Consider the following 57,671-nt stretch of genomic DNA (forward strand, 5'->3'; position numbering starts at 1 on the left):
CGCACCACCGATCTTGAAGTCGGTGGGGTTTATGGAGCGCTTACAAAACAAAAAGGCCAGTCATAGACTGGCCTTCTGCGTTCGAGCGTTTATTTTAGTTAACCGCAACCTTGTCACGGTTCTTCTCAAAAATAGCCTTACCGATCCCTTTGACCTCTAAAAGCTCATCCGCCGAGGCAAAGTCACCGTTCGCCTCACGATAAGCAACAATTGCTTTTGCCTTAGCAGAACCTACACCAGAGAGTTCACGCTGAAGTGTCGCCTCATCTGCCGTATTAAGGTTGATCGTCATGATTTGGGCATCAGGCGATGCAATGGTAGCGACAACCGGCTGAGCAGTATCTGGGGTAGGCGTAGCATGAACCACACTGGACATACCGACTATCAAAGCCAGAAACATCGAAGGGAGAAAGGCAATACGCATAAGTGACACTCCAATACATCGTTAAGTGGAAACAGCTTTCCTGAGCTGTACTCCAAACATAGGCGATGAGTGGGGAGTGTCAAAAATGTGTCAGTTGCAGGGTATTTCGCTATAACGGCTCAATACGACGATGCTGGTGAATCCAATCAACAATATCCCCCTCTGGGGTATAGCCACTCACGGTCTCACGTAACAACTGGCGCACTCGCGCATAGTCATCCTGCTCTAAAGCTTCAAGTAACTGAGCAATTTTTTGCTTTAGCTCTTCCCAAGACAACATATCCTCGCTTGCACTCATGATCATCGGATGTTGTGTGGATACAACGTTGTCACCGATCAGCAACTCTTCGTAAAGCTTTTCACCTGGTCGCAGGCCAGTGAATTCAATTTCTATATCTCCATGCAGATTTTTTTCTGAGCGGACACTTAAACCTGAAAGGTGAATCATCTTCTCAGCCAACTCGACGATGCGCACAGGCTCACCCATATCGAGAACAAAAACATCCCCGCCCTGGCCCATGGAGCCGGCTTGAATCACCAGTTGGGCAGCTTCTGGAATGGTCATGAAGTAGCGTGTGATTTTGGGGTGAGTCACTGTGAGTGGACCACCGACTTTGATCTGCTTATGGAACAACGGAATCACCGACCCGGAAGAGCCCAATACGTTGCCAAAGCGAACCATGGTGAACCGCGTTTTGTTGACTCTCAAAACATTAGTCGTGTCGCCAAACAATACAGGAGCAACTTCACGACTGAGCGCTTGAAGCGTCATTTCAGCCAGCCGCTTGGTGCTGCCCATCACATTAGTCGGGCGCACGGCCTTGTCAGTTGAGATAAGTACAAAGTTTTCAACACCCGCCTGAAGAGCTGCCTGAGCAGTGTTGAGCGTGCCAATGACATTATTCAACACACCTTCAGCTATGTTGTGCTCAACCATCGGGACATGTTTATAAGCGGCGGCATGGTAAACCGTATCAACTTCCCACGTTTTCATTAGGTCGAGCAGTTGTTTCGGATTACGCACAGACCCCAAAATCGGCAGTACTTTAACCGACAGTGACTCGCGATGCACCTGCTGTTCAAGCTCGCAAAGGATGCTGTAAAGATTGAACTCACTGTGTTCGAACAATAGTAGCGTCGTAGGTCTCATTAATAGAATCTGACGACACAACTCCGATCCAATCGAACCCCCTGCCCCCGTGACCAATACACATTGACCCTTAATGCAGCGCTCTAACAAATCTGCTTGCGCGGGTACTGCATCACGGCCCAGTAAATCGGCAATATCCACTTCTTGGATATCGTCCACCTTGACTCGACCACTCGCCAAATCCATAAAACCGGGAACGCTTCGAACGTGGAGTGGAAAGCCTTCTAGCAACCCCAGAATCTCACGACGTCGGCCACGGGAGGATGAAGGAATGGCTAAAAGTAATTCTTGAGCGCCAGTCCGATCAATCATCCTCTGCATATGTTCAGGTTTGAAAACTTGCAAGCCAGATATAACCCGATCAGCAATGCTGTCATCATCATCAACAAACGCGACAGGGCGCATGAGGCGACCTATCCGTAAAGCAGCAACCAACTGATTACCTGCTGCGCCGGCCCCATAAATAGCGACTCGTGGCAACCCATCATCACGGCTAGTAAATGGCACGTGCTGTGCAGCAGAGAACCAGTCGCCCAAAAAATACTGACGCATGATCAATCGTAAACCACCGAGCAAGATCAAACTCAACCACCAATAGTTGAAAATGATTGAGCGCGGCACGACGTTGTCATGGTTGCTGTACCAGTACACAACAACTGCTAGGATTAATGAAGACAGACAAACGGCTTTGATGATGGCTATGAGTGCATCGTTGCCGAAATAACGCATCACTGCACGGTACATGCCGAAGCGAATGAAGAGCGGGATGGCAATGAGAGGAGCGGCTACAAACAGCCAAACATGTGCTTTGACTGGATTGATCATGTCATCGATACCCAAGCGAACGACAAACGCCAGCCACAAGGCAAGCCAAACGAGCACAACGTCTGTGAATACTTGAATAAACCGTTTTTGTCGCCGGGACAAATTTAATAAATATGATCGAATTATATCCATAACATCTTTGAACACCTGTGCCGCTCCAAAATCAATACGCAATCTTTTACTCTATGCAAGCATAGTATTTATAAGGCAACACCAGATTCCAATGATGCTTCCTGTACAACGCTTTTCAGTATCTGGCAGGTCAAGTCTACCTCGTGCTCAGTAAGTGTTGGATGAACTAAAAGCATGAGGCTGGTTTCTCCCAGCAGTTTAGCGTGCTCAAGACGCTGCCCCGGACGCCATCCAGTATCGTCAAAGGCTTTCTCGAGATAGACCTCTGAACACGACCCTGAAAAGGCAGGTACCCCTCTAGAAACCATTTCATTGAGAATACGATCACGGGACCAGTCAGGTTTGAGGCTTTCAGGACGCACAAAAACATAACACTTATAGGCAGCATGCACATCACTAGCAGGGAGAGCAGGAACACGAAGCGCAGGCAATTGCTGGGCAACACTCCAAATCCGCTTAGCATTTTTCAGGCGGGCTGACTGCCAGTCATGCATGCGCCGCAGTTGAATACGGCCAATAACAGCTTGCACCTCAAGCATCCGCCAGTTAGTACCAAAGCTTTCATGCAACCAGCGAAATCCGGGAGCATGCTCGCGCTCATAGACAGCTTCCCAACTCTTGCCATGATCTTTGTAGGCCCACATGTCAGCCCAAAGTTGGCGATCATTGGTCGTCACCATGCCCCCCTCTCCGCCTGTGGTCATGATTTTGTCCTGGCAAAAGGACCAAGCGCCAATATGTCCAATAGACCCCACACGGCGACCTTTGTACAAGGCTCCATGAGCCTGAGCACAATCCTCAATAACTTTGAGACCATACTCCTTAGCTAAATCCATGATCGGGTCCATATCACAGGGCCAACCCGCTAAATGAACGCAAATCAGTGCCTTGGTGCGAGGTGTCAAAACCTTGCAGATAGTTTCAGCGGTAAAGTTTTGCGAGTCCAAATCCACGTCAGCAAACACAGGCACGGCACCTGCATTGACAATACTTGAAACCGACGCTAGGAAAGTACGCGATGTTACGATTACTTCATCGCCAGCGCCAATGCCAAGGGCCTTTAACGCTAAATCCAACGCCACAGTGCCATTAGCTAAAGCGACCGCATATTCGGTGCCAGACCACTTGGCAAACTCTTTCTCAAAAGTGCGTGTTTCCTGACCGGTCCAATAGTTGACCTTGTTAGAAAGAATAACATCCCGTACAGCGTCGGCTTCTTCTTCTGTAAAAGACGGCCAAGGAGAAAACTGTACATTGCTCACTGATAACCACCCCTAACTTCAATATTAAAAGAATACTAGTTCAAATCAAAAAAATGATAAATCTCACATAAAAACAAGATTACTCATTGTCACACCTTAGTACTTTGGCAGGTACGCCGACCACAATTAAATCATCAGGTGTATCATCAACAACCACGGCACCAGCGCCCACCTTAACGTTCGCACCGATGTTGATTGACTGCCGAATGCTCGCACCAATACCAATCCAGCTTGACCGTCCGATATTAACTCCACCCGCCAATCTAGCACCCGGACTGATATGAACATAATCTGCCAGACAGCAATCATGATCAATACTGCAACCAGTATTGAGAATCGAGCCGATACCAATGTTAGCGTATGAATTAACTACAACGCCTGCAAATGCAACTCCACCCTTACCAATAGTGGCATATCGACTAATGGTCGCAGCTGGATGAACCAAGGAAATAAGGGGTGCCTGTGCGTCAAGTAGTTCAGTAATTTTCGAATGCCTGATTTCGTTACTACCAATAGCAACTATAACCCCGTCAAATTCTTGTAAGCGCCTCAGGAGTAGTTGGGTATCACCCGAAACGTTCCAATGTTCAATCTTTTGTATCTCGGGCCACCGGTCATCAAAAAATTCGATATCTTTCCAACCGCAAACCTCAGCGGTGTCAGCTACTACTTTCCCGTGCCCTCCAGTTCCCAAAATCGCCAATTTTTTTTCAGGAACGACGCCTGAAAACTTGGACATCGTTGCCTCACCAGCGGCATTGATACCTTCACGAACAAATACTTTTTTTATAGTGAGCGCAATAATCTTTACGTCCAACCAAAAAGACTTATTATCGACATACCAACTATCGTACCTAAATTTTTCTTCCCAACTGATTGCATTACGACCATTGACTTGCGCCCACCCCGTAATACCAGGTCTAACAGCATGACGACGACTCTGTTCAGCACTGTAAAGAGGCAGGTATTCCATCAATAGAGGCCTTGGTCCTACTAAACTCATATCACCTTTCAATACGCTCCAAAGTCCGGGCAGTTCATCTAAACTGCTAGAGCGTAAAAACGAGCCAAAAGGAGTCATTCGTTCAGAATCAGGTAGCGGATCACCATAAGCATCTACGCTATCTTTCATACTCCGAAATTTCAACATTTCGAAGGGTGCACCATTAAGCCCTGGTCGAGTTTGCCTAAATAATACTGGACTGCCCAATTTACGTCGTACGGAAAAGGCAAGATAAGCAATAATTGGCGACAACAGCAACAAGCCCAAAAACGAAGCCACAAAGTCAAAAGAACGCTTAATCAATGTTCAACTCCTGTAAATAGAATGCATTCATTCGCCCCCAATGAGCCGTTTGTTCGTAACGTTCCACGACACGAGATCGAGCAAATGCCCCCATTACCGAAAGTTCTGTTTTGGGTGTGTTTACCGCTTGATTCATTGCGACTTGTAAACTGGAAACATCCTGAGGTTTTGCGATCCACCCGTTCAAACCAGGCTCTATAATTTCGTTGCTACCGTTAATATCAGTTACTACGGCCGGTTTACGCATAGCACCCGCCTGCAAAACAACATTCGGGAAGCCTTCACGGTAACTCGGAAGAACCAGAGCGTCACAAGCTTCAAGCGCATCACGTATATCCGCTTTAAAGCCTACCGCATGAATTCGCTCATGTTCCTTGAAAAGAGCAAGTGTATAACTATCTACAGGAGCCTCAGCGTCTAACTCTCCGACTACTATTAATTGCACGAAATCAGGCAACTTCAGAAAAGCTTGGCCCAACTCCTTTAAGCCTTTATCTCTATTCAGGCGACCTATGTAGCAGAACACGAAGTCTTCATCAGCAATACCCAAAGACTTTTTCATTAATTCCGACTTAGAACTTACTGCCCCAATACCCGGTTGAAAAAAACTTAGGTCAACGCCCGCAATATTTCCATGCCCAATGACCGACATGTCCTTCCGCGTAACACCAAAAGACAGTAAATCCCGCTTAACACCCTCCCCCTCCGGAATAACCCGAGTTGCAAGCATGCAAATAATACGATCAATATTGACGAGTAAAAATCTTTTCGGGCCTGTTTGAGTAGGAAATATAAGCCCGGTAAAAGTGTGCACCCTTACTGGTACTCGGCATAAATAGGCCGCGATCATAGAAACCAAGCCAGCCTTGGGGGTGTAGGAGTGAACTACCTGGGGTTTTAATCTGTTTATCAACCGACACATATTAAAAACCGATAACAAATCTGAAATCGGGCTAATACCACGTTTCATCGAGACAACATGAAATGGAACTGTTTCTTTAGCTGAGATCGTTTTATTAGCGCCTTCATCCGAACTTGCTAAATGAACGGAAAATTTTCGATTAAGAAAGCGCGGCTGATGGACCAGTATCGTTTTTAGTGTTTCAGGGACTGTTGTTACTATTAATAGTTTCGCTTCTTTCATAACCAACCTTAAATACCCAACACAAAATGAGCATCACTCAAGAGGTATAAATTCTCGCCCAAATATTTACAATTTCACTTATAGAGTAATTACTTAATATTCTATTTCTTGCTGAGCCTGACATTATTTTCCTTTCATCAAGATCAAGCTCAAGCGCTGTATTCATCGCCTGCATTAGTGCTAATGAGTCCTTAGGAGGTACCAAATAACCACACCCACCAAGAACCTCTTTGACGCCCCCGCAGTCTGTAACAACAGCTATTTTCTCTGTGGCCATGGCTTCGGCGACCACCAATCCAAATCCTTCCCACGCTGAAGAAAGTACATATAAATCTGCGGCATTATAAATTTTAGATACGTCTGATCTAACGCCTAAAAACTTAACACGATCACGAATATCTAAGAGATTTGTCAAATTGTACAAACTTTCGCGCTCAGGACCTTCACCAACGATCCATAGCTTGACATTCGGTCTCTTTTTATAAAGCTCAGCAAAAGCTTTTAATAGGTTCTCATAGTCTTTGGCATCGACCAAACGCCCCACAGCGACAACAAGTTCATCCTGTGCGCCAATACACTCAGAAGTTCTTATAAGCTCACGATCCGTCGAATTAGGCTTAAATAAGTCGGTATCAATCCCATTAGGGATGGCTTGCATAGTTCCAATCGGACATGCTTTTTTTCGCTCAAACACTTTGACTGCTTCGAGGGTAACGTTGGTTGTCACATCCGCTAGAGAATGCGTAAACCGGTACGCCAGCATTCTCGCGCGACCACCTTCATTGGTACTATGCGCAGTATTAATCAACTTTTTAATGGGACAAATAATTCTTACAATACGCGAAAATAAATTTGCATGCACCATGTGCGCATGAACAACATCAGGATCAAAAGCCTTAATAATCTTTTTAAGATTAAGGATCCCTTTAAAAAAACCAACCAGCGTTTTATCCAGCTCCAAGCCAATGAGTTCAATATTTATATTTTTTGGACGTAACAAAACAGGGCCCGTCAAATAACAAATTTTAACAGTATGCCCCTGATCGCTAAATCGATCTGCTAGATCTAACACTTGCCGTTCAGCGCCACCGACACCGAGGCCCGTAATTATGTAAAACAGTTTCATCTTATGACACCCGTGCACTAGACATACCACAATTAAAAAGCTCAAGTATCAACTTTTTTACAGCCCTACATTTCCAGAAAACGCGCCATCCTTCAAACGAAACCGCACTTAGCAGGATAGAGGCACCGATCGTTGGAAGGCCTTAACCTTTTTCTACCTTGATATTTAAAGCAAAGAGCACTAAAAATAGTGAGAAAATAACTTCAGAAAGCACCAACCCATACACGATACCCTGCAACTCAAACCAATAGGAGAGTATTGCCGCTAACAGCAAAGAAAAAAAAGAGAAGAATATAAGCAACAAACTTAAGACTCGATCCTTCCCCAAAGGCATGAATACTGCTAACCCCATAGCCTGATTCATCATTCTGAACGGAATAATGAATACAAATATCTGAAGAATAATAATCGCCTCTTCAAAGCCTGGCCCCAACATCATATCCATCAAAAATTTCGCAAGAACGAAAATTATTCCCGCCCCAATTGCGCCAGCTGCAAATAAAGCAGCAACAATAATTCCTGAAAGTTTCAAACTAACTGTAGTCGACTTCAACAAACGCCTGCTTAAGTAGGGATACAATCCAATTAATACAGGTCCAACCAGCCCAACTGATGCTTTTATTATTTTTTCAGCCGGTGCAAACTTTGCAACGGCTGCTTGACCGCACATAACTCCAACTAAAGCGGGCCCTGCACTTAACATTATATTATTCGAACTTTTATACAGAAAACCATGAAAGCCCTCCTTTATTTGCTGGATACCGCCCTTCAGCTCAAAAGAAAAACCTCCTACAACTTTGTAAGCAAGGTAAAAACTGATCACCGTACTAAGCAATGCAAACGACGACATAATCATAAGTGCTATTGCGGCATCAGAAGGATGAGAAACGCACAAAAACAGCACTAATAAGCCAAGAAATCGCAGACAAACTTCAACAACAACAGGATAAGTTATTTTCTCTAGCCCTTGAAACAACCATAGGTTTCCAAAACCGAAGGCCAAGAAATAAAAATACCCCCATAAAATAGCCAACGGACTGGCATCAACCTTTACAAAAAACAATACAACCAACGAAAAACTTACTACGCCGACCGCTAGTATTACTCTCCCGGATACGACTTCATTATAAATCTTAGACAAAAGAGGTTTATTGTCTGCACACAACGCAACCTGTCTTGCACCGCTTAAGGAAAAGCCATACTCAACAACAAGAGAACACAAAATCGCCGTTGTTTGAACAATTAATATATGACCATAACTCTCAACCCCTAGAGCCCTTGCCAAAATCGGGACTTCTAGTATTGGAATCAAATAACTAATTAGCTGAGCTACAAATAACAAACTTACATTTTTTAATTGCAATATCATATCAAGCCTCTTTTTTTTCTTCAGCGCCGCACTCAGCCATGCGGCGCACAAGAGAAGACAAAACAGAGACCATTATTATCCATATGCCCCACTCTGAAAGTTCAGTGCTAAAAGGATGGAGCATCATCAAGAATGCGTAACCTGACGCACCTCCAAAAGCTGCAATAGCGTAAGCAATCGTCATCACCGATTTTTTATTAGCTAACCTAAAACCTCGAAGTCTCCACAAGAATATACAAATTGGAGAAAACATAAGTATAGACATCCCTAGAAAGCCAACTACACCAATGTCGCCTATTGCGGAGAGGTAAGCATTATGCACCACCATAGGCTCACCATGAACTAGAGTAGTAGCCGTTCCAAACCCACATCCTAAAGGGATGCATTGTTCTGCATGTGATATGCCATCAACTAGCATCTGAGCACGCGTGGGGTCTCCCGCGGCCAATCGATTTAAGACTAAGGGTTCGCCGGACTGACTGAATGCAATAACGCCGCTAATGTAAACTAGGAATAGGCCAACACAACACATCAAAAACATAAAAGAAAAAAACATTACCCTCTTTGGGTTAATTCGCGCATACAGCACAACAAACATAACAATAATCATAGAGAGCATTAAAAAACCAGTTCGACTTGAGTCCATGAACAATAAATACATAGCACCGATCAGAGCGAACAGTGATAAAACTTTATTTTCCCCACCAAAAAACACACCAGCGATAATAAATCCTATGAAAAAAACTGATGTTTTCCACAGCACGCCAGGATATGCGAAAACGCTACCTTGACGTCCATCACCAAAAATAATATACAAATCACGCAAAATATATTTCGACATTAAGAAAAATAACAACCCCACCCCAATACAAATGACACTTATTAGGTACATCCTCCTTGCAGTAAAGTTCTCAGCATTCATATAAATACAAAAAAACATAATCGCAACACAAAGTATCTTTACTCCCTGATAGAGGGTATAAGCACTTTCATTGGCGATACCGCTTAAGATAAACGATGCAAAAACTAGGAAAAAACCTACCAGATAAATAAATAATTCAACTTCTATTTTACGGAAGTACATACACCCCGTCAAAAAGCACCCGACAGCAACCACCGTCCCCCAAGCAAGCCAATAGCCTATTGGACTGATTAAATATCTTAAATCCCCAACAACGATTAACAAACATGCGCATAGCACTACATAATATGGAGCAACGTAACTTTTCAAAACTCTCCCCTCAGAGCCCGCAGACCGAAATAAATTTCGCCACACTTAATATAAAAAAAGAAATAATTACTCTTTGATCTGCTTCACAAATACTGGCGCAGCTTTATCTTTATCACTTAAACAATACTCACTTAATATAGGCCACTGGATTCCCAGATACGTATCATTCCATAACACGCTGCGTTCTGAATCTTTATCGTAGTACTGAGTAACTTTATAGCTGACGTATGTATCGTCTTTCAACGCTAAAAAACCATGTGCAAAACCTTCAGGAACCCATAACATCCTCTTATTTACGTCACTCAACTCGAGTGCAAACCATTCACCATAGGTAGACGAATCGGACCGTAAATCTACTGCTACATCAAAGACTGCGCCATGAGGAACACTGACTAGTTTGCCTTGAGCAAAGGGCGCCAATTGATAATGCAGCCCTCTAACAACTCCTTTTTTGGAACTCGATACATTATCTTGAACAAAGGACTCGGGCACCTCTAACTTTAGCGCCTGCAACCCAGTTCGAAACCGCCGCAAATTAAAACTCTCTAAAAACCAGCCACGTTCATCTTGGAAAACTTCAGGTTCGATGATCACTAGCCCTAAAATCGGCGTCGTAAGAAACTTCATGTAACACGCCTTTCGGACAATAAACGCAAAAGGTAGCGTCCATAACTTGTCTTTTTAAACTTCTCTGCTTGCTGAGCTAACTGCGTTGAAGTAATCCAGCCAGAATTAAATGCAATCTCTTCAAGGCAAGCAATTTTCAAACCTTGTCGCTGTTCAATTGTTCGAACAAAACAACTGGCTTCAAGCAGAGATTCATGCGTACCCGTATCTAGCCACGCGAAACCACGCCCCAACACTTCAACCGTCAAACTATTTTGCTCAAGGTAAATGCAGTTGATATCAGTAATTTCTAGCTCGCCACGCGCTGAGGGCTTAATGTTCTTGGCCATATCTACGACCTTATTGTCATAAAAGTACAGGCCTGCTACAACATAGTTCGATTTTGGTTTTTGCGGCTTTTCCTCAATGCTTACCACATGCCCAGTGCTGTCGAATTCAACCACACCAAAATGTTCAGGATCAGAAACGTGATAACCGAATACAGTGGCGCCAGAGGTTTTTGACATGGCAGCTTTTAAGCTTTCTGAAAAATAATGCCCATAGAAAATATTGTCACCAAGGATCATGCAGACCGAATGACTGCCAATGAATGCCTCCCCAATGATAAAGGCTTGTGCCAAACCTCCTGGGGTCGGCTGCTGCGCATAACTCAGCTGAATGCCGTACTGGCTACCGTCACCCAATAGTTTTTGGAAGCTGGGTAAATCTTCAGGTGTTGAAATAATTAATATTTCGCGAATACCCGCCAACATGAGTACTGACAGCGGATAGAAAATCATGGGCTTATCATAAATAGGTAGCATCTGCTTGGACACGCCAAGCGTCAGAGGATGCAAACGTGTACCTGCACCGCCAGCGAGGATGATGCCTTTACGTTGGAAGGTGGTCATGTCGCTGCTGGCTTCCTTAATTTTCATGCTTGCTCTTCCTGTACCAACCGGCACTGAGTTGAGTTCTGCATTAAAAAAAACACGCTACCGCCCCAGGATTTATCGTTGATTCCCTGAGAACGGTTTTCATTATTGTTTGTTCAGACCGCAGCCTTAGGCTGATTTATCGAGTCGTAATACTCGCTAACGGCAAACTGATCTGTTGCTGACGGTTCATTAGGTTGATAAGCAGAATGACCCTTTCTTCGCCGTCCATGGACATGAATATGGACTCAATACCTGCGAAGCCTTGATCAAGGATGGTGACTTTGTCACCCGCGTTAAACGTAGAGATGATGTGCGTGTCAGCACGCGATTGCAGTTGAATGATCAACTCGTGACTGACGGCCAATGGTCGTCCTCCAAAAGCAACAACCCGAGCGACTCCGCGGGTTGAACGCAAGGGAGCCCAATTGGCGCCTTCCGGCATATATATAAATAGGTAGCCTGGAAATAATGACTCTTGAACGCAGCTCATTTGGCCACGTTGCACCTTTTCACGCCGGCAAACCGGGCGTGAACATTCATAGCCTTGTCGCTCGAGGTTTTCCTCTGCACGTTCGTCTTGTCTGGGCTTGCATTGCACCAGGAACCAGTCGCCAGATTTCGGCACGATAGGGTCGCGGGGGGCTGTGGTGTTTGTTATGTGCATGGGTAATTCATTAATGGGTTCGTCCGTGTCTTACCATTGTGCGGCGCTTGTGCAAATGGCAAGCAACTGGTTCTTTTCATGACAGCTACTGGAATCCCAGAGGCGCCTTCAAATTTGTCGGAATTTGCAGATCGACAACTTTATTTCGAGCCTGATATAGGCCCAACAGTTCCTTCGCCAATGCATACCTTGCCGGCTCATCGCCATGAACCAAGCGTATCTCTTCGGGCCACTGCTCCATACCAGAAACAAAATTTAGCAAGTCCTGCTGATCGGCATGAGCAGAATACCCTCCCAAAGTACTAATGCCAGCACGGATAATACAGCGCTTACCCTCCAATTCAATAAAACCACCTGACGGAGCATATTTTTGTATTAGCGCACCGGGCGTGCCCCTAGCCTGATAGCCCGTAAAAAGTACATTGTGCCTTGGGTCAGCCAACATGGCTTTCAGATAGTTCACTATGCGACCGCTGGTGCACATGCCACTGGCCGCTATTACGATCGCAGGCCGCCCCGTGTTAGCCAGATACTCGACGGTCTGCATGTACTTGACGTGGCTGTCGATCATTATCAGTTGCTTGAAATGCAAGGGCTTGCGCCCCACGGCAAGTCGTTTTTGTGCTTCTACACCCCAAAAGCTATCCAATTCACGATAGACCTCGGTTAGGCGGCTTGCCAACGGAGAGTCAAGAATGATTGGCAATTGAGGCCAAGTGACAGGTAGAAACTGATCTGGCACAGGAATAGGCGACCCAGGGTCGAAGATTGATTTTCGATGCAGAATATCTTCGATTTCGTAAAGCAACTCTTGAGTGCGTCCAATGCTGAACGCTGGAATTAATAATGTCCCGTGATCAGCTAGCGCTCGATCAATAGCGCTTTCCAATCGTTTGTGACGAGTTGAGCGATTTTCATGAACGCGGTTGCCGTAAGTGCTCTCCAGAATCAGTACATCGGCGCGTCTTGGGGAACACGCGCCAAGCAGAAGTGGTGTATGTGGTGCCCCCAAGCCACCTGAAAACACAATTCGACGCTCCAAACCGGTATTTGGGTACACTAGGTCGCATTCTACATAGGCGGAACCGAGTATATGCCCTGCTCTTTGCAGGCGAATCTTAGCTTGCAGGGTCTCTGCTTGCTGAATGCTGAACCAATGGTCGAATGGCAGCGCGATGATTTGCTGGTGGAGGCGTCGCAGGTACCGCTCTATTTTTTTGGCTCGCGGCTAAACTCAAGCCTGAATGCGTCTTCAAGGACTAACGGCAGCAATTTGGCCGAAGGTTCGCTACACAAGATAGGTCCAGTAAATCCCGCAGCTAGCAAGTAAGGAATGCGCCCTACATGGTCAGCATGAACATGAGTAATGAGCAGGGCTTTTATACCCTCGATTGAAAAATTTATTTGTGGAAGCCGTACTCGCTCATCACTGCCTTGAAATAAACCACAGTCGATTAGAAGACTGCTGTGAGCGCTCATCTCAAGTTGATGACAAGAGCCTGTGACGCCGGCGATCGCGCCATGATGCCTAATAGTGGGATACGGCATCTTCTTGCCCTCGCCAAAGCCTCGCACCGAGGCAACGTCCTCACAAAATATTACTGGGGTCTTACAAGCTGCGGCATCCACCAACTAGCCCTTTAAGCAACCCATAAAATTAAACGGAAGTTACCAAGCAGAAGCAGGCAAAAGCAGAGAGAGACGTTGATGCCACATCGCCTAAAAGAAAGCGAAGACATCGGCTTCAGAGAATTAGCCGGCGCCTGGTGTGCGGGAGAGACTGTTCATGTACATAGCCTGCCCCGGAGATTAATAGCTCGTACGTATTCAGAGATATACAAGCATGTTTGTGATTATTTAGAATTTCGCACAAACCGAAGATACCACTGAAGAAGCACGGCATTAACTGACAATCGGGAACTGCGCGCATCTTACTGGCATCATAAAACAATAAGCAGAAGACAAGGCCTGAACGGGCGTAGGAAGCTTCTTGGCTCACTGCTGTGCGCCAGCCCCCCCCCAACCAATGAGCCAAATCCAAAGCTTGTTCAGGCTACCTTTATGCAAATTCAGCAGAAAGGTCTGTCGATTTTTTATGAATTCAACAGATTGCGCTTTAACTTAGCCGTCTTGCGCTTATAAGCAACAAAGCCCATTGCAGGCCCAATCGCCATGCCAAGCAACAACGCACCTATAAAGAACAGCGATGCAGGCAGCTCAGGTGAGCTCAATCCGAGAAAAACCAATGAAGTGGGCTGCTGGTTTTCGAGGATAAAAATCACCGTCCCGAAAATCACGACCAATGCAAACGCCACCAGAACTGCACGCTTAAAGCTACTCATGAGTAACTCCTGCCTCCCTAAGGATTAAATATCGTCTTCCTCGTCTTCGTTCACTCGATCCCTAAGCTCCTTGCCCGGCTTGAAATGAGGAACAAATTTACCGTCGAGACTTACTGATTGACCGGTCTTTGGGTTGCGACCAACCCGAGGTGCCCGGTAGTGCAACGAAAAACTACCAAAGCCACGGATCTCGATTCGATCTCCGGTCGCCAGACACTGTGACATTTGTTCAAGCATGGTCTTGATAGCTAACTCCACATCCTTGGATGAGAGTAGCCCTTGATGGGTGACAATTCGTTCGATCAACTCCGACTTCGTCATATTTTTCCCTTCTTTTTCAAGCAGCTAGATCAGCGCTTCAAAGGTTTTAGCATGATCGAATGAATTTGAACAGCCCAGATCTTGACTTATCTTTGCAGACCACTGGGCAATTGCTCATGTACGCCCGGCGCACTTAAAAACCATCACTCCAAGGTTTAGCCCACCACCAGGCTGCCATATATGCGTACAGAGAGGCGCTGACAGGCAACTGAGGTAGAGCCCGTGTATAGGAGCCGAATACTACAAAAGTCGCCAGCATCGCCCCATACTGGCTCTGCATGCTATCCGTCTAGATCGGGCCAAACTCAAATCACAGGGCACAAAAAAGGGCGACCTAAGTCGCCCTTTTTTATGGTCAATCAGAACTTAGTTCTGTTTTTCCATTTGTGCACGCAGCAGGTCGCCCAAAGTGGTCGGACCAGCAGCAATGTCAGAGGTGGCTGGCTTGTCGCGCAGGCTCTGGATTGCTTCTTTCTCTTCAGCATCATCTTTCGACTTGATGGAGAGTTGGATTACGCGGCTTTTGCGGTCAACGCTGATGATCTTGGCTTCTACTTCTTCGCCTTCTTTCAGAACGTTACGTGCGTCTTCAACGCGGTCACGGCTGATTTCGGAGGCTTTCAGAGTTGCTTCGATATCGTTGGCCAGAGTGATGATGGCGCCTTTAGCGTCAACTTCTTTCACGATGCCCTTAACGATTGCGCCTTTGTCGTTCTCTTGTACGTACTCGGAGAACGGATCGCTTTCCAACTGCTTGATACCCAGGGAGATGCGCTCACGCTCTGGATCAACAGACAGGATAACGGTGTCAAGCTCGTCGCCCTTCTTGAAACGACGTACGGCTTCTTCGCCCACTTCGTTCCAGGAGATGTCGGACAGGTGAACCAGGCCGTCGATGCCGCCGTCCAGACCAATGAAGATACCGAAATCGGTGATCGACTTGATGGTGCCGGAGATTTTATCGCCCTTGTTGAACTGGCCAGAGAAATCTTCCCATGGGTTAGATTTGCACTGCTTGATGCCCAGGGAGATACGACGACGCTCTTCGTCGATGTCCAGAACCATAACTTCCACTTCGTCGCCGACTTGTACGACTTTCGAAGGGTGGATGTTTTTGTTGGTCCAGTCCATTTCGGAAACGTGTACCAAACCTTCAACGCCTTCTTCCAGCTCAGCGAAGCAGCCGTAGTCGGTCAGGTTGGTTACACGAGCGGTAACGCGAGTGCTTTCTGGGTAACGGGCTTTGATAGCAACCCATGGATCTTCGCCCAGTTGCTTCAGGCCCAGGGAAACACGATTGCGTTCGCGATCGTACTTCAGCACCTTTACATCGATCTCGTCGCCAACGTTGACGATTTCGGAAGGATGCTTGATACGCTTCCAAGCCATGTCGGTAATGTGCAGCAGGCCATCCACGCCACCCAGGTCGACGAATGCGCCGTAGTCGGTGAGGTTTTTGACGATACCTTTGACTTGCTGACCTTCTTGCAAGGATTCCAGCAGAGCTTCACGCTCAGCCGAGTTCTCTGCTTCAAGCACGCTACGACGCGAAACAACAACGTTGTTACGCTTCTGGTCAAGCTTGATGACCTTGAATTCCAGCTCTTTGCCTTCCAGGTGCGTAGTGTCGCGCACTGGACGAACGTCAACCAGAGAACCTGGCAGGAACGCACGGATGCCGTTAACGTCGACAGTGAAGCCGCCTTTAACCTTACCGTTGATAACGCCCTTGACCACTTCTTCAGCTGCGAAGGCTGCTTCCAGAACGATCCAGCACTCAGCGCGCTTGGCTTTTTCACGGGACAGTTTGGTTTCGCCAAAGCCGTCTTCGACCGCGTCCAGCGCAACGTGAACTTCATCACCGATGTTGATGTTCAGTTCGCCAGCGTCGTTGTGGAACTGTTCCAGCGGGATGAGGCCTTCAGACTTCAAACCAGCGTGAACGGTAACCCAACCAGCTTGGTAATCGATATCAACGATGATAGCGGTGATGATAGAGCCAGCCTGAAGATTCAGGGTTTTTAGGCTTTCTTCAAAGAGTTCTGCAAAGCTTTCGCTCATTTTAATTCCTGTTGATCAAGGGCGAAGGAATACGCCCATCTGCCACATTCCAGACAATGTGGGTTACGTTCATATAAAAGAAGGCGCGCAGGACTATTTCTGGTCTCCTGCACGCGCTCTTGGTCATCCAGCAATATCGCGAAGTGCGATTTCACTCATGATGCGTTCTAACACCTGCTCGATGGACAACTCGGTAGAGTCTAGCTGTATTGCATCAGCCGCCGGCTTAAGCGGGGCTATTGCACGCTGCGTGTCGCGCTCATCACGGGCACGTATCTCATCCAACAGACGCGGGAGACTAACATCATCCCCCTTGGCCTTCAACTGCAAGTAACGGCGACGGGCCCGTTCCTCGGCGCTAGCCGTGAGAAATACCTTGAGCGGCGCATCAGGAAAAACCACCGTCCCCATGTCACGACCGTCGGCGACAAGCCCCGGAAACTCCTGAAAAGCCCGCTGACGCTGCAGCAAAGCCTCACGAACCGCGGGTAAGGCCGCTACTTTCGATGCGCCTGCGGCAACATCTTCATTGCGGATAGCCTGCGTAACGTCATCACCCTCGAGTACGATTCGAGCCGACTTACCATCCGTCGCCCCGACGAACTGCACGTCAAGATGTGCCGCCAATTGGCTCAGCAATCCTTCGTTATCCAGCGCAACACCATGATTGACAGCTGCAAACGCCAACAAACGGTACAAGGCGCCGGAATCCAGCAATTTCCAACCCAAATGCTCGGCCAAGCGACCTGCAACAGTCCCCTTGCCCGACCCACTAGGCCCATCGATGGTGATCACCGGCGCCAAAAGAATCACGACTGAGCCTCTTGCGCTACACGAATACCTACTTGCTTGCACAACGCAAGGAAGTTCGGGAACGAAGTCGCTACGTTGGCACAATCGTGAATTCGGATAGGCGCCGTCGCACGCAACGAAGCAACGCTGAATGCCATTGCGATACGGTGATCGCCATGACCATGAACCTCACCACCACCGATTGAGCCGCCATCAATAATGATGCCGTCGGGAGTAGGCTCGCACTTCACGCCTAGCGTCAGCAAACCATCTGCCATGACCTGAATTCGGTCCGACTCTTTAACGCGCAACTCTTCGGCACCACGCAGGATCGTACGACCCTCTGCAACAGCAGCGGCGACGAACAGTACCGGGAATTCGTCAATGGCCAATGGCACCAACTCTTCCGGAATTTCGATACCTTTAAGCTTGGCAGCACGCACTCGCAGATCAGCAACGGGCTCGCCACCCACTTCGCGCTGATTCTCAAGGGTGATGTCCGCCCCCATTAAACGCAAAATATCGATCACGCCCGTGCGTGTTGGGTTAATGCCCACATGCTCTAGGACCAGGTCCGAACCGTCAGCAATAGAAGCCGCCACCAGGAAGAACGCCGACGAGGAAATATCGCCCGGCACTTCAATATGGGTCGCCGTGAGCTTGTGCCCCGACTCTACCGACGCCGTAGCGCCCTGAACACTGACCGGATAGCCAAAGCCACGCAGCATACGCTCGGTATGATCGCGAGTCGGTGCGGGCTCGGTCACGGAGGTCTTGCCTTCAGCATACAAACCTGCCAACAGCAGGCAGGACTTCACTTGAGCACTGGCCATCGGCAAGGTGTAGTCCATGCCTTTAAGTGCGTGCCCACCACGAATGGTCATAGGCGGACGGCCTTCAGCAGCCGTTTCAATCACTGCGCCCATTTCACGCAACGGGTTAGCCACGCGATTCATCGGCCGCTTGGTCAGCGAAGCGTCGCCAGTCAGGGTCGTATCGAAACTCTGCGCGGCCAAAAGACCCGACAACAGACGCATCGACGTGCCTGAGTTACCCAGATATATGGGCCCTGGTGGCGCTTTCAAGCCATGCAGGCCAACACCATGAATAGTGACGCGACCTTGATGCGGGCCTTCGATGACGACGCCCATGTCACGGAACGCTTGCAGCGTTGCCAGAGCATCTTCGCCCTCAAGGAAGCCTTCTACCTCAGTCGTGCCTTCAGCCAGAGAGCCGAGCATGATCGAACGGTGAGAAATGGATTTGTCACCTGGCACGCGGATCTGGCCAGTCACAGTGCCACCAGGTTCAGCCAGGAAAATCAGATCATTTGAATTCATAGGGTCCACATATGCCCGGCGGGCCAGAATTTTACTGAAATGCTCGCGAGCAACCCGGGCGCGAGTAAAAACGCCCAACAATTGATGCCCATCCCCCGCATCGACCGCGTCGCGCAAGGCGTCGAGATCGCTACGAAATGTATCCAGTGTGCGCAACACTGCCTCGCGGTTCGCGAGAAAAATGTCATGCCACATTACCGGGTCGCTACCCGCGATTCTTGTGAAATCGCGAAAGCCTCCGGCAGCGTATCGAAAAATATCCAGATTCTCATTGCGCTTGGCAAGAGAGTCCACCAAACCAAAAGCCAACAAGTGCGGCAAATGACTGGTCGCAGCTAACACCTCATCATGACGCTCGACCTGCATGTGCTCGACGTCTGCCCCAAGGGCACGCCACAGCACATCAACCAGAGCCAGAGCAGCAGGATCGGTTTCAGCTAAAGGCGTCAAAATAACCTTATGCCGCTCGAACAGGCTGGCATTAGAAGCCTCAACACCGCTTTGTTCGGACCCGGCTATCGGATGCCCCGGTACGAAACGGGCCGGCATCGCACCGAAAGCCTCAGTAGCAGCACGCACCACGTTTCCTTTGGCACTGCCCACATCCGTCAGCACGGCTTGCCCTAGATCCATGCCCGCCAACAAGCCAAGCATTTTCTCCATGGCCAGAATCGGCACTGCCAACTGAATAACATCAGCACCCACACAGGCCGCTGCCAGATCAGCCTCACAGCGGTCAACCACACCCAGTTCAACGGCCAAGGCACGCGACTTCGGATTCAAATCAACGCCAACGACCTCAGCGCACAAACCGCTTTCACGTATACCTTTGGCGAAGGAACCGCCGATCAGACCCAATCCGACAACAACCAACCGGCCCACAATAGGCTTTACAGGTTTCAGCGATATAACATCAACCACGAGCAAGAACCTTGGCCAACGCCTCAAGCAAGCGGGTATTTTCCGCCGGCAGACCAATAGTGATACGCAAGTGATTTGGCATACCGTAGTTGGCAACCGGACGCACAATCACGCCCTCACGCAACAAGCCTTGGTAAACAGGGGCTGCCAGCTGACCCAGGTCCAGCGCAATAAAATTGCCCTTGGAGGGAATCCAGCCCAGACCCAATTCACGGAAACCATCTTGTAACTGCTGCATGCCCGCCTCGTTCAAGCGACGGCTTTCAGCCAGATAGTCAGCATCTTGCAAGGCTGCACAAGCAGCTGCCAACGCCAGGCTGTTGACATTGAATGGCTGGCGAACACGATTCAACACATCAGCCACAACTGCTGTCGACAAACCGTATCCAACCCGCAAGGCAGCCAAACCATAGGCCTTAGAGAACGTGCGCGACACGAGCAAATTCGGATAGGCCGACAAGAACTCCAAGCCATCAGGCAGATCACCACCTTCCGCGTATTCGATATACGCCTCGTCCAGAACCACCAACACTCGCTCAGGGACGTCCTGCAAAAACTCGTTCAGCGCCTGCGCACCAAACCAGGTACCCGTCGGGTTGTTCGGATTGGCAATGAACACCACGCGCGTGTTGTCATCAATCGCCGCTAGCATGGCCGGCAGGTCATGCCCCCAGTCGTTGGCAGGCACTACCCGCGCTTGCGCACCCACGGCTTGAGTCACAATCGGGTACACGGCAAACGCATGCTCACTGAACACAGCATTCAGGCCGGGCGCCAAGTAAGCACGAGCTACCAGCTCCAGAATGTCGTTTGAGCCATTACCCAAAGTCACTTGATCAAGTTGCACGCCACACTGTTCAGCCAACAAGGTTTTGAGTGCAAAACCATTACCGTCTGGATAGCGCGTCAACTCGGCCAATTCTTCTCGTATGGCGGTCAGCGCCTTGGGACTCGCGCCCAAAGGATTTTCGTTGCTGGCCAATTTAACGATCGTGGACGGATCAATATCCAGCTCACGCGCCAACTCGTCCACAGGCTTGCCCGGGACGTATGGCGAAAGTTGTTGCACGCCTGGCTGTGCCAGGGCGAGGAAATCAGCGCTCATGTGAACCGCCTCAAAGAACCGCTTTCGGGTAGGAGCCCAGCACCTTGAGTGCTACGGCTTCTTGACTGATCTGTTCCAGCACGCTTTTAACCAATGGGTCGCGGTGATGGCCAGCAAAGTCGATGAAGAACACATAGGTCCACTTACCGCTACGCGACGGGCGTGTCTCGATACGGGTGAGGTCGATTCCGTTCTCATAGAACGGCACCAACAACTCATGCAGCGCACCTGGACGGTTGCTCATCGACACGATGATCGAGGTTTTATCATCCCCGGTCGGCGGGACTTCTTGGCTGCCAATCATCAAGAAACGCGTGGAGTTGTCCGGGCGATCTTCGATTTTTTCAGCCAGGCGCGTCAGGCCATACAAACCTGCCGCCATGTCGCCGGCAATCGCTGCCGAGTTCCACTCACCCTTGACCCGCTTGGCGGCTTCGGCATTGCTTGAGACTGCAATACGCTCGACATTCGGGTAATGCGCGTCCAGCCACTTACGGCACTGCGCCAGCGACTGGGCATGCGAGTAAATACGACTGATGCTGTCGGTCTTGGTATTTTCGCCAACCAGAAGATGATGGTGAATGCGCAGCTCAACTTCGCCACAGATCACCATGTCGTGCTCAAGGAAGCTGTCCAGCGTGTGATTGACTGCGCCTTCCGTGGAGTTCTCCACCGGCACCACACCAAAGTTGACGGCGCCCGCCGCCACTTCCCGGAACACTTCGTCAATCGCAGCCATTGGCTTGCTGATGACCGCATGGCCGAAGTGCTTCATGGCCGCCGCTTGGGTGAAGGTGCCTTCGGGACCCAGATAAGCCACTTTGAGCGGCTGCTCCAACGCCAGGCAAGAAGACATGATTTCACGGAACAAACGCGCCATCTCTTCGTTACCCAGCGGCCCCTTGTTACGCTCCATCACACGCTTGAGCACCTGAGCCTCACGCTCAGGCCGATAAAACACCGGCACCTCGCCTTCAGCCAGCGAGGCCATTTTGACCCGAGCCACTTCCTGAGCACAGCGAGCGCGCTCGCTGATCAGCTCCAGAACTTTTTCGTCCAAGCTGTCGATACGCAGGCGCAGAGCCTTGAGTTCTTGTTCGGACATTAGCCGTGTTCCTTCTCGAACTCTGCCATGTAAGCCACCAACGCATTGACTGCATGGATGTCCACAGCGTTATAGATCGATGCGCGCATACCGCCCACCGAGCGATGCCCCTTAAGGTTGAGCAAGCCGCGCGCCTCAGCGCCTACCAGGAATGGCTTATCGAGACGGTCGTCTGCCAGACGGAACGGCACGTTCATCCACGAGCGATCGGTCTTGTTGATCGGGTTGCTGTATAAGCCGCTGGCGTCAATGAAGTCGTACAAAGTACGTTTCTTAACTTCATTGAGCTTGCCGATGGCTTCAACGCCGCCCTGCTCTTTTAGCCATTCAAACACCAGACCCGACAGATACCAGGCCAAGGTTGGGGGCGTGTTGTACATCGAGCCATTGTCGGCCGCGACCTTGTAATCAAGCATGGTCGGGCAGATCGAGCGCGCACGACCAAGGAGGTCTTCACGGACGATGTTAACCACGATACCGCTTGGACCGATATTTTTCTGTGCGCCCGCATAGATCATACCGAAGCGGGAAATATCGACCGGACGCGACAAGATGTCCGAGGACATGTCGGCAATTAGGGGCACATCACCGGTTTGCGGGATCCAGTCGAATTCCAGACCGCCAATGGTTTCGTTGGGCGCGTAATGCACGTAGGCCGCGTCTTTTGTCAGATTCCACTCGTTCTGACCGGGAATAGCGAAGTAATCGTACGGCTTGGCACTGACAGCAACGTTGACGTGGCCGTAGCGCGAAGCCTCTTCGATAGCTTTCTGTGACCAAATACCGGTATCGATGTAATCCGCCGTGCCAGTCTCAGGCAGCAGATTCAAGGGGATTTGGGCAAATTGCTGGCTAGCGCCGCCCTGCAAAAACAGGACCTTGTAGTTCGAGGGGATAGACAGCAGGTCACGCAGGTCCTGCTCAGCCTTGGTTGCAATGGACACGAACTCATCGCTACGATGGCTCATTTCCATAACCGAGAGCCCTTTGCCATGCCAGTCGAGCAACTCGGACTGGGCACGCAACAGGACGGCTTCAGGAAGCGCAGCTGGACCTGCGCAGAAGTTATAGGCTCGTTTGCTCACATCCACTCTCGCTCTGATTTGGTGGGTCTTGCAATAAATCGGAGGGCATTGCGCAGCACAGCGAGGCGACGCAACGCCAACATTCATCTTGGACATACAACAAGGGGGCGAATCTTCATCCGCCCCCTGTGTGTCCGCTTATTCCTGCGGCTGCTCTTCGTCAGCGCCCGCCTCTAGCGGCTGCTCGTGGTCGACGCCATCGTGGATGACCTCGCCCTCAAGCTCGACTGCGCTATCGACCTCACCTTCAAGCTCTTCGCCTTCGACTTCCGATGGCTCTTGAACCCGCTCAAGTCCTACCAGCGTTTCATCGCTGGCCAGCTTGATTAAGGTAACGCCCTGGGTGTTACGACCCAGGCTAGACACTTCGTCAACACGCGTACGAACCAAGGTGCCCTGGTCAGAAATCAGCATGATTTCCTCGCCGTCCTGCACCTGGACCGCACCGACCAGACGGCCGTTACGGTCGTTGCTGACCATGGCGATGACGCCCTGACCACCACGCTTGTACTCAGGGAACTCACTGATCGCTGTGCGTTTGCCATAACCACGTGCCGAAGCGGTGAGGATCTGGCTGCCTTCTTCAGGAATGAGCATCGAGATCAGTTTCTGACCTTCTGGCAGACGCATGCCGCGCACACCACGAGCGGTACGGCCCATCGCACGCACATCAGACTCTTTAAAGCGGGTGACCTTGCCGCCGTCGGAGAACAGCATCACTTCGCGTTCGCCATCGGTGATTGCAGCACTGATCAGCACGTCACCTTCATCCAGCTCCAGCGCGATCAAACCAACGCTACGTTGACGGCTGAAAGATTCCAGCGGGGTCTTCTTCACGGTGCCGTTAGCGGTTGCCATGAAGATGAAGTGACCCTCGGTGTATTCCTCAACCGGCAGCATGGTGGTGATATATTCACCATCGTCCAACGGCAACAGGTTCACCAGAGGACGACCACGCGCAGCGCGGGAGGCTTCTGGAATTTCGTAGGTCTTGAGCCAGTACACCTTGCCTTTGCTGGAGAACAGCAACAGCGTGGTATGGCTGTTGGCAACCAAGAGGTGAGCGATGTAGTCCTCATCCTTGATGCCTGTGGCCGACTTGCCTTTACCGCCACGACGCTGAGCCTGGTACGCAGCCAGCGGCTGAGTCTTGGCATAGCCACCGTGGGAAATAGTCACCACACGCTCTTCTTCTGGAATCATGTCGCCCAGTGTCAGGTCGAGACGATGATCCAGAATTTCGGTACGACGAACATCGCCGTACTCGGCACGAATGACTTCCAGCTCTTCACGGATCACTTCCATCAAGCGCACAGCGCTATTGAGGATGCGGATCAGCTCGCCGATCTGGTTCAAAATTTCTTGATATTCAGCCAGCAGCTTCTCGTGCTCAAGACCGGTCAAACGGTGCAGGCGTAATTCAAGAATGGCTTGCGCCTGCTCTGGCGACAGGAAGTACTTACCGTCACGCAGACCGTATTGCGGATCGAGATTTTCCGGACGGCACGAATCAGCACCAGCACGTTCAACCATCGCCACAACTGCCGTCGACTCCCAAGGGGTGCTGATCAGCGCTTCTTTGGCTTCAGACGGCGTTGGCGATGCCTTGATCAACGCGATCACAGGGTCGATGTTGGACAGCGCAACCGCCTGACCTTCAAGGATATGACCACGCTCACGCGCTTTGCGCAGTTCGAAAACGGTGCGACGCGTGACAACTTCGCGACGGTGACGCACGAACGCTTCAAGCAGATCCTTGAGGTTCAGGATGCGCGGACGGCCGTCGATCAGGGCAACGATGTTGATCCCGAACACCGCTTGCAGTTGGGTCTGTGCGTACAGGTTATTGAGAATAACCTCTGGCACTTCGCCACGACGCAGTTCGATCACCACACGCATACCGTCTTTGTCAGACTCGTCACGCAACTCGGTGATGCCTTCGAGCTTTTTCTCTTTGACCAGTTCGGCGATCTTTTCGATCAAACGCGCCTTGTTCAACTGGTAAGGCAACTCGGTGATCACGATCTGTTGACGACCACCGACCTTGTCGATGTCTTCAATGATCGAGCGGGCACGCATGTAAATACGGCCACGACCGGTGCGATAGGCTTCGATGATGCCAGCACGACCGTTGATAATCGCGGCTGTCGGGAAGTCCGGACCTGGGATGAACTGCATCAGCTCATCGATGCTCAACTCAGGGTTGTCGATCAACGCCAGACAGCCGTCGATAACTTCGCCAAGGTTGTGCGGCGGGATATTGGTGGCCATGCCCACAGCGATACCGCTGGAGCCGTTGACCAACAAGTTGGGGATGCGCGTCGGCATGACCGCCGGGATCATTTCCGTGCCGTCGTAGTTCGGCACCCAATCCACGGTTTCCTTGTGCAAGTCGGCCAGTAACTCGTGGGCCAACTTGGTCATGCGCACTTCGGTATATCGCATGGCCGCGGCGTTATCGCCGTCAACCGAACCGAAGTTACCCTGACCGTCTACCAGCAGGTAGCGCAGGGAGAATGGCTGAGCCATTCGAACGATGGTGTCGTAAACAGCAATATCACCATGCGGGTGATACTTACCGATCACGTCACCGACCACACGGGCAGATTTCTTGTACGGCTTGTTCCAGTCGTTATTCAGTTCGCTCATCGCAAACAGCACACGCCGGTGCACGGGCTTCAAGCCATCGCGTGCATCAGGCAGTGCCCGCCCGACAATTACGCTCATTGCGTAGTCGAGGTAGGACTGTTTCAGCTCGTCTTCGATATTGACCGGGAGGATTTCTTTGGCCAGTTCGCCCATGAGAAGCCTGATTCCTTTTTCGGGTGAAACTTCGCCACATCCATTCGGGACGAACGAAGCTCGCCGTCGCTGGCCACGTGCCACGCAACGACTTACGACAAATCAACGAGTTATGCTACGGATTTGCGCAGTAAGGGCAACCCTTGCAGGGCACCCCGGAAACCGCCGAATGTTATCACAATTGGCGTGCTTCGCAGCTACAAGCTTCAAGCGACAAGCTGCAAGTTCACAGCGCATAACAAGATTAACGCGTCTCGCAGCCTTGGCTTCAAGCTTGGCGCTTACAACTTGTCGCTTATAGCTGCCTCAGTGCAATCGCTTGCGACACATCAACTGAGCCATTTTGGCTGCGTCCGGACGCTCCACAATACCCTTCTCGGTCACGATAACGTCGATCAAGTCTGCAGGAGTCACATCAAACACCGGATTGAACGCCTGAACATCGGCGCCGACACGCTTACCCCCGACCTCCAGCAACTCACTACCATCACGTTCTTCAATCGGAATGTCATCGCCACTGGCCAAGTCCATGTCGATGGTCGAACTCGGCGCAACCACCATAAAGCGCACGCCATGGTGCATCGCGTTGACCGCCAACTGATATGTGCCGATTTTGTTCGCAACATCACCATTGGCAGTAATGCGGTCGGCACCCACGATCACCCACGTCACGCCCTTGGTTTTCATGATGTGAGCCGCCGCCGAGTCAACATTCAATATGACTGGAATACCTTCGTTAGCCAGCTCCCATGCGGTCAGGCGCGACCCTTGTAGCCAGGGCCGGGTCTCATCGGCATAAACCTGCTCGATCATGCCTTCAATCCAGGCACCTCGAATTACCCCAAGCGCCGTACCAAATCCACCGGTCGCCAGTGCACCAGTGTTGCAGTGCGTCAGCACCGTCTGAGCATTGCCTTGATGCCGACGAATCACATCAACACCCAGCTGCGCCATCGTCAGATTGGCCTCACGATCACTCTCATGTATTGCAATCGCTTCGTCTTCAAGCACTTGCAAAACATCAGCATTGTCTTTGCTGCGCGCCAGACGATCGCGCATGCGATTGAGCGCCCAAAACAAGTTAACTGCGGTCGGACGCGAGTTCGCCAGCAGGGTAAAATCCTGCTCCAGCGCCGCGACCCAGTCGCCGCCTGCACCCTTGCGCGCACGAACAGCCAGCACCACCCCATAAGCCGCAGCAATACCAATCGCCGGGGCGCCGCGCACAACCATATCGCGAACGGCCTGAGCGACCCCTGCAACCCCGGTAAATGCCAACCAGCTCTCTTCAAAGGGCAAGCTGCGCTGATCCAGCAGATACAGGGCCTCACCCCGCCAATCAATGGCCTTTACCTTTTCTGCCGCCAACAACTGATCGCGCATGACTTCCCCTATCACCCTGATACAAAGCCACCGATTATAGCGAGCCCACCCTTAAGACGCTCGGGTATACTCGCCTCCTTTTTTATAATGCACGGGAAGCCGTTTTAGATGCCAACCCAAACCTTGACCTTCGACTTACTGCTGCTACCCACCTGGCTGGTGCCTGTTGAACCCGCTTCAGTTGTACTCAAAGATCATGGCGTTGGTATTCGGGACGGACGCATTGTGTTTATTGGCCCGCGCCATGTGGCCTTGAAGCACACAGCCCTTGAAACCCGCGAACTGCCAGACATGCTGCTCAGCCCAGGGTTGATCAATGCCCACGGCCACGCTGCGATGACCTTGTTCCGCGGCATGGCCGATGACCTACCACTGATGACCTGGCTGGAAAAACACATCTGGCCAGCCGAAGCCAAATGGGTCGATGAAGCATTCGTGCGCGACGGCACCGACTTAGCCATTGCCGAGCAGCTCAAAGGCGGTATCACCTGCTTCAGCGATATGTATTTCTTCCCGAAAGTGGCCAGCGAACGCGCGCACAACAGCGGCATCCGCGCCCAAATAGCGATTCCGATTCTCGATTTTCCAATTCCCGGCGCCAGCTCTGCAGATGAATCCCTGCGCCAAGCAGTCGAGCTATTCGGCGACCTGAAATACCACCCGCGCATCAAAATCGCCTTCGGCCCACATGCGCCTTATACCGTAGGCGACGAAAACCTGGAGAAAGTCCGGGTGATTGCCGACGAGTTAGACGCCTCGATTCAAATGCATGTGCACGAAACCGCTTTCGAAGTGCAACAGGCCGTCGAACAAAAGGGTGAGCGCCCAGTGGCCCGCCTCGCACGCCTGGGCCTGCTAGGCCCGCGCTTCCAAGCCGTTCACATGACTCAGATCAGTGATGACGACCTGAGCACGCTGGTAGAAAGCAACTCCAGCGTGATTCATTGCCCCGAATCCAACCTGAAACTGGCCAGTGGCTTCTGCCCGGTTGAGCGTTTATGGCAGGCGGGTGTCAATGTCGCGGTTGGCACCGACGGGGCAGCCAGCAATAATGACCTCGACTTGCTCGGCGAAACACGCACTGCAGCCTTACTGGCCAAAGCGGTTTCAGGTTCAGCCACAGCCCTGGATGCACATCGTGCACTGCGCATGGCAACGCTAAACGGCGCACGCGCCCTAGGCCTTGAAAGTGAAGTGGGTTCAATTGAGGTCGGCAAAGCGGCCGATATTGTGGCATTTGACCTGAGCGGACTGGCGCAACAGCCTGTTTATGACCCCGTATCACAGCTGATCTACGCCACCGGCCGAGAGTGCGTGAAGCACCTGTGGGTTGCAGGCAAGCAACTGCTCGACAATGGCCAATTGACCCGCATGGATGAACAACACCTGTGCGCGACTGCCAAAGCCTGGGGCGAGCGTATAAATAGCCATACTCATTGATTCCAATCCTCAGGGTTCAGACCCTGAGTTTTACCAGGATTTTTCAGCTTTAGAGGATTTACCCATGAGCAACGTCGACCACGCCGAGATCGCCAAATTCGAGGCGCTTGCCCATCGCTGGTGGGACCGCGAAAGCGAGTTCAAACCGCTACACGACATCAACCCGTTACGCGTCAACTGGATTGACGAGCGCGTGCAACTGGCTGGCAAAAAAGTGCTAGATGTCGGTTGTGGCGGCGGCATCCTCAGCGAATCAATGGCTCAACGCGGCGCGACCGTGATGGGTATCGACATGGGCGAGGCACCACTGGCCGTTGCACAACTGCACCAGCTCGAATCCGGTGTAAACGTTGAATACCGCCAGATCACCGCTGAAGAACTGGCGCTCGAGATGCCTGGGCAATTCGATGCAGTGACCTGCCTTGAAATGCTGGAGCACGTGCCAGATCCAGCGTCCGTGATCCGCGCCTGCTACACGATGGTCAAACCCGGCGGCCAAGTATTCTTCTCAACCATCAACCGCAACCCGAAATCCTATTTGTTCGCGATTATCGGCGCTGAATACATCATGAAGCTGATCCCACGCGGGACCCATGACTTCAAGAAGTTCATTCGCCCGTCAGAACTGGGTGCCTGGAGCCGTCAAGCCGGCCTGAGCGTCAAAGACATCATCGGCCTGACGTACAACCCGCTGACCAAGCACTACAAACTGGCCAACGATGTAGACGTCAACTACATGATCCAGACCCTTCGCGAGGAGTAATACATGCGTTTAAGAGCAGTTCTTTTTGACATGGACGGCACTCTGCTCGACACCGCGCCGGACTTTATCGCCATCTGCCAGGCCATGCGTGCCGAACGCGATCTGCCGCCGATTGCTGACAAGCTGATTCGCGATGAAGTCTCCGGGGGGGCGCGCGCAATGGTCGCCGTCACCTTTGGCATGGACCCTGAATCTCCAAACTTCGAAGCCCTGCGCCAAGAGTTTCTGGAGCGCTATCAGCGTGACTGTGCTGTACACAGCAAGCTGTTTGACGGCATGGCCGAACTGCTGGCAGACATCGAAAAAGCTCATTTGGTGTGGGGCGTCGTGACCAACAAACCGGTTCGGTTTGCCCAGCCGATCATGGAACAACTGGGGCTGGCCGAGCGTTCCGCCGTGCTGATCTGCCCTGACCATGTCACCCGCAGCAAACCCGATCCAGAACCGCTGATCTTGGCCTGCAAAATGCTCAACCTTGATCCGGCCAGCGTGCTGTTTGTGGGTGACGACCTGCGCGACATCGAGTCGGGACGCGATGCAGGCACCAAAACTGCCGCTGTGCGTTATGGCTATATCCACCCCAACGACAACCCGAACCATTGGGGCGCAGATGTTGTGGTTGATCACCCGGCCGAGTTGCGCAAGGTGCTGGATAACGCAATATGCAGCTGCTAACACACAGACGCAGCACGCGATCATTGCTTTTTGTTGAGGTGTTTTATGTTTGATTACTCCGCCCGCCCCAACCTGCTCCAGGGCCGCGTCATTTTGGTCACCGGCGCGGGTCGCGGCATTGGTGCCGCAGCTGCCAAAACCTACGCGGCACACGGCGCAACCGTGCTACTGCTCGGCAAGACAGAAGCCAACCTGAGCCAGGTTTACGACGACATTGAAGCCGCAGGACATCCACAACCGGCTGTCATACCTTTCAACCTCGAAACCGCGTTGCCGCATCAGTACGACGAGCTGGCCGCGATGATTGAAAGCGAGTTCGGCCACCTTGACGGCCTGCTGCACAACGCCTCGATCATCGGCCCACGCACGCCACTTGAACAGTTGTCCGGCGAGAACTTCATGCGGGTCATGCAAGTCAACGTCAACGCTACGTTTATGCTCACTAGCACCCTACTGCCGCTGCTCAAGCTGTCGCAGGACGCTAGCGTGATCTTCACGTCCAGCAGCGTTGGGCGAAAAGGCCGCGCCTATTGGGGTGCTTACGGCGTTTCGAAGTTCGCCACCGAAGGCTTGATGCAAACCCTCGCCGACGAAGTTGAAACTGTTTCACCCGTTCGCTCCAACAGCATCAACCCTGGTGCCACCCGGACCAGCATGCGCGCATTGGCCTACCCAGGCGAAAACCCGCAGAACAACCCAGAGCCGCAAGCCATCATGCCGGTCTACCTGTACCTGATGGGGCCGGACAGCACCGGAATCAACGGACAGGCATTCGACGCACAATAAACGCATCGCCACAAAAAAACCGAAGGGAGCGCTCGCACGCATCCTTCGGTTTTTTATGCCAGCTGTGTTGATCTTCACGCACGCGTTGCGCTACCTGAATACCTCGCAGACGCTAACGCGCCTGCAACCAATCAGCTCACTTCCAGCTCTTTATGCTCACGCACTACAGGGGCTTTTTCGTATTGCATACAGCTCTGCAAAAACAGGTACTTGTAGTCATAGCTCTTGCAAATCGCTTTGCGCAATTCGGTTTTCAGCTCCTGACTCGGGTTCATCCCCGCCAGAGTGCAGATAATTTCCAGCGCTTCCCAAGGATGTTCATCGTCATATTGGGCGTGCATCTTTAGCCATTTCATTGCGCGCTTGCGCCCTTCCTGCGGGAAGGAATCTTCGTAGATGCTTTTGGAGCATACGACAGCAGCCCACTCACCCACCGCCCCTTCGATCGCGTAGTTGGTCGCTGCCATCGACACCGCCAGCGAATCCGTCGCGCAGCTATGCCAGCACCAGTCATTGAGGGCCTGAAATTCGGCCGGAATATCCTGTGCGTTCATGTCGTCAAGGCTGACATCATGCGCGCGCGCCCAGTTCACCCAATAGTCTGCATGGTTTAACTCAACCCGGATGTTGCGAATCAACCAGCGGCGCGCCATGTCTTCGCCAGGGTGGCGGCCATAACGGGTTTTGCCTAGGTTGTGCCCCATGTAAAGAGAGAACTGCTCGACCACCGGCCAGCCTCCGATCAGGTAAAGGCGCATGGTCTTTTCGCTGAGCGTGTTATCACGCATACGCTTATAGACTTCATGCTCAACCACCCGCCGCTTGCTTTCGCTGCAATCGCGGATCAGTTGCTGTGCCCACTCGGGGTAACTGGTCGCATCCATAAGAGGCCCAGTACGGTTGAATACGTCGATCACTATCGGGTTCCTTCTGAAAGGTGATGTTCAAAAAACCAGTAGCACTTAGCGCAAAGTGCCCGGCAACTTCAAAGCCAAAGGTCTGGGGCGCTTGGGCCGGTACCACAAACTGTCACACGTGAACACGTGCGGGCGTTCAACAACATAACCCTGCGCAAAGTCGACGCCGATCTCGACCAAAGCCTGCTCGATTTTCGAGGATTCGACGAATTCGGCAATCGTACGCTTACCCATAACGTGCCCGATATGATTAATCACTTCTACCATAGCCCGATTAATTGGATCATCAAGCATGTCTTTTACAAAGCTGCCATCAATCTTTAAAAAATCGACAGGCAGGTGTTTCAGATAAGCAAATGAAGACATCCCTGCACAAAAATCATCTAAAGAGAATTGGCAACCCAGCGCCTTAAGATCATTGATAAAGCGAATGGCGCTACCCAAATTGGCAATCGCGCTGGTTTCCGTGATTTCGAAACAAATCTGGCTAGGTGAAACGCCATAGCATTCAAACTGCTCGTGCAAGAACGCGAGAAAATCATCATCACCAATAGTCGTGCCCGAGAGGTTGATGGCACACGTGGCCATCGGTCGCCCATCACCCTGGGCCGAACACTCGGAAATGATCTTGAACACATTCTCGACCACCCAACGGTCAATGGAGGTGATCAAACCATAACGCTCAGCCGCCGGGATAAAACTGTCAGGCAGGATCATGCGTCCGTTTTCATCTTCCAGACGCAACAAAATTTCAATGTGGCCGCTGTCTTCCTGGGCGCTCCCCAGTGGAACGATCGCTTGTGAGTAGAGGCAGAAGCGGTCTTCTTCCAACGCAACATGCAAACGCTGTACCCATGCCATTTCACCAAAGCGTAATGACAGTTCAGAGTCATCCTCGTGATAAACCTGTACCCGGTTGCGCCCTTTCTCCTTGGCCATGTAGCAGGCCATGTCCGCCGCACGCAAGGAGGCCTCCAGCGTCACCGGCATTTGATGGATATGCACCAGGCCAATGCTGATGGTGTTCAGAAACGGACGGCCCTTCCAGGCAAAATGCAGGCTTTGCACCGTCTGACGCAGCCCTTCAGCAATTTTTTCGGCCATATCAGCCGGACAATTCTCCAGCAAAATGCCGAATTCATCGCCGCCCAGTCGCGCCAAAGTGTCACCTTCACGCAGGCCGGATTGCAAAAGTGCACAGATATGACGCAGTAACTCGTCACCCGCCGCATGCCCGCAGGTGTCATTAACCAGCTTGAACTGATCAAGATCGAGGAACATCAGCGCATGCCGCCCCTGCTGGCGGGTCAGATTTTGCAGCACCAAGTCCAGGCGATACTCAAACTCGCGCCGATTAGCCAACCCGGTCAGCGCATCATGGGTCGCCTGCCAAGACAAGTTAGCTATGTACTGGCGCTCTTGAGTCATGTCATGCAGCACCAGCACCGCCCCGCTAACCTTGCCTGCATGCAAGAGGGGCGCCCCCACCAGCGTGACGGCCACCGTGCTGCCGTCCATGCGCTGAATCAACTTGGAGTGTTCGCTGTTGTCATCTAACTGACCGCTGAGCACGCGATCTATCAGCTTGAAGCCATCTTCTGGCGCGCCTTCATCAAGCAGTTTGAACAATGCCCCGAGCGGCACGCCTTGAGCCTGCTCGGACTTCCAGTGAGTCAGCCGCTCGGCAGCCGGGTTCATGTAGGCGATAGCCCCATTCACATCGGTACTGATAACCCCATCACCAATGGATTCCAAGGTGATCTGCACCCGCTCCTTCTCTAACTGCAACGCTTCAGCAAATGCACTACGTTGCAGCAGAATTTTTTGCGTACGCAGCAGCGCCAGAGAAATTAGCCCTAGGGCCGTGGCTAGGTTGGTGATGACCAGCAACTTCAGAATAAAGCGCGACGCTTCGCCCAACGCGTCGCTAAACGCCTTAGCAGCCGGCGTCACCGCCTCATTGATGGTGTAGATCTGCCCCTTCCAATGCTTGATGTCAGCTTCTGACGCCTGTTGGGTGCTGATAAGTCGATGCATCTCTTGCGCCAGATTATCGAGCTTGACCAGATAATCATCGCCCACACTCCATTTCTGGATGGCCTTGTCCAGATAGCTGAAGTTGCGAAAGTTTTGATAGAACCAAATAAGGCTGGAGACATCTTCAGGGCTATTACCGCCCTGCAGGATGCCTTCGCGGGCCGCCGCTATGTCAGGCGACGATTGATCCAGTGCCGCCCTAAGCTTATGGCCACCCAGGGGTACCAGAATGGACTGCTCGTACTGCTCGAAAATAGAAGGATCGCGACTGTCGGCATATAGGCTTAGAAAGTAGATCGCATCTTTCTGACCTTTGGACCATAAACTTTCACCTGCTACATACCCCCTCACCGCAGAGAGCATATAGAGGCTCACACAGCCCAATAACGCCTGAAACAGCACTACCGCAATAAAGGGCCAGACAATCCCTAACAAATGCGGTGTTCCAAAGGTATTTTTTGGCTTCATGAGTTCCCTTTGCTTCAAGCTGCCAGATGAACTCCAGAGAGAGAGCCTAAGAAATCAGCCTAGGCTAATTTCCGACATTTGGAACAACTCCTAGTGCTGGTAAACACCCAATAAGCTCACGCGGCTAGCATTCCGGTCACTCGCCTCAGGTTTGCTGTAAATGCCCGTACAATTTTGCATAAAGGCCGCCCTCAGCAATTAACTGCTGGTGGTCACCGTCTTCAGCAATGTGCCCACCATCAAACACCAACACCCTGTCCGCCTGTTTTACCGCAGAAAGTCGGTGAGCGATGATCAAAGTCGTGCGCCCGCTCAAGAATTTTCCTAAAGCGTGATGCAGGTTGTATTCGGTGGCCGCATCAAGGGCGCTGGTGGCCTCATCGAGAATCACTATCTTGGGCTCGGCCAGTACCATCCGGGCAATCGCCAAGCGCTGGCGCTGCCCACCCGACAAGCGCACACCTGAACGCCCGACAATGCTGTCCAAACCGTGGGGCAAGGTCAGAATAGTGCCATCGAGTTGAGCGATTTCCAGTGCACGCCAGCAAGCTTCATCGGTGCGCTCACGCCCCATGGTCAAGTTGGCCCGCACCGTATCGTTGAACAGCGCAGGATGCTGCAACACCACTGCCACATGCTCGCGAATGGTCTCTAGGCCAATGTCTGGTTGACTGACACCTGCAAAGGAAATGCTCCCAGACTGCGGCGTATACAACCCGAGCAGCAGTTGCACCAAAGTACTCTTGCCGCCGCCACTGGTGCCGACAATCGCCACTTTCTCGCCGGGCGCAATGCTCAGGTTGAGCTGATCCAGTACGCGCTCTTCGCCATAACTGAAACTCAGGTCACGAATATCGATACCCACTGTCTCGCGCCCCGCAAACGGGTTAACGCCGCCCTGGTATTGCGGCTCATCTGCACGCGCCAGCAATTGGTTGATACGCGTCAGCGCCCCGCCTGCCGCATAAAAAGCGTATTGCAAATTCAACAGTTGTTCGACCGGCCCGATCATGAACCACAGGTAGCTAAACACCGCCAGCATTTGGCCAATCGACAAGTCGGAGAACAGCACAGTCAGCATCGCCGCCGCACGGAAAATATCGATACCGAACTGGAACAACAAACCACTGGCGCGGTTAGATGCATCACTTTTCCATTGCGAGGCGACGGCAAAATCCCGCACTTCACGCGCCCGCTGCTGCAGACGGCCGAGGAAAAACGCCTGACGGTTACCCGCGCGTACTTCTTGAATGGCATCAAGAGTTTCAGTCAGGGCTTGAGTAAAACGCGCCGTGCTGTCGTTTTCGAGCTTTTTAAGATGCTTGATGCGCTTGCCCAATTGCACCGTGGCGTAAATCACCAGCGGGTTAAACAACAGGATCAACAACGCCAACTGCCAGTGCATCCACAGCAAAATCGCCGACGTTCCGATCAAGGTGAGCATTGCCACCAAAAACCGGCTTAACGTCTCGCCAACAAACTTGTCGAGGGTGTCGAGGTCGGTGACCAGATGAGTCGTTACGGTGCCGCTGCCAAGGCTTTCATATTCCGCCAGCGAGATACGTTTTAAGCGCTCAATCAAACGCACGCGAATACGAACCACTATGTCTTTGGCCAGCAGTGAAAACAGCCGTGCCTGCAACACGTTGAACAACAGCGCGCCTGAACGCAGCAGCAACGTCATCAAGAGCATCAGGCCGATATAGCCCACCGACGTCTGCCACGCAGAAGGCAACGCGTTGTTCATCACTTTCAACGCCGCGTCGCCATGCCCCAGCAACACTTCGTCCACCAACAACGGCAATAGCAACGGGATCGGCACGCTGCACAACGTAGCCAACACCGCCACGCCATTGGCAATCCACAACGCTTTTTTATGGTGCAGGGCCAAGCGCCGTATTTCGGCCCAACTCAGACGATCAGCGGTACGGGAGGTGGACAACGTCGAAGAGGGATCAGACACTCGCGGCACGTTCAAGCCAACGACCCAACAGATCAGCCAGCGGTTCAAGCGGCTGATAGCCGTTGGTCAGCAATGCCAATTGACCATTACGCTCGGCCAGCAAGGTGGGGAACCCGGCAATGCCCAAATCCTGAACCCAGGTGAAGTCTGCAACCGTGGCCGCATGCTGCTCGAGGCTGTCAAACGCAGCGGCGAACTCAATTCGAGGGACACCGGCCTGCTCGGCAAGCTCGACCAGCAACGCTGTTTGCGTCACGTCCAACCCTTGCACATAAAACGCCTGCTGAATGAGCTTAAGCAACGCCCACGCGCACTCAGGTTCCAGACTGCGCGCCGCTACCACCGCACGACACGCGGGCTCACAGTCATAGACAAAACCCTCAGGCAACGCACCTTCAAAACGGAACGCTTGCCCAGTGGCCTCGGCGACCGCCTGCCAATGTTCAAGAATGTAACGTCGAGCGGCAGGCTCCAACGCTGCCCCGCTGCCAGTGCGCAACCCGCCCACTACCAAGTGCAACTCCACACCTGCGGCGTGCGCCTGCTCAACCAAGGCTTGTGCAATAGGCGCAAAACCCCAACACCATGAGCACATCGGATCCATCACATAGAGCAGGCGCGCAGACATATCAGGCCTCGGCAGGTTTGCGGTAGTTGTGACCAATCGGGTGTGGCTGATTGCGGGCCTTGGCCAGTTCAATCTGCTTTTGACGGTCAATCGCGCTGCGACGCGTTTTTTCGCTCAGCTTGTCCCAGCAATGCGGGCAACTGATCCCCGGCTGGTAGTGCTCAGATTCACGGTCGGCAGCGCTGATAGGGGTACGACAGGCATGGCACTGATCGTACTCGCCCTCGGTCAGGTCGTGACGCACGGTGACACGGTTATCAAACACGAAGCAGTCGCCTTGCCACTTGGTTTCTTCCTGCGGCACGGCTTCGAGGTACTTCAGAATCCCGCCTTTAAGGTGATAGACCTCGTCAAACCCCTGGCTAAGCATATAGCTCGATGCTTTTTCACAACGAATGCCGCCGGTGCAGAACATGGCGACTTTCTTGTGCTTGGCCGGGTCGAAGTTGGCTTTGATGTAGTCAGGAAACTCACGAAAACTGGTGGTTTTCGGATCGATGGCACCTTCAAACGTGCCAATCGAGACTTCGTAGTCGTTACGGGTGTCAATCAATAACACCTCTGGATCGCTGATCAGCGCATTCCAGTTCTCGGGGTCGACATAGGTTCCGACTTTTTTGTTCGGGTCCACACCGTCAACGCCAAGTGTCACGATTTCTTTCTTCAGCTTGACCTTGGTCCGATAGAACGGCTGATCTTCGCAGTAGGATTCCTTGTGGTCGATATCGACCATGCGCGGATCGTTTCTGAGCCAAGCCATCAGCCCGTCGATCCCTTCGCGGCTGCCGGAAACGGTGCCGTTAATGCCTTCTTCAGCGATCAGCAAAGTGCCTTTGATACCGTTATCAACCATTGCCTTGAGCAAGGGTTCGCGCAGTTCGACGTAATCTTCAAGGGTGACGAATTTATACAGTGCAGCTACAACAATTGACGCGCTCATCGTGTCTCTCTCCAGGTGGCTACCCTCGCAAAGGGCGAACCGGATACCAAAAAAAACGCGCCGACTAAGCGGCGCGCTGCGGATTCTAGCAAAAAGCCGTCTTAGTGCCCACCGCCGGCACAGGTCGGCGAGGCCGGGGCTGTGCCGATTTTCGCCCACTCTTCAGGCGTATACGTGTGCAGCGCCAACGCATGGAACTCAGCCATCAAGTCACCCAGCGTGGCGTAGACCTTTTGGTGGCGCTTGACGCTATTGAGCCCGGCGAACTGCTCGCTGACCACCACCGCCTTGAAGTGGGTCTGCAACCCGCGACTGTGCATGTGGCTTTCATCCAGCACGTTCAAATGCTCGGGTTGCAACGCGCTCAGCGTCGTTTCGATACGTTGTTGCATGTTCATTCAGGCTCCGCTTACTTCTTCTTGGCAGGGGCAGCTTTAGGCTCCAGCTCGGCAGTCATGTCAGCCAGCAGCTTGTTGACCACAGGCACCGCGCTTTCCAGCTTGGCCTGAGTCATTTGGGCAGATTGCTGAGTCAGCTGAGGCATTTTTTCCAGGACTTTCTTGCCCAGTGGCGACTGGTAGAACTTCACAAGATCGTTAAGCTCGGATTCGCTGAAGTTGGTGGTGTACAGCTTGATCATGTCTGGCTTGAGCTTGTCCCAGCCAATGGCTCGATCCAGAGCGGTGTTGGCTTTAGCCTGGTAGGTTTCCAGCAAAGCTTGCTTGGACGCTGGCGCTTTGGTCTGCTCAAAACGCTGGGCAAACATTTGCTGCACTTGCATGTACACCGGAGTACCCAGCTTGTCGGCGTGTGCCAGTTTGAGGAACGTTTCAGCACTGGCAGCGTGGCTGGCTGCATCGGCAAAAACCTGGCCGCTGGCGCATACCAGAGCAACTGCAGTACAGATGGCGCGAAGACGGGTCATCGAGTTTCCTTTATCTAGCAAGCGAGGTCGAACCCCAAGGGCGCCCATTCTGCGCCTAACAAAGAGTGTCACTCAACCCCGAGACTGATAGCGGTTCTCAACAATCCGACAAAAGCCTCTAAAACCAAAGTTTGAACCTCTTTTGGTAATCAGCGCCTAAGCTGACTGATCAACCGCTTAGGAGAAAAACCAGATGAGCCGCATCGAGACCGACAGCCTGGGTGAAGTGAACGTACCGGATGAGGCCTATTGGGGCGCTCAGACTCAGCGCTCGCTGATTAACTTCGCCATCGGCAACGAGAAAATGCCGCTGGCTGTGCTGCACGCTCTGGTACTGATCAAAAAGGCGGCGGCGCGGGTCAATGATCGCAACGGTGACTTGCCTGCCGACATTGCACGCCTGATTGAACAAGCGGCAGACGAAGTGCTCGACGGCGAACATGATGATCAGTTTCCGCTGGCCGTGTGGCAAACCGGCAGCGGCACCCAGAGCAACATGAACGCCAATGAAGTGATCGCCGGTCGGGCCAACGAGCTCGCAGGCAAAGGCCGCGGAGGCAAGTCGCCGGTACACCCGAACGACCACGTCAACCGCTCGCAAAGCTCCAACGACTGCTTTCCTACCGCCATGCACATCGCCGCCGCCAAGGCTATACACCAGCAGTTGTTGCCCGCGATCAGCGAATTGTCCGGCGGGCTTGCCGAATTGTCGGCGCGCTACATGAATCTGGTTAAAACGGGCCGCACCCACATGATGGATGCAACGCCCATCACCTTCGGCCAAGAGCTTTCGGCCTATATCGCCCAACTTGATTACGCCGAGCGCGCCATCCGCGCCTCGCTGCCAGCGGTGTACGAGCTCGCTCAGGGCGGGACTGCCGTGGGCACCGGGTTGAATGCCCCGCACGGTTTTGCCGAAGCCATTGCCGCAGAACTTGCGGCATTGTCCGGTTTACCATTTGTCACCGCGCCCAATAAGTTTGCCGCGCTGGCCGGGCATGAGCCACTCACCACGTTGTCGGGCGCCCTGAAAACCCTGGCGGTGTGCCTGATGAAGTTGGCCAACGACTTCCGTTTGCTGGGCTCAGGTCCACGCGCAGGATTGGCAGAAATCAGACTGCCAGCCAATGAACCGGGCAGTTCGATCATGCCGGGCAAAGTTAACCCGACCCAATGCGAAGCCTTGTCGATGCTGGCCTGTCAGGTTATGGGCAATGACGTTGCAATCGGTTTCGCGGCCAGTCAGGGACATTTGCAACTCAACGTCTACAAGCCCGTGATCATCCATAACCTGTTGCAGTCGATTCAGTTACTGGCCGATGGCTGCACCAATTTCAATGAACACTGCGTAACGAGCCTTGAACCGGACGCCGCAAAAATGGCTGAACATCTAGAGCGCGGGCTAATGCTGGTCACAGCCCTCAACCCGCATATCGGCTATGACAAGTCCGCACACATCGCCAAAAAGGCCTATGCAGAGGGGTTGACCTTGCGCGAAGCCGCGCTGGAGTTGGGCTATTTGACCGATGAAGAGTTCAGCCAGTGGGTACGCCCTGAGAACATGCTGAGCCCGGGCAAGCATTAAAACCGTAGGAGCGAGCTTGCCTCGCGATCTTTTGATGTTTTAAAAGATCGCGAGCCACGTTGGCTCCTACATTTACTAAGGTGTGGCGTCGCTCACCCTTAGATACGAATCATGGCTTTGCCCTTCTTAGCGTGCTTGTCGCTCCTCTCAAAGGCTGCTTCCAACGCCTCGTTGATGGTGCGCAACACTTTTACCCGCGCCCAGCGCTTGTCATTGGCCGCGACCAATGTCCAAGGAGAAATCTCGGTGCTGGTGCGATCAACCATGTCGCACACAGCGGTGCGATACAGGTCCCATTTTTCGCGGTTGCGCCAGTCTTCTTCGGTGATTTTAAAACGCTTGAACGGAATGGCTTCACGCTCCTGAAAACGCTCCAGCTGGGTTTGTTTATCAATCGCCAACCAGAATTTGACGACGATCACCCCCGCATTCCTCAATTGCTCTTCAAAATCATTGATCTCGCCGTAAGCCCGCAACCAGTCCGCCTGGCTGCAAAAGTCTTCCACCCGCTCGACCAGCACCCGGCCATACCACGACCGGTCAAAGATCGTGAACTTGCCACGCGCAGGTATCTGCCGCCAAAAACGCCAGAGGTACGGTTGTGCACGCTCGTCCTGAGAAGGCGCGGCGATCGGCACGATGTTGTATTGGCGCGGGTCGAGCGCGGCAGCCACACGACGAATCGCCCCCCCCTTACCTGCTGCATCGTTACCTTCGAATACGGTAATCAGCGCATGCCGACGCATACGTTTGTCACGCATCAAGCCCGACAAACGCGCCTGTTCGGTAATCAATTGTTCCTGATAGTCGTCCTTCTCCAAGTGCCGGGTCATGTCCAGACAATCAAGCAGGCTCAGGCCATCACGGTTTTCAGGCAACGGCGGCACGTTAATTGGACGTACCCGCGTCTTGGGAGCATTTATCGCCGCTTGCAGACCTTCCAGCAGAATTTTGCCCACGGTCAGACTGCGATAATTCGGGTCGACACCTTCCACGATGTGCCACGGCGCGTAGTCACGGCTGGTACGGCGAATCACACGTTCGCCGTAACGCACAAACTTGTCGTAGGTTTGCGACTGCTGCCAGTCCAGAGGGCTGATACGCCAACTGTGCAGCGGGTCGTCTTTAAGCGCGTTGAGGCGTGCTTTCATTTGTTTTTTAGACAAGTGGAACCACAGTTTGAAAATCACCGCACCTTCATCACACAGCATTCTTTCGAGCCGCTCGGCAGCGGTAATGGCTTGATCAAGCACCGCGTCCTTGATGACGCCATGCACCCGCCCCTGGAGCATTTGGCTGTACCAATTACCAAAAAACACGCCCATCCGACCTTTGGCCGGTAAATGACGCCAGTAGCGCCACGCGGGAGGGTGAGCCAGCTCTTCGTCGGTCTGCTGGTCAAAAGTGCGTACTTCAATCAGACGCGGGTCCATCCACTCACTTAACAGTTTGACCGTCTCGCCCTTACCCGCGCCTTCGATGCCATTAATCATCACAATGACTGCCGTGCGCTTTTGTTGCTGCAAGTCGTACTGCGCCTCAAGCAGGGCTTCACGCAAGGCGGGAACTTCTTTGTCGTAAGTTTCTTTATCGATGGAATGACCGATTTCAGCAGATTCAAACATAGGAAGCTCCCTGGCAAGATGCGACAAGCCTAGCCGATTGCGCTTTGGCTCGTCGGAACAAAGCTCAAAAACTGTCATGAATCAATCGCTCTGTGGCCGATCAGCTAGAATGGCCGCCTTGCCGTTGCCGAGCTGCACATGACTACTGAAATGCCCAATGCCCAGATTGACTGGGATGACCAAGGTCGCCCGCACTCGCGGGTGTTTGATGACGTGTACTTTTCCGACAAGTCGGGTCTCGAAGAAACACGCTATGTCTTTATCGAGCAGAACGCGTTGCGCGAACGTTTTGCCGCCCTGCCCGTTAATGGCCAACTGGTCATCGGCGAAACCGGTTTTGGGACCGGGCTGAATTTTTTGTGCGCCTGGCAGTTATTTGAGCAGACGGCTCACCCTGACGCCCGCCTGCACTTCATCAGCGTTGAAAAATACCCGCTGACCCGTGACGACTTGCAGCGCGCCCTCGCCCTCTGGCCCGAACTGGCGACGTGGAGCGAGCAACTGCTGGCCGCTTATTTCGCCATTCATCCGGGCTTTCAACACGTGAGCTTGGCCAATGGCCGAGTGACCCTCACGTTGTTGATCGGCGACGTGCTGGAGCAATTGCCGCAACTCGACGCACGTGTCGACGCATGGTTTCTGGACGGGTTCGCGCCAGCCAAAAACCCTGAGATGTGGACACCCCAACTGTTTGCCCAACTGGCGCGCCTTGCCGCCCCTGGATCAACCATCAGCACCTTTACCAGCACGGGCTGGGTGCGCCGGGCATTGAACGACGCGGGCTTCAAAATGCGTCGAACGCCGGGTATTGGTCACAAATGGGAAATTCTGCGTGGCAGCTTTATAGGCCTGCCAGAGCACGTACTCACTCCCACAGAAAGCAAACCCTGGTACGCCCGTCCACCCCAGATAGAAGGCGAGCGCAGAGCCTTGGTGATTGGTGGCGGATTGTCCGGCTGCGCAAGCGCCAACAGCTTGGCCAAACGCGGTTGGCACGTGTGTTTGCTGGAGCGCCATGAACGCTTAGCCAAGGAAGCGTCGGGGAACCCGCAAGGCGTGTTGTACATGAAGCTTTCGGCCCACGGCACGACATTGTCGCAACTGATTGTCAGCGGGTTCGGTTACACCCGTCGTCTGTTGGAGCAACTGCAACGCGGGCGTGACTGGGATGAGTGTGGCGTATTGCAACTAGGGTTCAATGCCAAGGAGGCTGAGCGTCAGGCGCAATTGGCAGCCGCCTTTCCACCCGCGCTGGTCCATTTGCTCGATCAGCCGCAAGCGCAAGCATTGGCGGGCGTCGAACTGGCACATGGCGGGTTGTTTTATCCCGAAGGTGGCTGGGTGCATCCCCCAGCGCTGTGCCAGTTCCAGGCCTTGCACCCAAATATTCAGGTGCTAACACACCATGACGTGCTGCAACTGCAACAGGTTGATGGCCAATGGCAGGCCATTCAGGGCGGGCAGGTCGTGGCAAGTGCGCCCGTGGTGATTCTGGCCGGGGCAGCTGAGGTCAAACGCTTCCCGGCGACCAGCGGCTTGCCGCTCAAGCGCATCCGCGGGCAAATCACCCAACTGGTAGAAACCCAAGCCAGCGCCGCGCTAAAAACAGTGGTCTGCGCCGAAGGCTACATCGCTCCCGGACGACTCGGCGAACACACCTTGGGCGCCAGCTTTGATTTCAATAATGAAGACCTGACCACCACGCCGGCCGGGCACCAGGGCAACCTTGACTTGCTGCAAGAAATATCTCCGGCGTTGGCGCAGCAATTAGGTCAAGAGCAACTCGACCCTGAAAGCCTCAGAGGCTGGGCCGCATTCCGCTGCACCAGCCCTGATTATTTGCCGATAGTCGGGCCGCTTTCTGACCCCGAAGCGTTCGCACAGGCCTACGCGGTGCTGCGCAAAGACGCCCGCCAGGTGCCGTCAACCGAGTGCCCGTGGCTGCACGGTTTGTACGTCAACAGTGGCCACGGCTCACGTGGACTGATTACTGCGCCGCTGTCCGGTGAACTGTTGGCGGCGTGGATCAATAACGATCCCCTGCCCTTGCCGATAGCGGTGGCCCAAGCCTGTCATCCCAATCGCTTTATGCTGCGCACACTGATCAAAGGTCTGTAGAGGGGGATGAAGGAGCCTTGCCTGCGCCGACCAACTCATTGGTTTTACTCAGGCACCAAGCATCTACCCTGGTATCCATCGTGTGGCGAATCCCGGTGACCCGGCTCAAATACCGAGCGCTGGACATTTCTGGCGAGCACTTCAGGAGCGTATTCAACTCGTCGTGAAAAGGCTCAGTAACGACCAGATAGTCGGCTTTGTCGCGCTCAATCAAATACGCTCTCCAGTAATCAAGTGAACTGATAAACGTGTTCAACTCAGAGGAGTTTTCACCACTAGTAACCTGAACGAGCGCGGTGTTCAGGTCCTCTGCGGAGACTCCTGCCAAAGCATTGAACATCATGCCTTGCGGTTGGCCTAGCAGGTCCAGGGGCCTGGCTAAGCCAACTCGGTACGCCAGATGCACTTCAAGCTCATCAGCGAAACCTGCACCGGTCGCCATCTGCAGCGTGTAGTGCTTAGAGGCGATTTTGGTGAGTTTATCCAGTCGGTACAAGCGCCTGCCCAGGTCAATTAAATCGCTGGCCTGACGCGCAGGGTCGATTGATACCCGAGCCAGCTCCATTTGTATTTCCAAGGCACTGAAACTCAAGGCCACGCTGTCGGTACAACTGCGTGGGGCCGCTGCGATGTCGATCAAATTTCTGCGCAAATCAGGATTTTCATTGGCTGCTTCTATTATTTCCCACACACGGCGACTCAGATCCTGACGCACACTCTGAGCATCCGCGGTGGTGGTTAATCGGCTGAGCACATTGAAGAAGTCTTCGCTATTGAGCTCAGCCTTCAGGGTATTCCACAGAAGCTCACGCCTGCTGCGCTCATGGCTGGTGATGCCTGCGGTCCAGAACTCAAAAGCGGCTGCCTCACTGAGCAGTTCTTCACTGTCAACCCCCATGGTGCTACCGCCTTGCATGACAAAGCGCGCCAAACGCAGCCTGCTGGAGGATGACAGCGGATTGTTCGATAACGTGACATTGCGGATGATCCTGGGGGATGCCTGAAAGATATCTTCGGGAATATCGGCAATCTGGTTTTGTCGAAGGTCCGCGGCTTCCAGCATTGGCCGGCTTGCAAGGCCTTCAGGCCACTGCTGGATCCAGGTACGGCGTAAATAGACGCGACGTAAATGGCCTAACGGATTGAGATTGAGTTCGGGGCCTAGAAAATTGTCGTTGAGATTAAGCACTTCCAGCGCGCCCAACCCCGTCAATATTGAATGGTTTCTGGCATTCATGAACAGCTCATTTTGAGCCATGGATAAATTGCGCAAATTGACCATGCTTTCCAATTGAGACGGTAAGTTGCTTATCTGGTTATTGTCCATTTCCAGCACTTCAACGGCGCTGAAATGCTCAAGAAACCCATCCACAGTGTTCTTACAATTCATATTGTTTAGCTTGAGTACCCGAATATGGGTGAAGTCAGCCATGACAGGCAATGCAGGAAAACTTCCAAGCCGTAAACCACTCAGGTTCAAGGTGCGGCCTTCGATACTGTCCGCCTGAGGGTAAAACGCGGGATGTCTGCGCCAAATACGGTCGATTATTCCGGCAGCCTGATATCGATCATCAGCACGATCAACGAGCGAATGCGCCAGAGGAATTTCTGAGGGCGTGGCGTCGATCCAGAATTGCAGGCAATTGCGCAATGCCATCCTTACGCGCTTGCGCTCGCGCAATGCCTGCAAAGGCTCAACCCCGCTCTCAACCAATATGTCGAGATAATCCCGCACCTGGTCCTGGCTGTACTCAGGAAACAATTCACGAACACGACGCTGTAAAGCACTGGAATGCCCGCCGGCGTCCAGGCCGCACAAGGGATAGCCGATTCGCCCGTCAGGCATCACGCTAGGTGGCTTAAAGCCTGGCTTTAACGGCTGCATCCCTAACACCTGGGCTGACTCTTGACGCGCATTAGCCGCCTGTGCGGCGATGGCTTCGTTAAAGGCTTCACGGCCCCTCAAAGCGTCAAGCCCCATGCGTTCACGCTCCAAGGCTGTCAATGATTGAAAAATGGCATCAGGCAGTGAGGCCGACGTTCCCGGCTCCAGGGTGTAAATCGACCCTCTTGGCTTATAGCGTAAAAAACCCTGCGCAGTTTTCACCAGCACTCGCGGGGCGATGAACACGCGATTGCCAAGACGGCGGGTGAGCGGACCTTGAAGCGAATCGGTGCGTACTTCCCACGGCACATCGGCCGGCCAACCCGGCAAGTGCTCCAAAAAGTGCAGCATTAATCGATCAGTATCCGCATTTGCCTGATCCTGTAAGTAAAACCCTTCGATAGCCCGATCCAGCCTGGCTTCGCGCAAGTAATGACGGGCTGTTTCGGCCATTTTCAGTGGGACTTTGACAGTACGTAAAACCTGGCGTTGCGCGGTATTGGCTGACTCAACCAGTGCCTGAGTCACGGCATGAGGTAAGCCGGGAAACGCCACTTCGATGGATTTGGCTTCGGGCGCGCGGGAGGCATTAAAGGCCTCGTAGAAACGCTCAAACACCGCCTTTCTGTTGTCCCGCACATAGCCTGCAAGCGTTTTAGCCAAGGCCGACGCAGGTTCCGCTGATTGCCTCAACTCATGATTCAGCAATGCTTTGCCTTCAGCACCTGGCAAAGCTGCGAGCACGGCCTCAAGTAGCTTGCCGTCATGTACGACAGCCGGAGTCAGGTTGATCTGCGAGGTTGTCGGCCACAGTGTGCTGCCGTAACGCGCCAACGTGTTGCCCGTTTCGTCTACCACCGCCAGGCATTTGCCAACGGGCCATTTCTCCAGGTAGGGCAACAGACTCATCTGCCAGTGCGCCCAGTGCGCAGCATTGTATCGGGGAGTACTCATCTGTTCGACAAGCGCCGTCAACGTCCGGTCGATTTCGAAGCGCTTGAGGGTGATTGCCAGTAAAGGGGGTGGCAACAGGTTTTCCAGGTGCACGCGACGCATGACCTCCTCACTGGTATGGGTCAACTGGCGAATGTGCTCCAGGGTTCGCTCATCAAGTGTGGCCGCCGCGCCCCCCAACCTGCCCAATAAGGTCGCGCTGCCTTGCCACTCCAACGGCCGTTCATGAGCATGCTGCCAGGCTGCGTCTCCGTTATGCAGCAACGCGGGCTTAAAAGCCTGTGGTCTGCGCACGTGGGAGATGCGCCACTGCCCCAGCGCACTGTCAAACTCAACGGGGTAATGCTTTGCATCAACCGTGATGTGCTGCTTTGCATCGTGGGTGAAAAAACCCCGCGAGTCGGCCCTGTAGAGGTGCGCGTGGGCGGTCGGGCTCTCATAGTGTTCAAGATTGCGGTTCCACAGCCGGACAGCGTCGTCCTCACGCTTTATGGTTTCAAAACCTTCGAAGTGAACCCGGGTGGCCTGACTCAAACGGCTCGCCGCTTCTTTGACTACGGCAGCGCCCACCACCACCGCCACATTGACGGCTATATCCCTGGCGACATTCAGCAGGTGTTCTCGTGCATGATCGGTGTCGCCATGCGTCCAGTCTTCTACCCCTTCGTAAACCTCCTTGAGCATGTCACCAATAGCCACCGCAAGCATCACATCGCCCAAAACCGGAACAAACAGCGCCGCAGCATTGATCAGCAACAAGCCGACCCCTTTGTACAACTGCCAGCGCTCTTCGCGCAGGCGCTCATCCAGCACACCGGTCGGAACCGCCAGCAGTTGAGCATCGGCAAACATGTTCTTGAGTTGAACCGCACACAAGTAATGAGCCGCGCTGTGGCTTAAAACATTTGCCGTCAAACTCAAATGCACCGGGTGCTCCTTAAGCTTTTTGACAAAAGTTGCGCGCACACTCAACGCGATAAACCTTGAGAAAAAACTGACGTAGTCCGGATTCTGGAGACGTTGTCTCAACTCGTCTGAAAACCCCTGCAGAGAACTGAACTCAAAAAAAGGAGCCACTGGATCATTGGGAATATAAGCAATCAGCCGGTTACCCGGATGCAGCAACAACGTATCAGATGAAAAAATCACCACCCCATCAATGACCGTATCGAGCAGATTGATTGAACTGAGAACAACGGGCTTGCCATCGAGTCTGGCCGAGGCTGCGGACGCTGTTGGCGAAGGTACGACCAACACAGCAACAAGCGCCTTATAAGAGGTGTCGTCGATATTGTTCTTAAGGAATGCGATATGTGCATCCACCTGCATGTCATAGGTTTTCAGCAATCTGAGATTTGACTCGGTCGCCAACTGGGTCGCACTCGGGCTCGACTCCCCCGTAGCTGCCACCCCGAGAAACGTCTGTAGATACGTTTGATATTGGGCTCCCAGATCCAGCTTTCGACACACCGCCGCAAAATAATGAGGCCTGAGTGGACTCAAGTGCTCGGGATGACCGTCCAGGCGGATATGACTCCGGGCATGGAAACCATGGGCAAGGACTTCATCGGCGGAAAAATTTTGCAATGCTGCCCATAGCAATGACTTGGGCTCGTCATGCTCCAGCCGATGACGCACCGTGGTTAACAGCGTGTCATCGGTGATCAGGCGCTCATGTACCACCGCCAATTGGTCATGGTGGATATCAAGTCGCAGCGCAAACTCACGCTTGAGCTCTGCCTCCAGCACTGCACCGCAGTACGACTCGATGCTTTGCAACTGGCTAAATTTTTTGCCGACCTGTTCATGGTAAGCGCGGCTTTGGGCCATGGCTGCATTCAGGGCATCAATAACGCCAGGGTCAGCGTCCACCAGCCATTTGGGCATGTGGCTGTAGACCAGCTCCAGAGGTTCAAGATCGCTGAGCGTGGCGTCGCGTGCATTGAGCGGGGGCCTGCCGGGAATGGGTGTCATATCAGGTCTTCTATAGGTCGATGTGGAAGCGAGCCCCTAACCTAACGCTGCGAAACCCAGCCGATGACATAGATAAATATGACCGTTGCACTCAATGACCATCTGTAATTTTTTTTGAACAATCACGCCTTGAGTGACTCGATAAACCACGGTCATTCATCGCGGCACGTGGCTCTTTAGCTTCGTTCCGTTCGGGCTGGCGATGCACACAATGCGGCATCGCTCTTTAAAACCGGGCCCAAGCGCTACCTGGCGCGCCGCAATCGCGCCGAGTCATACCGGTAGCAACACATGCGCAAAAACCAAGGATTTACACACCATGTGCGGATTAGCTGGCGAGTTACGTTTTGATCATCAACCTGCCGATTTGGCAGCCATCGAACGCATCACCCACCACCTCGCTCCACGTGGCCCCGATGCCTGGGGTTTTCATAGCCAAGGGCCGATAGCCCTAGGCCACCGGCGACTGAAGATCATGGATTTGTCCGATGGCTCGGCGCAGCCCATGATTGATAACACGTTGGGGCTTTCACTGGCCTTCAATGGGGCGATTTATAACTTCCCCGAATTAAGGACCGAACTCGAAAGCCTCGGTTATACCTTCTACTCCGACGGCGATACCGAAGTGATCCTCAAGGGTTATCACGCGTGGGGCGAAGCGCTGCTGCCCAGGCTCAATGGCATGTTTGCCTTCGCCATCTGGGAGCGCGATGCCAAGCGCCTGTTTATTGCCCGAGACCGTTTGGGCGTTAAACCGTTGTACCTGTCGCGGACCGGCGAGCGTTTGCGCTTTGCTTCAACCTTGCCCGCGCTACTCAAGGGTGGCGACATCAACCCGATGCTCGACCCGGTAGCCCTCAATCATTACCTGAACTTCCACGCCGTGGTGCCCGCGCCACGTACTCTGGTTGCTGGGATTGAAAAACTCGCACCCGCCACGTGGTTACGCATCGACGCCAACGGTCACACCGAGCAAAAAACTTGGTGGACCCTGCCATACGGCCCAAATGCGGACGAAATGAATCTGACTCTGGAAGACTGGCGCGACCGCGTACTCGACAGCACCCGCGAAGCCGTGGCGATTCGCCAACGTGCGGCGGTGGATGTCGGTGTACTGCTTTCCGGCGGGGTAGACTCCAGCCTGCTGGTCGGCCTGCTACGCGACGTTGGCGTACACGATCTGTCGACCTTTTCGATCGGTTTTGAAGACGCAGGTGGCGAGCGCGGCGATGAATTCCAGTATTCGGACCTGATTGCCCACCATTACGGCACCCGTCATCACCAATTGCGTATTGGCGAACACGAAATCATCGAGCAACTGCCTGCGGCCTTCCGGGCCATGAGCGAGCCGATGGTCAGCCACGATTGCATCGCGTTTTACTTGTTGTCACGTGAAGTGGCTAAACATTGCAAAGTGGTACAAAGCGGCCAGGGCGCTGACGAGCTGTTTGCCGGGTATCACTGGTACCCGCAGGTTGACGGCGCCAACGACCCATATGCCGCCTATCGCGAAGCGTTTTTTGATCGCAGTTATGCCGAATACCAAGCCACTGTTCAGCCTCAATGGCTAACCGCCAATGACGCCGCAGGCGATTTTGTGCGCGAACATTTTGCCCAGCCCGGCGCTACGGATGGCGTGGACAAGGCGCTGCGCCTGGACAGCACGGTGATGCTGGTCGATGACCCGGTCAAGCGGGTCGACAATATGACCATGGCCTGGGGCCTTGAGGCCCGTACGCCGTTTCTTGATTACCGACTGGCTGAGCTGTCAGCGCGAATTCCGGCCCGCTTCAAACTGCCTGATGGCGGTAAACACGTGCTCAAAGAAGCGGCACGCCTGGTAATCCCTAGCGAAGTCATCGACCGCAAAAAAGGTTACTTCCCGGTACCGGGCCTTAAGCATCTGCAAGGCAACACCCTCAATTGGGTTCGCGACCTGTTGCTCGATCCAAGCCAGGATCGTGGACTGTTTCAACCTGCGATGCTCGACCGCTTGTTGAGCAACCCGCAAAGCCAACTGACGCCCTTGAACGGATCCAAGCTATGGCAACTGGCTGCGCTGAATCTGTGGCTGAGCGAACAAGGAATCTAAACCATGAAACCCCTTGCTACGGCTTACAGCCAACGCCTGATACGTGGTCAAACGCCCTCTTATGAGCGCTTGCAAGCACGCCTTGCCGAAGATGGCGGCGAACTCGGCACCACCCCAGCCGCCGTGCACTGTGGCTGGGGTCGAGTGCTGATCGGGCATACCTTTCCCGATCCGGTCAGCTTGGCGAACGAGCTGCTAAACGAGCAAACCGGTGAGCGTGACATCGCGCTGTACGTCGCTGCGCCCCAGCAAGTCTTGGCCCAATCACCGCAACAGTTGTTTCTCGACCCCTCGGACACGTTGCGTCTGTGGTTTACCGATTACCGCCCGGCGACCCGGGTGTTTCGCGGCTTCCGCATTCGTCGTGTACAGAGTGAAACCGACTGGAACGCGGTCAATACGCTGTATCAGGCCCGCAACATGCTGCCGGTCGACCCAGCATTGCTCACGGTGCGGCACAAGGGCGGCCCGGTGTACTGGCTGGCCGAAGACGAGGACAGCGGCGCAGTGATTGGTAGCGTGATGGGTTTGAATCATCACACCGCTTTTCATGATCCTGAGAACGGCAGCAGCCTGTGGTGCCTGGCCGTTGACCCGCAATGCTCACGCCCAGGCGTGGGCGAAGTGTTGGTGCGGCACTTGATCGAGCACTTTATGAGCCGAGGCTTGAGTTACCTCGACTTGTCGGTGCTGCATGACAACCTGCAAGCGAAAAGTCTTTACAACAAACTGGGTTTTCGCACGTTGTCGACGTTTGCCATTAAACGTAAAAACGGCATCAATCAGCCGCTATTTCTAGGCCCTGGCCCGCAGGCAGGGCTTAATCCCTACGCGCGGATTCTGGTTGAAGAGGCTTATAAGCGCGGGATTGATGTGCATATCGATGACGCAAGCGCGGGGCTGTTCACACTTAACCACGGCGGTCGGCGCATTCGTTGCCGCGAATCGCTGAGCGACCTGACCAGCGCCATCAGCATGAGCCTGTGCCAAGACAAAAGCCTGACCCACAGCGTGTTGAGCAGTGCGGGCTTAAACGTGCCGACGCAACAACGCGCGGGCAATGCCGATGACAACCTAGCGTTTCTGGAAGAGCACGTGCGAGTGGTGGTCAAACCACTGGATGGCGAACAAGGCAATGGCGTGGCCGTCGACTTGCAAACCACTGAGCACGTGCAAGAAGCGATCAAAGCAGCCCAAGCCTTTGACAGCCGGGTGCTACTCGAAAGCTTTCACGAAGGTCACGATCTACGGATCGTCGTGATTGGTTTTGAAGTCGTTGCGGCTGCCATACGCCGCCCGGCGCAGGTGATCGGCGATGGTCAACACAACGTACAGCAATTGATCGAAGCCCAAAGCCGTCGTCGCCAAGCGGCCACACAGGGCGAAAGCCGCATCCCACTTGACGCCGAAACCCTGCGTACTGTGCAGGCAGCGGGCTATGAGTACGACAGCGTTCTGCCCGCTGGCCAATTACTGGACGTGCGCCGCACCGCTAACTTGCACACGGGCGGCTGCCTTGAAGACGTTACGGCAATCCTCCATCCGGTACTGGCCGATGCGGCGATTCGCGCTGCCCGTGCGCTGGATATTCCGGTGGTTGGGCTGGACATGATGGTGCCTGCCGCCGATCAACCCGATTACGTCTTTATCGAAGCTAACGAGCGTGCAGGCTTGGCCAATCATGAACCCCAACCCACCGCCGAGCGCTTTATAGACTTGTTATTCCCTCACAGTCAGCCCGCGCCCTGAACGGCCGGCGCTGAACGTCCATCCTCCCGCGTGTCATGCGCAATTAGGCGCGCGGGGCCTCAGGAGCTTTTATGAAACAGACCTTGCCTGAACCCGACCTCGACTACCTGCAACGGGTACTGCTGGAAATGCTCGCCATCCCCAGCCCGACCGGCTTTACCGACACCATCGTGCGCTATGTTGCCGAGCGCCTGGACGAATTGGGCATTCCGTTCGAACTGACACGACGCGGCACCTTGCGCGCCACACTCAAAGGCCAGCAAAGCAGCCCGGATCGCGCTGTTTCTGCGCACTTAGACACCATTGGCGCCAGCGTGCGGGCGATCAAAGACAACGGCCGGTTGGTGCTGGCGCCAGTGGGTTGCTGGTCAAGCCGTTTTGCCGAAGGCAGTCGAGTCAGTTTGTTTACTGACACCGGCGTGATTCGCGGAAGCGTGTTGCCATTAATGGCTTCAGGCCATGCGTTCAACACGGGCGTAGACGAATTACCGGTGAGCTGGGACCACATCGAATTGCGCCTAGACGCTTACTGCGCCACCCGTGCGGACTGCGACTCGCTGGGGGTCAACATTGGCGACTTCGTCGCGTTCGACCCCTTGCCTGAATTTACCGAAAGCGGGCATATCAGCGCACGGCACTTAGACGACAAGGCTGGTGTGGCGGCGTTACTCGCGGCGCTCAAAGCCATCGTTGACAGCGGTGAGCAGCCGCTGATCGACTGCCACCCGTTGTTCACCATCACAGAAGAGACCGGCAGCGGCGCGGCGGCTGCATTGCCGTGGGATGTGAGTGAGTTTGTCGGGATTGATATTGCGCCCGTAGCCGAGGGCCAGCATTCCAGTGAACATGCGGTCAGTGTGGCGATGCAGGATTCGGGTGGCCCGTATGACTATCATTTGTCACGGCACCTGTTGGGGTTGGCCACCCACAACGACATACCGGTACGCCGCGATATGTTCCGTTACTACTTCAGTGATGCGCATTCAGCCGTCACGGCGGGGCACGACATTCGCTGTGCCTTGCTGGCATTTGGTTGCGACGCGACCCACGGCTATGAGCGCACACACATTGATAGCCTGGCGGGGTTGAGCCGTTTATTGAGTGCTTACCTGCTGAGTCCGCCGGTTTTTGCCAGCGACGCCCAACCGGCGCAAGGCTCACTGGACCGTTTTAGTCACCAGTTGGAGCACGATGCCCAAATGGAAAGCGATACCCGCGTACCGTCGGTCGACAGCCTGGTGGGGGAAAACAGGGGCTGAAAATAATCTGTAGGAGCTCGTCTCGCGATCTTTTAAACAATCAAAAGATCGCGAGACAATCGAACGTCGACCGGCTGCTCCTACAGTGTTCTTGCCGCGCCGTTAAACCTGCGATTGAGCGCCTTCAAACCACGCCAGCTTCTCACGAAGCAACACCACTTCGCCTACGATCACCAAGGTCGGGGCATGCACTTCGTGCTCCGCAACCAACGTTGGCAAATCCTTCAACGTGCCGGTAAAGACGCGCTGATTCGACGTAGTACCTTGCTGAATCAAGGCTGCCGGGGTATCCGCCGAACGACCATGAGCAATCAATTGCTCGCAGATAATCGGCAAGCCGATCAGGCCCATGTAGAACACCAACGTTTGCGCCGGAGCAACCAAGTCGTTCCACGGCAAATTGCTGGTGCCATCCTTCAAGTGCCCGGTCACAAAACGCACGGACTGCGCATAATCGCGGTGCGTCAACGGGATCCCAGCGTAAGCCGCGCAACCACTGGCAGCGGTAATGCCCGGCACTACCTGGAATGGAATCCCGTGGGCGGCAAGTTCTTCGATTTCTTCGCCGCCACGACCAAAGATGAACGGATCTCCACCTTTTAGTCGCACTACGCGCTTGCCTTGTTTGGCCAAATCTACCAATTGCTGGTTGATCTGGTCTTGCGGCACCGCGTGATCAGCTCGACGTTTGCCCACATAGACGCGTTCAGCATCGCGACGGCACAGTTCCAGAATGGCCGGAGCCACCAAACGGTCGTACAGCACCACATCAGCCTGCTGCATTAGGCGCAGGGCACGAAAGGTCAGCAGGTCAGGATCACCCGGCCCGGCACCCACGAGGTACACCTCGCCGGTGGTCTGCGCCGCTTCGCCATTAATCTTGGCCAGCAGCAAACGCTCGGCTTCGGTGCCCTGCCCGGCCAGTTGACGTTCGGCAATCGGGCCTTGGAATACGTCTTCCCAGAAACCACGTCGTTGCTGCACATCCGGGAACAAGCCTTTGACCTGGGTCCGAAAGCGCGCGGCAAGGCCCGCCAACTGACCGTAGGTCGAAGGAATCCAGGTTTCGATCTTGGCGCGTATCAAGCGTGCCAGCACTGGCGCGTCACCACCGCTAGAGATAGCAATCACTAACGGTGAACGATCAACGATGGCTGGGAAGATCACGCTGCACAGCGCTGGCGCGTCCACTACGTTTACCGGCACGCAACGTCGATGGGCATCCGCAGACACTTGGGCGTTGAGCGGCTCATCGTCGGTGGCGGCGATGATCAGCCCGCACCCGTCAAGGTCGGCCTCAACATAACCACGCAACACCAGCTCACCACCGCTACTGTTTACCAACTCGCACAGCTGGGGCTCTACAGCAGGCGCAACCACCCGCAACACCGCGCCGGCATCGGCCAGCAGTCGAGATTTGCGCAAGGCAATCTCCCCACCACCGACCACCAGTACACGGCTGCCCCGCAGGTTATGAAACAGCGGCAGAAACTCCATTTAGCCGATGACCTCAATGCCGCCCATGTAAGGCTTGAGCACTTCAGGCACACGGATGGAACCATCTGCTTGCTGGTAGTTTTCCAACACAGCAACCAAGGTACGGCCTACAGCCAGACCTGAACCGTTGAGGGTATGAACCAGCTCAGGTTTGCCGGTTTCCGGGTTGCGGAAACGCGCTTGCATGCGACGGGCCTGGAAGTCACCACAGTTAGAGCACGACGAAATTTCGCGGTACTTGTCCTGGCTCGGGATCCACACTTCCAAGTCATAGGTTTTAACAGCGCTAAAACCCATGTCGCCGGTGCACAGCGCGAGTGTGCGATAAGGCAGTTCAAGCAGTTGCAGCACTTTTTCAGCGTTGCCCACCAGACCTTCTAGCGCGTCCATCGAGGTCGAAGGCTCGACGATCTGGACCATTTCAACTTTGTCGAACTGGTGCTGGCGAATCATGCCGCGTGTGTCACGGCCCGACGCACCGGCTTCGCTACGGAAGCATGGCGTGTGCGCCACGAATTTGATCGGCAGCGATTTGTGATCAACGATTTCGCCCGACACGATGTTGGTCAGCGACACTTCAGCCGTCGGAATCAAGTACAGATCGGCTTCGCCTTCGCGGCTGATCTTGAACAGGTCTTCTTCGAACTTAGGCAATTGGCCAGTACCCTGGAGCGCAGGCGCCTGTACCAGGTAAGGCGTGTAAGCCTCTTCGTAGCCGTGTTCGTTGATGTGCAGGTTGATCATGAACTGTGCCAAAGCACGGTGCAGACGAGCGATCGGTCCACGCAGCAAGGCAAAACGGGCGCCGGACAGCTTGGCGGCGGTTTCAAAGTCCAGCCAGCCGTATTGCTCGCCCAGCGCGACGTGGTCCTTGATCTCGAAATCAAAGGCTGTAGGCGTGCCCCAACGACGAATTTCGACGTTGTCGTCTTCGTCTGCACCGACCGGCACCGATTCGTGTGGCAGGTTCGGCAAGCTCAATAGAATCGAGTCCAACTCGGTCTGGATCGCGTCCAGTTCAACCTTGCCATTGGCCAAGTCGCTGCCCATGGTTTCAACGCTGGCCATCAGTGGCGCGATATCTTCGCCGCGCGCCTTGGCCTGACCAATGCTTTTGGAGATGGCATTGCGCTCAGCCTGCAGGCGCTCGGTCAGGGTCTGAACTTCTTTACGCTTGGCTTCCAGCGCGTCGATGCGCGCCACGTCCAGCTTAAAGCCACGGGATGCCAGGCGATCCGCTACGTCCTGAAGGTTGGTACGTAACAGTTTGGAATCGAGCATGTCGGTTTCTCGTTTATCAAAGTTTGGTCAGGGACAGGCCAGCCCAGGTCGCGAGCAGCCCGCCGAATACACTGAGGGCCGCATAGCCCAGTGCCAATGGCACTTGCCCGCTTTCAAGCAGGCGCACCGTATCCAGTGAAAAGGATGAAAAAGTAGTCAAGCCACCCAGGAAACCAACCATCAGTCCGGCACGGACTTCAATCGGTACTTCTGGACGGATCAAAAAAAGTCCGTAAAGGACGCCAATCAGCAGGCAGCCCACGATATTAACGGCCAATGTCGCGGTATAGAAGTGCTTTGGCCAATTGGCGTTGATCCAATTACCCGTAGCGAATCGCAATAATGTGCCTGCTATACCGCCGACCGACACCGCAGCGATCAAGGGAATCACGGTTTTCTCCGCTGCCGCGGGCTAGCTTGGTCCAATGCGGCCAAGTGCTTAAGCTTCTCGCCGATCTTAAGCTCCAGCCCACGCGGCACAGGCTGATAGAGCTGCAACGGCTCAAGTTCGTCGGGGTAGTAGTCTTCACCCGCGGCATACGCATCGGGTTCATCGTGGGCGTAGCGGTACTCATCGCCATACCCCAATTGCTTCATGAGCTTGGTCGGCGCGTTACGCAAATGTAACGGAACTTCCAACGAACCGTACTCGGCAGCACTGCGCAATGCCGCCTTG

The 57,671-nt window shown here is 53.4% G+C and carries 43 protein-coding genes and 2 pseudogenes (1 of these 45 running past the window's edge); 9 read left to right on the forward strand and 36 right to left on the reverse strand.

Annotated features, from left to right (window positions below):
• Positions 1–94: 94 nt before the first annotated feature.
• The 23 genes and pseudogenes from B347_RS0122950 to mtnA all read right to left on the reverse strand — a co-directional run bounded on the left by B347_RS0122950 (position 95) and on the right by mtnA (position 27,434).
• Positions 95–424: a ComEA family DNA-binding protein gene (locus B347_RS0122950; RefSeq protein ID WP_019412038.1), complete on the reverse strand. Its 330-nt coding sequence runs from the start codon at positions 422–424 to the stop codon at positions 95–97.
• A 109-nt stretch (positions 425–533) separates the two neighbouring features.
• Positions 534–2,531 carry a polysaccharide biosynthesis protein gene (locus B347_RS0122955; protein WP_026014369.1) on the reverse strand — a complete coding sequence of 666 codons (1,998 nt, stop codon included), beginning with the start codon at positions 2,529–2,531 and terminating at the stop codon, positions 534–536.
• A gap of 68 nt (positions 2,532–2,599) precedes the next feature.
• On the reverse strand, positions 2,600–3,793 hold the full coding sequence (locus B347_RS0122960) for a DegT/DnrJ/EryC1/StrS family aminotransferase (RefSeq protein WP_019412040.1): 1,194 nt from the start codon (positions 3,791–3,793) through the stop codon (positions 2,600–2,602).
• A 79-nt stretch (positions 3,794–3,872) separates the two neighbouring features.
• A complete protein-coding gene (locus B347_RS27005) occupies positions 3,873–4,532 on the reverse strand; it encodes an acetyltransferase (RefSeq protein ID WP_237719156.1) in 660 nt (219 codons plus the stop codon).
• Positions 4,515–5,099: pseudogene (locus B347_RS27010) on the reverse strand (sugar transferase); the annotation flags it as partial. The pseudogene B347_RS27010 and the gene B347_RS27005, both read right to left, overlap by 18 nt.
• Positions 5,092–6,243, reverse strand: coding sequence for a glycosyltransferase family 4 protein (locus B347_RS0122970; RefSeq protein ID WP_026014371.1), 1,152 nt, complete (start codon positions 6,241–6,243; stop codon positions 5,092–5,094). The pseudogene B347_RS27010 and the gene B347_RS0122970, both read right to left, overlap by 8 nt.
• Before the next feature lie 37 nt (positions 6,244–6,280).
• Positions 6,281–7,369 (reverse strand): glycosyltransferase, encoded by a 1,089-nt coding sequence (locus B347_RS0122975; RefSeq protein ID WP_019412043.1) that lies wholly within the window; start codon positions 7,367–7,369, stop codon positions 6,281–6,283.
• 142 nt (positions 7,370–7,511) lie between these two features.
• Positions 7,512–8,738 carry an oligosaccharide flippase family protein gene (locus B347_RS0122980; protein WP_019412044.1) on the reverse strand — a complete coding sequence of 409 codons (1,227 nt, stop codon included), beginning with the start codon at positions 8,736–8,738 and terminating at the stop codon, positions 7,512–7,514.
• Position 8,739: 1 nt separating this feature from the next.
• Positions 8,740–9,969 carry a hypothetical protein gene (locus B347_RS0122985; protein ID WP_157786902.1) on the reverse strand — a complete coding sequence of 410 codons (1,230 nt, stop codon included), beginning with the start codon at positions 9,967–9,969 and terminating at the stop codon, positions 8,740–8,742.
• 66 nt (positions 9,970–10,035) lie between these two features.
• Complete coding sequence (gene rfbC / locus B347_RS0122990; RefSeq protein ID WP_019412046.1) at positions 10,036–10,596, reverse strand: dTDP-4-dehydrorhamnose 3,5-epimerase; 561 nt, start codon at positions 10,594–10,596, stop codon at positions 10,036–10,038.
• Complete coding sequence (gene rfbA, locus B347_RS0122995) at positions 10,593–11,486, reverse strand: glucose-1-phosphate thymidylyltransferase RfbA (protein WP_026014372.1); 894 nt, start codon at positions 11,484–11,486, stop codon at positions 10,593–10,595. The genes rfbC and rfbA overlap by 4 nt, the downstream gene beginning before the upstream one ends.
• Before the next feature lie 163 nt (positions 11,487–11,649).
• Positions 11,650–12,177, reverse strand: coding sequence for a transcription/translation regulatory transformer protein RfaH (rfaH, locus tag B347_RS0123000; protein WP_019412048.1), 528 nt, complete (start codon positions 12,175–12,177; stop codon positions 11,650–11,652).
• 85 nt (positions 12,178–12,262) lie between these two features.
• Positions 12,263–13,725 (reverse strand): annotated as a pseudogene (locus B347_RS25490) (MBL fold metallo-hydrolase RNA specificity domain-containing protein).
• Positions 13,726–14,270: 545 nt separating this feature from the next.
• Positions 14,271–14,519 carry a lipopolysaccharide assembly protein LapA domain-containing protein gene (locus B347_RS0123010; protein ID WP_019412050.1) on the reverse strand — a complete coding sequence of 83 codons (249 nt, stop codon included), beginning with the start codon at positions 14,517–14,519 and terminating at the stop codon, positions 14,271–14,273.
• Positions 14,520–14,543: 24 nt separating this feature from the next.
• Complete coding sequence (ihfB, locus tag B347_RS0123015; RefSeq protein ID WP_003447108.1) at positions 14,544–14,840, reverse strand: integration host factor subunit beta; 297 nt, start codon at positions 14,838–14,840, stop codon at positions 14,544–14,546.
• Between the two features lie 366 nt (positions 14,841–15,206).
• Positions 15,207–16,901 carry a 30S ribosomal protein S1 gene (rpsA, locus tag B347_RS0123020; protein WP_016780248.1) on the reverse strand — a complete coding sequence of 565 codons (1,695 nt, stop codon included), beginning with the start codon at positions 16,899–16,901 and terminating at the stop codon, positions 15,207–15,209.
• 123 nt (positions 16,902–17,024) lie between these two features.
• Entirely contained in the window at positions 17,025–17,714 is a 690-nt protein-coding gene (gene cmk, locus B347_RS0123025) for a (d)CMP kinase (protein ID WP_019412051.1), read from the reverse strand.
• A complete protein-coding gene (locus B347_RS0123030; RefSeq protein ID WP_026014374.1) occupies positions 17,711–19,918 on the reverse strand; it encodes a bifunctional prephenate dehydrogenase/3-phosphoshikimate 1-carboxyvinyltransferase in 2,208 nt (735 codons plus the stop codon). The genes cmk and B347_RS0123030 overlap by 4 nt, the downstream gene beginning before the upstream one ends.
• Before the next feature lie 28 nt (positions 19,919–19,946).
• Positions 19,947–21,059: a histidinol-phosphate transaminase gene (gene hisC, locus B347_RS0123035; protein ID WP_019412053.1), complete on the reverse strand. Its 1,113-nt coding sequence runs from the start codon at positions 21,057–21,059 to the stop codon at positions 19,947–19,949.
• Between the two features lie 10 nt (positions 21,060–21,069).
• Positions 21,070–22,164, reverse strand: coding sequence for a prephenate dehydratase (gene pheA / locus B347_RS0123040; RefSeq protein ID WP_019412054.1), 1,095 nt, complete (start codon positions 22,162–22,164; stop codon positions 21,070–21,072).
• Positions 22,164–23,249 (reverse strand): 3-phosphoserine/phosphohydroxythreonine transaminase, encoded by a 1,086-nt coding sequence (gene serC, locus B347_RS0123045; RefSeq protein ID WP_026014375.1) that lies wholly within the window; start codon positions 23,247–23,249, stop codon positions 22,164–22,166. Before serC ends, pheA begins: the two co-directional genes overlap by 1 nt.
• 138 nt (positions 23,250–23,387) lie before the next feature.
• Positions 23,388–26,051: a DNA gyrase subunit A gene (gene gyrA / locus B347_RS0123050; protein ID WP_019412056.1), complete on the reverse strand. Its 2,664-nt coding sequence runs from the start codon at positions 26,049–26,051 to the stop codon at positions 23,388–23,390.
• A 306-nt stretch (positions 26,052–26,357) separates the two neighbouring features.
• Positions 26,358–27,434, reverse strand: a complete 1,077-nt coding sequence (gene mtnA / locus B347_RS0123055) for an S-methyl-5-thioribose-1-phosphate isomerase (protein ID WP_019412057.1) — start codon at positions 27,432–27,434, stop codon at positions 26,358–26,360.
• Positions 27,435–27,542: 108 nt separating this feature from the next.
• On the opposite strand from mtnA, the gene B347_RS0123060 reads away from it, so the two are divergent.
• The 4 genes from B347_RS0123060 (at position 27,543) to B347_RS0123075 (ending at position 31,098) form a co-directional block, all read left to right on the forward strand.
• Complete coding sequence (locus B347_RS0123060; protein WP_019412058.1) at positions 27,543–28,874, forward strand: TRZ/ATZ family hydrolase; 1,332 nt, start codon at positions 27,543–27,545, stop codon at positions 28,872–28,874.
• Positions 28,875–28,938: 64 nt separating this feature from the next.
• Positions 28,939–29,637 carry a bifunctional 2-polyprenyl-6-hydroxyphenol methylase/3-demethylubiquinol 3-O-methyltransferase UbiG gene (gene ubiG / locus B347_RS0123065; RefSeq protein WP_019412059.1) on the forward strand — a complete coding sequence of 233 codons (699 nt, stop codon included), beginning with the start codon at positions 28,939–28,941 and terminating at the stop codon, positions 29,635–29,637.
• Positions 29,638–29,640: 3 nt separating this feature from the next.
• Positions 29,641–30,312, forward strand: a complete 672-nt coding sequence (mupP, locus tag B347_RS0123070; protein WP_026014376.1) for an N-acetylmuramic acid 6-phosphate phosphatase MupP — start codon at positions 29,641–29,643, stop codon at positions 30,310–30,312.
• A gap of 45 nt (positions 30,313–30,357) precedes the next feature.
• Positions 30,358–31,098 (forward strand): YciK family oxidoreductase, encoded by a 741-nt coding sequence (locus B347_RS0123075; protein WP_019412061.1) that lies wholly within the window; start codon positions 30,358–30,360, stop codon positions 31,096–31,098.
• A 131-nt stretch (positions 31,099–31,229) separates the two neighbouring features.
• On the opposite strand, the gene B347_RS0123080 is transcribed toward B347_RS0123075, so the two are convergent.
• The 7 genes from B347_RS0123080 to B347_RS0123110 all read right to left on the reverse strand — a co-directional run bounded on the left by B347_RS0123080 (position 31,230) and on the right by B347_RS0123110 (position 38,976).
• The gene (locus B347_RS0123080; RefSeq protein WP_019412062.1) at positions 31,230–32,015 is read right to left on the reverse strand and encodes a TenA family transcriptional regulator; all 786 of its coding nucleotides are present in this window, start codon (positions 32,013–32,015) and stop codon (positions 31,230–31,232) included.
• 45 nt (positions 32,016–32,060) lie between these two features.
• Positions 32,061–34,520 carry an EAL domain-containing protein gene (locus tag B347_RS0123085; protein WP_019412063.1) on the reverse strand — a complete coding sequence of 820 codons (2,460 nt, stop codon included), beginning with the start codon at positions 34,518–34,520 and terminating at the stop codon, positions 32,061–32,063.
• Positions 34,521–34,665: 145 nt separating this feature from the next.
• Complete coding sequence (locus tag B347_RS0123090; RefSeq protein WP_026014377.1) at positions 34,666–36,462, reverse strand: ABC transporter ATP-binding protein; 1,797 nt, start codon at positions 36,460–36,462, stop codon at positions 34,666–34,668.
• 13 nt (positions 36,463–36,475) lie between these two features.
• The gene (locus B347_RS0123095; RefSeq protein WP_019412065.1) at positions 36,476–37,111 is read right to left on the reverse strand and encodes a DsbA family protein; all 636 of its coding nucleotides are present in this window, start codon (positions 37,109–37,111) and stop codon (positions 36,476–36,478) included.
• Between the two features lies 1 nt (position 37,112).
• Positions 37,113–38,051, reverse strand: coding sequence for a rhodanese-related sulfurtransferase (locus tag B347_RS0123100; protein WP_019412066.1), 939 nt, complete (start codon positions 38,049–38,051; stop codon positions 37,113–37,115).
• A gap of 101 nt (positions 38,052–38,152) precedes the next feature.
• The gene (locus tag B347_RS0123105; RefSeq protein ID WP_019412067.1) at positions 38,153–38,449 is read right to left on the reverse strand and encodes a BolA family protein; all 297 of its coding nucleotides are present in this window, start codon (positions 38,447–38,449) and stop codon (positions 38,153–38,155) included.
• A gap of 11 nt (positions 38,450–38,460) precedes the next feature.
• Complete coding sequence (locus tag B347_RS0123110; RefSeq protein WP_019412068.1) at positions 38,461–38,976, reverse strand: DUF2059 domain-containing protein; 516 nt, start codon at positions 38,974–38,976, stop codon at positions 38,461–38,463.
• A 193-nt stretch (positions 38,977–39,169) separates the two neighbouring features.
• On the opposite strand from B347_RS0123110, the gene B347_RS0123115 reads away from it, so the two are divergent.
• Entirely contained in the window at positions 39,170–40,561 is a 1,392-nt protein-coding gene (locus B347_RS0123115; protein WP_019412069.1) for a class II fumarate hydratase, read from the forward strand.
• A gap of 98 nt (positions 40,562–40,659) precedes the next feature.
• Here B347_RS0123115 and pap read toward each other — a convergent pair whose 3' ends face one another.
• On the reverse strand, positions 40,660–42,186 hold the full coding sequence (gene pap / locus B347_RS0123120; RefSeq protein ID WP_019412070.1) for a polyphosphate:AMP phosphotransferase: 1,527 nt from the start codon (positions 42,184–42,186) through the stop codon (positions 40,660–40,662).
• A 138-nt stretch (positions 42,187–42,324) separates the two neighbouring features.
• Between pap and mnmC the strand changes: the two genes are divergently transcribed.
• Positions 42,325–44,304, forward strand: a complete 1,980-nt coding sequence (gene mnmC, locus B347_RS0123125) for a bifunctional tRNA (5-methylaminomethyl-2-thiouridine)(34)-methyltransferase MnmD/FAD-dependent 5-carboxymethylaminomethyl-2-thiouridine(34) oxidoreductase MnmC (RefSeq protein ID WP_026014378.1) — start codon at positions 42,325–42,327, stop codon at positions 44,302–44,304.
• Here mnmC and B347_RS0123130 read toward each other — a convergent pair.
• On the reverse strand, positions 44,291–49,117 hold the full coding sequence (locus B347_RS0123130) for an NEL-type E3 ubiquitin ligase domain-containing protein (RefSeq protein WP_019412072.1): 4,827 nt from the start codon (positions 49,115–49,117) through the stop codon (positions 44,291–44,293). The genes mnmC and B347_RS0123130 overlap by 14 nt on opposite strands.
• A 319-nt stretch (positions 49,118–49,436) precedes the next feature.
• Here B347_RS0123130 and B347_RS0123135 point away from each other — a divergent pair, with 319 nt between their 5' ends.
• The 3 genes from B347_RS0123135 (at position 49,437) to B347_RS0123145 (ending at position 54,217) form a co-directional block, all read left to right on the forward strand.
• Positions 49,437–51,209 carry an N-acetylglutaminylglutamine amidotransferase gene (locus tag B347_RS0123135; protein ID WP_019412073.1) on the forward strand — a complete coding sequence of 591 codons (1,773 nt, stop codon included), beginning with the start codon at positions 49,437–49,439 and terminating at the stop codon, positions 51,207–51,209.
• Between the two features lie 3 nt (positions 51,210–51,212).
• Positions 51,213–52,958 (forward strand): N-acetylglutaminylglutamine synthetase, encoded by a 1,746-nt coding sequence (gene ngg, locus B347_RS0123140; protein WP_019412074.1) that lies wholly within the window; start codon positions 51,213–51,215, stop codon positions 52,956–52,958.
• A gap of 71 nt (positions 52,959–53,029) precedes the next feature.
• Positions 53,030–54,217 carry an osmoprotectant NAGGN system M42 family peptidase gene (locus tag B347_RS0123145; protein ID WP_019412075.1) on the forward strand — a complete coding sequence of 396 codons (1,188 nt, stop codon included), beginning with the start codon at positions 53,030–53,032 and terminating at the stop codon, positions 54,215–54,217.
• Positions 54,218–54,319: 102 nt separating this feature from the next.
• Here the strand turns inward: B347_RS0123145 and cysG are convergent, their stop codons facing one another.
• The 4 genes in view from cysG to B347_RS0123165 are tightly spaced (at most 16 nt apart) and all read right to left on the reverse strand, a layout consistent with a single transcriptional unit that may run on beyond the window.
• Complete coding sequence (gene cysG, locus B347_RS0123150) at positions 54,320–55,714, reverse strand: siroheme synthase CysG (protein ID WP_019412076.1); 1,395 nt, start codon at positions 55,712–55,714, stop codon at positions 54,320–54,322.
• Entirely contained in the window at positions 55,715–56,995 is a 1,281-nt protein-coding gene (gene serS, locus B347_RS0123155; RefSeq protein ID WP_019412077.1) for a serine--tRNA ligase, read from the reverse strand.
• A 16-nt stretch (positions 56,996–57,011) separates the two neighbouring features.
• The gene (gene crcB / locus B347_RS0123160; protein ID WP_019412078.1) at positions 57,012–57,386 is read right to left on the reverse strand and encodes a fluoride efflux transporter CrcB; all 375 of its coding nucleotides are present in this window, start codon (positions 57,384–57,386) and stop codon (positions 57,012–57,014) included.
• On the reverse strand, positions 57,383–57,671 hold the end of the coding sequence (locus tag B347_RS0123165) for a replication-associated recombination protein A (RefSeq protein WP_019412079.1). It continues 1,037 nt past the right edge of the window; the window shows 289 of its 1,326 coding nt (coding positions 1,038–1,326); its start codon lies beyond the right edge, outside the window — the gene reads right to left on this strand; its stop codon occupies positions 57,383–57,385. The genes crcB and B347_RS0123165 overlap by 4 nt, the downstream gene beginning before the upstream one ends.

Source organism: Pseudomonas psychrophila HA-4 (assembly GCF_000282975.1).
Lineage (GTDB): Bacteria > Pseudomonadota > Gammaproteobacteria > Pseudomonadales > Pseudomonadaceae > Aquipseudomonas > Aquipseudomonas psychrophila_A.

What these genes read in the sequence shown, in the direction of transcription:
- B347_RS0122950 (WP_019412038.1), bottom strand. Translation starts at nt 424, where the DNA reads ATGCGTATTGCCTTTCTCCCTTCGATGTTTCTGGCTTTGATAGTCGGT.
- B347_RS0122955 (WP_026014369.1), bottom strand. Translation starts at nt 2,531, where the DNA reads ATGGATATAATTCGATCATATTTATTAAATTTGTCCCGGCGACAAAAA.
- B347_RS27005 (WP_237719156.1), bottom strand. Translation starts at nt 4,532, where the DNA reads ATGTCCAAGTTTTCAGGCGTCGTTCCTGAAAAAAAATTGGCGATTTTG.
- B347_RS0122970 (WP_026014371.1), bottom strand. Translation starts at nt 6,243, where the DNA reads ATGAAAGAAGCGAAACTATTAATAGTAACAACAGTCCCTGAAACACTA.
- B347_RS0122975 (WP_019412043.1), bottom strand. Translation starts at nt 7,369, where the DNA reads ATGAAACTGTTTTACATAATTACGGGCCTCGGTGTCGGTGGCGCTGAA.
- B347_RS0122980 (WP_019412044.1), bottom strand. Translation starts at nt 8,738, where the DNA reads ATGATATTGCAATTAAAAAATGTAAGTTTGTTATTTGTAGCTCAGCTA.
- rfbC (WP_019412046.1), bottom strand. Translation starts at nt 10,596, where the DNA reads ATGAAGTTTCTTACGACGCCGATTTTAGGGCTAGTGATCATCGAACCT.
- rfbA (WP_026014372.1), bottom strand. Translation starts at nt 11,486, where the DNA reads ATGACCACCTTCCAACGTAAAGGCATCATCCTCGCTGGCGGTGCAGGT.
- rfaH (WP_019412048.1), bottom strand. Translation starts at nt 12,177, where the DNA reads ATGCACATAACAAACACCACAGCCCCCCGCGACCCTATCGTGCCGAAA.
- B347_RS0123010 (WP_019412050.1), bottom strand. Translation starts at nt 14,519, where the DNA reads ATGAGTAGCTTTAAGCGTGCAGTTCTGGTGGCGTTTGCATTGGTCGTG.
- ihfB (WP_003447108.1), bottom strand. Translation starts at nt 14,840, where the DNA reads ATGACGAAGTCGGAGTTGATCGAACGAATTGTCACCCATCAAGGGCTA.
- rpsA (WP_016780248.1), bottom strand. Translation starts at nt 16,901, where the DNA reads ATGAGCGAAAGCTTTGCAGAACTCTTTGAAGAAAGCCTAAAAACCCTG.
- hisC (WP_019412053.1), bottom strand. Translation starts at nt 21,059, where the DNA reads ATGAGCGCTGATTTCCTCGCCCTGGCACAGCCAGGCGTGCAACAACTT.
- pheA (WP_019412054.1), bottom strand. Translation starts at nt 22,164, where the DNA reads ATGTCCGAACAAGAACTCAAGGCTCTGCGCCTGCGTATCGACAGCTTG.
- gyrA (WP_019412056.1), bottom strand. Translation starts at nt 26,051, where the DNA reads ATGGGCGAACTGGCCAAAGAAATCCTCCCGGTCAATATCGAAGACGAG.
- mtnA (WP_019412057.1), bottom strand. Translation starts at nt 27,434, where the DNA reads ATGCGCGATCAGTTGTTGGCGGCAGAAAAGGTAAAGGCCATTGATTGG.
- B347_RS0123060 (WP_019412058.1), top strand. Translation starts at nt 27,543, where the DNA reads ATGCCAACCCAAACCTTGACCTTCGACTTACTGCTGCTACCCACCTGG.
- ubiG (WP_019412059.1), top strand. Translation starts at nt 28,939, where the DNA reads ATGAGCAACGTCGACCACGCCGAGATCGCCAAATTCGAGGCGCTTGCC.
- mupP (WP_026014376.1), top strand. Translation starts at nt 29,641, where the DNA reads ATGCGTTTAAGAGCAGTTCTTTTTGACATGGACGGCACTCTGCTCGAC.
- B347_RS0123075 (WP_019412061.1), top strand. Translation starts at nt 30,358, where the DNA reads ATGTTTGATTACTCCGCCCGCCCCAACCTGCTCCAGGGCCGCGTCATT.
- B347_RS0123085 (WP_019412063.1), bottom strand. Translation starts at nt 34,520, where the DNA reads ATGAAGCCAAAAAATACCTTTGGAACACCGCATTTGTTAGGGATTGTC.
- B347_RS0123095 (WP_019412065.1), bottom strand. Translation starts at nt 37,111, where the DNA reads ATGTCTGCGCGCCTGCTCTATGTGATGGATCCGATGTGCTCATGGTGT.
- B347_RS0123100 (WP_019412066.1), bottom strand. Translation starts at nt 38,051, where the DNA reads ATGAGCGCGTCAATTGTTGTAGCTGCACTGTATAAATTCGTCACCCTT.
- B347_RS0123105 (WP_019412067.1), bottom strand. Translation starts at nt 38,449, where the DNA reads ATGAACATGCAACAACGTATCGAAACGACGCTGAGCGCGTTGCAACCC.
- B347_RS0123110 (WP_019412068.1), bottom strand. Translation starts at nt 38,976, where the DNA reads ATGACCCGTCTTCGCGCCATCTGTACTGCAGTTGCTCTGGTATGCGCC.
- B347_RS0123115 (WP_019412069.1), top strand. Translation starts at nt 39,170, where the DNA reads ATGAGCCGCATCGAGACCGACAGCCTGGGTGAAGTGAACGTACCGGAT.
- pap (WP_019412070.1), bottom strand. Translation starts at nt 42,186, where the DNA reads ATGTTTGAATCTGCTGAAATCGGTCATTCCATCGATAAAGAAACTTAC.
- mnmC (WP_026014378.1), top strand. Translation starts at nt 42,325, where the DNA reads ATGACTACTGAAATGCCCAATGCCCAGATTGACTGGGATGACCAAGGT.
- B347_RS0123130 (WP_019412072.1), bottom strand. Translation starts at nt 49,117, where the DNA reads ATGACACCCATTCCCGGCAGGCCCCCGCTCAATGCACGCGACGCCACG.
- B347_RS0123135 (WP_019412073.1), top strand. Translation starts at nt 49,437, where the DNA reads ATGTGCGGATTAGCTGGCGAGTTACGTTTTGATCATCAACCTGCCGAT.
- ngg (WP_019412074.1), top strand. Translation starts at nt 51,213, where the DNA reads ATGAAACCCCTTGCTACGGCTTACAGCCAACGCCTGATACGTGGTCAA.
- B347_RS0123145 (WP_019412075.1), top strand. Translation starts at nt 53,030, where the DNA reads ATGAAACAGACCTTGCCTGAACCCGACCTCGACTACCTGCAACGGGTA.
- cysG (WP_019412076.1), bottom strand. Translation starts at nt 55,714, where the DNA reads ATGGAGTTTCTGCCGCTGTTTCATAACCTGCGGGGCAGCCGTGTACTG.
- serS (WP_019412077.1), bottom strand. Translation starts at nt 56,995, where the DNA reads ATGCTCGATTCCAAACTGTTACGTACCAACCTTCAGGACGTAGCGGAT.